The organism is Gemmobacter nectariphilus DSM 15620, from assembly GCF_000429765.1.
In the GTDB taxonomy this organism is placed as follows: Bacteria; Pseudomonadota; Alphaproteobacteria; order Rhodobacterales; family Rhodobacteraceae; genus Wagnerdoeblera; species Wagnerdoeblera nectariphila.
The window spans coordinates 1-53,400 of record NZ_AUCM01000018.1; the positions used below are offsets into that span (position 1 = coordinate 1).

At 63.3% G+C, this 53,400-nt stretch carries 45 protein-coding genes; 25 read left to right on the top strand and 20 right to left on the bottom strand.

The genetic code is table 11. The features are described 5' to 3' along the window. Positions 1-321: 321 nt before the first annotated feature. The 7 genes from G481_RS26505 to G481_RS0115660 form a co-directional block, all read right to left on the bottom strand. Positions 322-1,167 (bottom strand): hypothetical protein, encoded by an 846-nt coding sequence (locus G481_RS26505; RefSeq protein WP_211235218.1) that lies wholly within the window; start codon positions 1,165-1,167, stop codon positions 322-324. A gap of 255 nt (positions 1,168-1,422) precedes the next feature. Next, a complete protein-coding gene (locus tag G481_RS0115635) occupies positions 1,423-1,998 on the bottom strand; it encodes a cupin domain-containing protein (RefSeq protein WP_028030868.1) in 576 nt (191 codons plus the stop codon). 55 nt (positions 1,999-2,053) lie between these two features. Beyond that, positions 2,054-2,758, bottom strand: coding sequence for a hypothetical protein (locus G481_RS0115640; protein WP_028030869.1), 705 nt, complete (start codon positions 2,756-2,758; stop codon positions 2,054-2,056). A 14-nt stretch (positions 2,759-2,772) separates the two neighbouring features. Further along, positions 2,773-4,065 carry a TRAP transporter large permease gene (locus G481_RS0115645; protein ID WP_028030870.1) on the bottom strand — a complete coding sequence of 431 codons (1,293 nt, stop codon included), beginning with the start codon at positions 4,063-4,065 and terminating at the stop codon, positions 2,773-2,775. Continuing rightward, positions 4,062-4,583, bottom strand: coding sequence for a TRAP transporter small permease (locus G481_RS0115650; RefSeq protein ID WP_028030871.1), 522 nt, complete (start codon positions 4,581-4,583; stop codon positions 4,062-4,064). Before G481_RS0115650 ends, G481_RS0115645 begins: the two co-directional genes overlap by 4 nt. A 49-nt stretch (positions 4,584-4,632) precedes the next feature. Then, positions 4,633-5,661, bottom strand: coding sequence for a TRAP transporter substrate-binding protein (locus tag G481_RS0115655; protein WP_028030872.1), 1,029 nt, complete (start codon positions 5,659-5,661; stop codon positions 4,633-4,635). 70 nt (positions 5,662-5,731) lie between these two features. Next, entirely contained in the window at positions 5,732-6,826 is a 1,095-nt protein-coding gene (locus G481_RS0115660) for an NADH:flavin oxidoreductase/NADH oxidase (RefSeq protein ID WP_028030873.1), read from the bottom strand. Between the two features lie 315 nt (positions 6,827-7,141). Here G481_RS0115660 and G481_RS0115665 point away from each other — a divergent pair, with 315 nt between their 5' ends. After that, positions 7,142-8,776, top strand: a complete 1,635-nt coding sequence (locus G481_RS0115665; RefSeq protein ID WP_028030874.1) for an amidohydrolase — start codon at positions 7,142-7,144, stop codon at positions 8,774-8,776. 134 nt (positions 8,777-8,910) lie between these two features. On the opposite strand, the gene gabT is transcribed toward G481_RS0115665, so the two are convergent. From gabT to G481_RS0115680, 3 genes are all read right to left on the bottom strand, one after another. Then, positions 8,911-10,200 (bottom strand): 4-aminobutyrate--2-oxoglutarate transaminase, encoded by a 1,290-nt coding sequence (gene gabT / locus G481_RS0115670; RefSeq protein ID WP_028030875.1) that lies wholly within the window; start codon positions 10,198-10,200, stop codon positions 8,911-8,913. Positions 10,201-10,285: 85 nt separating this feature from the next. Beyond that, the gene (locus G481_RS0115675; protein WP_028030876.1) at positions 10,286-10,873 is read right to left on the bottom strand and encodes a cupin domain-containing protein; all 588 of its coding nucleotides are present in this window, start codon (positions 10,871-10,873) and stop codon (positions 10,286-10,288) included. 346 nt (positions 10,874-11,219) lie between these two features. Further along, on the bottom strand, positions 11,220-12,791 hold the full coding sequence (locus G481_RS0115680) for an RNA repair transcriptional activator RtcR family protein (protein WP_028030877.1): 1,572 nt from the start codon (positions 12,789-12,791) through the stop codon (positions 11,220-11,222). A gap of 526 nt (positions 12,792-13,317) precedes the next feature. Here G481_RS0115680 and G481_RS0115690 point away from each other — a divergent pair. The 10 genes from G481_RS0115690 (at position 13,318) to G481_RS0115735 (ending at position 27,492) form a co-directional block, all read left to right on the top strand. After that, entirely contained in the window at positions 13,318-14,724 is a 1,407-nt protein-coding gene (locus G481_RS0115690; protein WP_028030879.1) for an RtcB family protein, read from the top strand. Positions 14,725-15,013: 289 nt separating this feature from the next. Continuing rightward, positions 15,014-15,733, top strand: a complete 720-nt coding sequence (locus G481_RS0115695) for a hypothetical protein (protein WP_161630533.1) — start codon at positions 15,014-15,016, stop codon at positions 15,731-15,733. An 89-nt stretch (positions 15,734-15,822) separates the two neighbouring features. Beyond that, positions 15,823-16,014 (top strand): helix-turn-helix transcriptional regulator, encoded by a 192-nt coding sequence (locus tag G481_RS25525; protein WP_084450984.1) that lies wholly within the window; start codon positions 15,823-15,825, stop codon positions 16,012-16,014. A 121-nt stretch (positions 16,015-16,135) separates the two neighbouring features. After that, a complete protein-coding gene (locus G481_RS26740) occupies positions 16,136-16,552 on the top strand; it encodes a hypothetical protein (RefSeq protein ID WP_051294576.1) in 417 nt (138 codons plus the stop codon). After that, positions 16,549-17,787 (top strand): AAA family ATPase, encoded by a 1,239-nt coding sequence (locus tag G481_RS0115705; protein ID WP_028030881.1) that lies wholly within the window; start codon positions 16,549-16,551, stop codon positions 17,785-17,787. The genes G481_RS26740 and G481_RS0115705 overlap by 4 nt, the downstream gene beginning before the upstream one ends. A gap of 254 nt (positions 17,788-18,041) precedes the next feature. Further along, on the top strand, positions 18,042-18,830 hold the full coding sequence (locus tag G481_RS24080; protein ID WP_051294577.1) for a terminase small subunit: 789 nt from the start codon (positions 18,042-18,044) through the stop codon (positions 18,828-18,830). A gap of 494 nt (positions 18,831-19,324) precedes the next feature. Continuing rightward, a complete protein-coding gene (locus G481_RS0115720; RefSeq protein WP_245594985.1) occupies positions 19,325-21,409 on the top strand; it encodes a type I restriction-modification system subunit M in 2,085 nt (694 codons plus the stop codon). Continuing rightward, on the top strand, positions 21,406-22,764 hold the full coding sequence (locus G481_RS0115725; RefSeq protein WP_028030884.1) for a restriction endonuclease subunit S: 1,359 nt from the start codon (positions 21,406-21,408) through the stop codon (positions 22,762-22,764). Before G481_RS0115720 ends, G481_RS0115725 begins: the two co-directional genes overlap by 4 nt. Next, entirely contained in the window at positions 22,761-24,227 is a 1,467-nt protein-coding gene (locus G481_RS0115730) for an ATP-binding protein (RefSeq protein ID WP_028030885.1), read from the top strand. Before G481_RS0115725 ends, G481_RS0115730 begins: the two co-directional genes overlap by 4 nt. A 127-nt stretch (positions 24,228-24,354) precedes the next feature. Further along, entirely contained in the window at positions 24,355-27,492 is a 3,138-nt protein-coding gene (locus tag G481_RS0115735) for a type I restriction endonuclease subunit R (protein WP_028030886.1), read from the top strand. A 152-nt stretch (positions 27,493-27,644) separates the two neighbouring features. On the opposite strand, the gene G481_RS24085 is transcribed toward G481_RS0115735, so the two are convergent. Beyond that, entirely contained in the window at positions 27,645-28,592 is a 948-nt protein-coding gene (locus G481_RS24085) for a LysR substrate-binding domain-containing protein (protein ID WP_051294578.1), read from the bottom strand. Positions 28,593-28,957: 365 nt separating this feature from the next. On the opposite strand from G481_RS24085, the gene G481_RS0115745 reads away from it, so the two are divergent. From G481_RS0115745 to G481_RS0115770, 5 genes are all read left to right on the top strand, one after another. Next, positions 28,958-29,704, top strand: a complete 747-nt coding sequence (locus G481_RS0115745; RefSeq protein ID WP_035026364.1) for an ABC transporter ATP-binding protein — start codon at positions 28,958-28,960, stop codon at positions 29,702-29,704. A 32-nt stretch (positions 29,705-29,736) separates the two neighbouring features. Further along, on the top strand, positions 29,737-30,732 hold the full coding sequence (locus G481_RS0115750; RefSeq protein WP_028030888.1) for an ABC transporter substrate-binding protein: 996 nt from the start codon (positions 29,737-29,739) through the stop codon (positions 30,730-30,732). After that, positions 30,729-31,541 (top strand): ABC transporter permease, encoded by an 813-nt coding sequence (locus G481_RS0115755; protein WP_028030889.1) that lies wholly within the window; start codon positions 30,729-30,731, stop codon positions 31,539-31,541. The genes G481_RS0115750 and G481_RS0115755 overlap by 4 nt, the downstream gene beginning before the upstream one ends. A 25-nt stretch (positions 31,542-31,566) precedes the next feature. After that, the gene (locus G481_RS0115760; RefSeq protein ID WP_161630535.1) at positions 31,567-32,313 is read left to right on the top strand and encodes an ABC transporter permease; all 747 of its coding nucleotides are present in this window, start codon (positions 31,567-31,569) and stop codon (positions 32,311-32,313) included. A gap of 80 nt (positions 32,314-32,393) precedes the next feature. Further along, complete coding sequence (locus tag G481_RS0115770) at positions 32,394-34,019, top strand: amidohydrolase (RefSeq protein WP_051294579.1); 1,626 nt, start codon at positions 32,394-32,396, stop codon at positions 34,017-34,019. A gap of 362 nt (positions 34,020-34,381) precedes the next feature. On the opposite strand, the gene G481_RS0115775 is transcribed toward G481_RS0115770, so the two are convergent. From G481_RS0115775 to repA, 8 genes are all read right to left on the bottom strand, one after another. Further along, complete coding sequence (locus G481_RS0115775; protein WP_028030892.1) at positions 34,382-37,621, bottom strand: error-prone DNA polymerase; 3,240 nt, start codon at positions 37,619-37,621, stop codon at positions 34,382-34,384. Continuing rightward, positions 37,621-38,601, bottom strand: coding sequence for a DinB/UmuC family translesion DNA polymerase (locus G481_RS24090; protein ID WP_342666592.1), 981 nt, complete (start codon positions 38,599-38,601; stop codon positions 37,621-37,623). Before G481_RS24090 ends, G481_RS0115775 begins: the two co-directional genes overlap by 1 nt. Further along, a complete protein-coding gene (locus G481_RS26930) occupies positions 38,592-39,107 on the bottom strand; it encodes a Y-family DNA polymerase (RefSeq protein ID WP_342666593.1) in 516 nt (171 codons plus the stop codon). Before G481_RS26930 ends, G481_RS24090 begins: the two co-directional genes overlap by 10 nt. Further along, the gene (locus G481_RS26245) at positions 39,034-39,459 is read right to left on the bottom strand and encodes an ImuA family protein (RefSeq protein WP_245594986.1); all 426 of its coding nucleotides are present in this window, start codon (positions 39,457-39,459) and stop codon (positions 39,034-39,036) included. Before G481_RS26245 ends, G481_RS26930 begins: the two co-directional genes overlap by 74 nt. A 157-nt stretch (positions 39,460-39,616) precedes the next feature. Continuing rightward, entirely contained in the window at positions 39,617-40,297 is a 681-nt protein-coding gene (locus tag G481_RS0115790; RefSeq protein WP_028030894.1) for an SOS response-associated peptidase, read from the bottom strand. A 106-nt stretch (positions 40,298-40,403) separates the two neighbouring features. Continuing rightward, positions 40,404-41,615, bottom strand: a complete 1,212-nt coding sequence (locus tag G481_RS25200) for a helix-turn-helix domain-containing protein (protein WP_051294580.1) — start codon at positions 41,613-41,615, stop codon at positions 40,404-40,406. Positions 41,616-41,872: 257 nt separating this feature from the next. Continuing rightward, positions 41,873-42,796: a plasmid partitioning protein RepB gene (repB, locus tag G481_RS24100; protein ID WP_051294581.1), complete on the bottom strand. Its 924-nt coding sequence runs from the start codon at positions 42,794-42,796 to the stop codon at positions 41,873-41,875. Next, positions 42,796-43,992: a plasmid partitioning protein RepA gene (repA, locus tag G481_RS0115805; protein ID WP_028030895.1), complete on the bottom strand. Its 1,197-nt coding sequence runs from the start codon at positions 43,990-43,992 to the stop codon at positions 42,796-42,798. Before repA ends, repB begins: the two co-directional genes overlap by 1 nt. A 608-nt stretch (positions 43,993-44,600) precedes the next feature. Between repA and G481_RS0115810 the strand changes: the two genes are divergently transcribed. Continuing rightward, the gene (locus tag G481_RS0115810; RefSeq protein ID WP_028030896.1) at positions 44,601-44,864 is read left to right on the top strand and encodes a hypothetical protein; all 264 of its coding nucleotides are present in this window, start codon (positions 44,601-44,603) and stop codon (positions 44,862-44,864) included. Beyond that, positions 44,864-45,190 carry a type II toxin-antitoxin system RelE/ParE family toxin gene (locus G481_RS0115815; protein WP_028030897.1) on the top strand — a complete coding sequence of 109 codons (327 nt, stop codon included), beginning with the start codon at positions 44,864-44,866 and terminating at the stop codon, positions 45,188-45,190. Before G481_RS0115810 ends, G481_RS0115815 begins: the two co-directional genes overlap by 1 nt. Positions 45,191-45,437: 247 nt before the next feature. On the opposite strand, the gene G481_RS24105 is transcribed toward G481_RS0115815, so the two are convergent. Continuing rightward, positions 45,438-46,412, bottom strand: coding sequence for a LysR family transcriptional regulator (locus tag G481_RS24105; RefSeq protein WP_084450994.1), 975 nt, complete (start codon positions 46,410-46,412; stop codon positions 45,438-45,440). A 104-nt stretch (positions 46,413-46,516) separates the two neighbouring features. On the opposite strand from G481_RS24105, the gene G481_RS0115825 reads away from it, so the two are divergent. From G481_RS0115825 to G481_RS0115855, 7 genes are all read left to right on the top strand, one after another. After that, positions 46,517-47,527: a dipeptidase gene (locus G481_RS0115825; RefSeq protein WP_028030898.1), complete on the top strand. Its 1,011-nt coding sequence runs from the start codon at positions 46,517-46,519 to the stop codon at positions 47,525-47,527. Continuing rightward, positions 47,524-48,492, top strand: coding sequence for an ABC transporter substrate-binding protein (locus G481_RS24110; protein WP_051294584.1), 969 nt, complete (start codon positions 47,524-47,526; stop codon positions 48,490-48,492). The genes G481_RS0115825 and G481_RS24110 overlap by 4 nt, the downstream gene beginning before the upstream one ends. Then, positions 48,477-49,304 (top strand): ABC transporter ATP-binding protein, encoded by an 828-nt coding sequence (locus tag G481_RS0115835; RefSeq protein WP_245594987.1) that lies wholly within the window; start codon positions 48,477-48,479, stop codon positions 49,302-49,304. The genes G481_RS24110 and G481_RS0115835 overlap by 16 nt, the downstream gene beginning before the upstream one ends. 3 nt (positions 49,305-49,307) lie before the next feature. Further along, positions 49,308-50,213: an ABC transporter permease gene (locus G481_RS0115840; RefSeq protein ID WP_028030900.1), complete on the top strand. Its 906-nt coding sequence runs from the start codon at positions 49,308-49,310 to the stop codon at positions 50,211-50,213. Between the two features lie 440 nt (positions 50,214-50,653). Next, positions 50,654-52,153, top strand: coding sequence for an IS21 family transposase (gene istA / locus G481_RS0115845; RefSeq protein WP_028030901.1), 1,500 nt, complete (start codon positions 50,654-50,656; stop codon positions 52,151-52,153). Beyond that, positions 52,153-52,881, top strand: coding sequence for an IS21-like element helper ATPase IstB (istB, locus tag G481_RS0115850; RefSeq protein ID WP_028030902.1), 729 nt, complete (start codon positions 52,153-52,155; stop codon positions 52,879-52,881). The genes istA and istB overlap by 1 nt, the downstream gene beginning before the upstream one ends. Positions 52,882-53,152: 271 nt before the next feature. Further along, the coding region (locus G481_RS0115855; protein WP_028030903.1) for a transposase at positions 53,153-53,400 on the top strand (248 nt) is incomplete at its 3' end.

The window sequence follows — 53,400 nt, forward strand, 5'->3', positions numbered from 1 at the left end:
GTGGTCTACTTCAACGCAACACAAACCGATCAGCAGGTGCAGGCAGTAGCTTAAGTCAGCCGGAAATCTGTCCAAGAGTTGGGGAGTAGCTCAGAGAACACCAAGTTTATCACCGCCCATGGCATTGAAGAACTGCGGGATATGCTGACCAGTGCAAGGCGATCCTCGGAGGACTGGCGCAACTTCCTCGAGGACTTCGTCAACGATCCCGACGTCATCGCGCGCGTCAAGGAAAATGGACCGCGGTAGCAATCGGGCGGTTACTATGAAGGAGCTGTCCGCCGGGAGCGGTCAGTCGCTTAAGGTCAGGTCAGGACGGGGTTAGGCGTTGATGCGCCAAGCCTCGAGAGCGGCACGGGTCATCCGCCTGGTGCCCACCTGCGAAACGATGCCCCAGTTACTGGCTGCATTCGGCCGCCGCCAGCGGCCCTTGTCCATTTGTCGCATCCGGGCAAGTGCATCGTCGTAGTCGGGGATCACCTCTTCCGAACCTTTCGGTCCGATCATGTACCCCGCACGGCGTTTCAGGCAGGGCGCGAAGATCGTTCCGTCGGCTGCCTCGGGCACGTCGATCTCGACCTGCGGGGCTTCGTCCGGTTCGTTCATCCAGATGGATGGCCACCACGCGGAACGATCCTCGAGCCAAGCCAGCGCCTGCGGCACCGATATGCCGCCATCAACCGGCTGGAACAGGGCGCCCTGTCCGGTCATCAGGTTTTGCATCCGCCCGAGCGAAACCCCACCAAGATCGGCCAGCGCCGCGGGCGCAACCACGCCCGATCCGCTTTCGAGCTGCCGGCGTGCCGAGGCAAGCGCCAGGATCTCACCCGGCGGCGTGGTTCGTGCGTCAGGCAGAAGTTCGATCAGGCGCGAGAGTGTTTCGATCCCTTCGGCGATTTGGTTTCGTGCTTGGTCAGGTGCCGGCATGCCAACCAGCGCGCCGTATCGGCCGTAGAAGGCCATTGCTTCGGCCACGGACAGAAAGGCCTCGTCACGGATTGGAGTCCCCTGCCTTTCGGCGGCGGAGGTTCCGTTCAACAGGTCGATCAGCGCCTCCAGCCGTTTGATGGTCGCCGAGGACCATCCCCGCAGCATCTCCCGGGTGTCGTCGAGGCGAACCTTCCACTCTCCTTCACGGAGGTCATACTGTGGGTTTGCGCTAACCATGTCTTCGGTCCTCGCTTTGCCTCGATAATGTGATGCATACGGCAATTCAAATGAGGGCACAACAGGAGAGTGCTCAACGGTGCGATTTTTTTATCAACGGATTTGAGGGCGACTTCCGCAAGGCTTCGTTTGGACGCAACTTCCGGAGAGGGATGGGGCGAAGTTCGACACCCTGCCGAACTTTCAGATGTGGCGTCAGGGCAGAACTGCAGTAAGCGACCCGTGGGATCAAACACCTAGAGAGCAGGTGATCTGTCAGAGATATGGCGGCGTGCAGGCTGAAAACACTTCGACCCTGCAGTCGCCGACATTGCGGAAACGATGCGGCTGGCGGCTGTCGAACAGATAGGCCTCGCCCGGGCCCAACAGCCGCACCACGCCAGCCACGGTGACTTCAAGCTGCCCAGAGATCACGATGCCCCCTTCGTGGGCATCATGCTCCAGCATCGAGGGGCCGGTGTCGGCCCCCGGCTCGTAATGTTCGTGGAGGATCTGGAGATTGTGTGCCCTAGCGTTTCCGACCTGGCGCAGGGTTAGCCGTCTCGAGCAGGCGTCATCGGAGGTGTAAAGGCGCGAGGTTAGGTCAATCAGCTCTTCGGGCCGAAAGTGCCAATTGGTGGCTTCACCGCGATCCGGCTCGAAGAACTCGGTCATGGTCAGCGGAATGCCCCCGAGGATCTTTCGAAGCGATGCGACAGAAGGGCTGCTGCGGTTCGCCTCGATCATCGAAATCTGCGCGTGTGGCACCCCTGCACGCGCCGCGAGCTGGCGTTGCGACAGGCCAGCCGCAGTCCGTAGCTCTTTCAATCGCTGCCCCACATCGAAATCCAATACGTCGACCCTTTCGCGAGTAGACCCAAGATGCTCCTGTCTAGGGTATTCTACCTCATTGGCCAAGCCCGGGAAGGGACGCGCGAAGCGCAGCGTCATCCGGCCAGGGGAAAGTCCGCCATCCGACGAAGCCTGGCGTGTCGCCGATCGCGGCCTTCAGCAAGTCGGGAAACTTCGCGCTCAGGCCAAGCCCGCTGTCCGGTTTGCGCGGGCAGCCGATGCAGATCGCCCCACCGGGTCGTATGGAGGATCCCGTCGGAGATTCCCTGGTTTTCACGAGCAGGCGGATGTCGGTAGCCCCGGCATCACGGAACAACGTCTCGCCGGATGCGGCCATCCATTTTGCGACTTCGGCGATCAGGTTCGCATCGGCATCAAACCGCCAGACGGCGACCCAGTCCGCTTCGAGCGGCCGCGCCATTTCTTCCATGTCCTGCCCGCGCCAAGCGACGTGGTGGTAGGGCGTGCGCGTGTTGGGCGTCTTGCCGATGTAGTCGGGCCGCCAAGGATCGCGGGCCGCGACCTCCAGATAGCGCGCGAAAGGCCCGGAGGTGAAGATATCCCAGCCGTTGGCTTGATAGATATCCACCATCTGCATCGCGCCCTCTGTCCTCTTGTAGGACGTGCAGACGGTGAAGCCGCCTTCGTAGAGGTGCGGAGAATGCACGGAGGCATACCAGGAATAGAAGCCCGGGAAGGACTCCTCGGCATGGCCTTCTGGGAAATCGAGCTCGACGATGTAGAAGATCGGTGTGGACATCGGTGTCTCCAGGATCAGAACAGGAGGTTCGGAAGGAACAGGGATATCGAAGGGATCAGCAGCAAGATGAATACGCGGATCACATCAACGAGAAAGAACGGCACCACCCCGGCAAAGATCGTTCCTGTCCCGACGTCGGGCAGAACCGATTTCAGCACGAACACATTGCTGCCGATCGGCGGGGTGAGCAGGCCGATTTCGACCGTGACCACCAGCAGGATGCCGAACCAGACCGGATCGTAGCCCAGCGAGATCACCACCGGGTGGAACAGCGGCACTGTCAGGAGGATCATCGAGAGGCTGTCGAGCACGGCGCCCAGCACGAGATAGAGCAGCACGATGATGGCAACGATCGCAAGAGGCGCCACGTCAAGGCTGGAGATCCAGTTCGAGAACCCGGAATGGACGCCAGTGAAATTCACGAAATCGGTGAAGATCATGCCGCCGATCAGGATCGCAAAGAGCATGGCCGAAGTGTAGAGCGACTCTGTCATGATCCGCTTAAGGGCCGGCCATGTCAGACTTCCGCGCAAACCGGCGATAACGAAGGCGGCGCTGGCGCCGACCGCAGCTGCTTCGGTTGCCGTGAAGATGCCTCCGTAGATTCCCCCCATGACAATGCCGAAAAGAAGCGCGACGCTCCAGACGCCGCGCAGGGCGTGCATCCGTCCGCGCCAGCTCAGGCGCGCGCCGGCAGGCCCCCAGTCGGGGTGGCGCCGCACTACATACGACACGGCGACAGAGTAGAGCACGATGCCCAGCAGGCCGGGCAGGATGCCGGCGGCAAACAGCTTGCCGATATGGGTTTCGGTCATCACACCGTAGAAGATCAGGATGACGCTGGGCGGAATGAGGATCCCGAGCGTACCCCCGGCCGCGATGGCCCCTGTTGCCAGCTTGTCGTGATAGCCATAGGCCCTCATCGAGGGCATGGAAACCTTCGCCATGGTCGCGGCCGTGGCCAGCGACGAGCCACAAATGGCGCCAAAGCCGCCGCACGCCACCACAGTCGCCATTGCCAGCCCGCCACGGTAGTGGCCGATCATGGCATTTGCCGCAGCATAGAGTTCTTCGGACAATCGGGCATTGGTCAGCACATTGCCCATCAGGACGAAGAGCGGAATGACCGAAAGCGAGTAGTTCATCGTACTCTGCAAAGTCATCGTGCCCAGAAGCGATAGTGCCGGCTGAAGCCCGACGAGGTACCAGAAGCCCGCAAAGCCAACCACGGTCAAGGCAATCGCAAGCGGCACACGCAAGAAGATCAGCAGGAACAGGCACAGGAAGGCTATGGCCGCGACGGTCACTGCACATACTCCTCGTCATTGTGTTCGGGTTCGCGCGGCCCTTCGGGTGACAGGTCATCGACCAGGTTCAACGCGAAGGACAACACCGTCATGCCGAGAAGGACGGCTGCGACGTGGTAGATCAGGCTGACCGGGAGACTAAAGACTTGTGTGAGATCACCATAGTCGGCCGCCCGATCACCCTGGATCCACGTTCGCCAGGCCATGAGCACGAAGATTCCCCCGCCCAGCAGGTCGGCCAGCACATGCTGAAGCCGCCGGACCGGGCGCAGGATGTTGTCTAGAAGATCAATCGAGACGTGGCTGCGGGCCCGCGTCACCGCTGGTATGATGAGAAACGTCATCAATGCCATGGATAACTCGACCAGTTCAGCCGCGCCCCAGAGGGGCCTGCTGAACATCGTGCGCCCCAGGGCATCGGTGACGCCCGCCAGCATCATCAGGGCAAGTGCGGCCGCACCCAGTACCGTCGCCATCCTCAGGATGATGGCCTGGTAGATCTCATGCGCTCGTCTCATCCTTGCACCTCTTGGGCGTAGCCCCGGACATAGACGTCCGGGCACCGCATCACTGGGCTTCTGCGTCCACCTCGGCAATGATCGCTCGCAGCTCGGAGAGAACCTTCTCTGGGTTCTCCATGCCCTTGGCCTTGGCCGCCGCAGCCCATGCCTTCTCGACAGGCGCCAGGGCTTCATGCAGTTGGGCCATGACCTCGGGGCTGGCCTTTTCGACGGCGTAGCCCTTTTCACGCATGATTTCGCGGGCCTTGGCGTCGCCCTCGTCGGTCACCCTCGCGATCTCGCGCGCCATGGACTCGCCAGATACCGACATGATCGCCTTGCGATCTTCCTCGGAAATGGAGTTCCACTTGGCCTCGTTGATAACGATTGCCTGAGATGCAGTGTAGAGACCGCCGTCGATCAGAGTGAGGTTACGCAAGCCGTCGAAGAGGTTGAACGCGATGGCGGGCTCCTGGCTCAGCAGGGTGCCATCCACGATGCCGGCGTTGACCAGTTCGTAGATCTCGGTCACCGGCTTCTGAACCACGGTGGCCCCCATGGCTTCGACGACAGGAATGGTCGACGCCCCGGGTGTGCGGATCTTTTCGCCCTTCAGATCGGCAAGATCCTTCAGGATGCCTTTGGTCCACCAGAGCTGCCCCGGCCCGTGCGCCCAGAGGGTCAGCGGAACGACGCCCCGGTGTTCGTCGAACTTCTCCAGATATTCATGATAGATGCGCCAGTACCCGACTGCATTCGCGCGAGAAGAGTTGCCCAGGAACGGCAGTTCCGCCACCGAGGTCATGGTGAAACGACCCGGCGAATAGCCATGGATGATATAGGCCACGTCGGCCAGGCCATCGCGCACCACGTCAAGCTGGCCGGCGACAGTGCCCACGACCTTTGGCAGGATCTCTACGGTTACGCGGCCCTCGGTGACGCGCTCGACGTCGGATTGCCATTTCTGCCAGACGGCGGGATAGAGCGCGTGTGTCGTGGGCAGGAAACTCGAGAACCGCAGAACGGTGTCTGCATGAGCCTGAGTTGCCGCTGCGGTGGCTAGAACGGCAGCAGCGATCAAACGTGAAATCTTCATCATTTCTCCTTCGCCTTTCAGTGGTAGCGGCCCGTGCCGCCTGGTGGTGCGCCCTTGAGAACAAGCGCGCTCATCGTCCCCAACTCGGGATGTCGGCCTGTGTTGCGGCCCGCTCGTATTGCGGTGGGACCCTGATGCGATGACCCAGTATCTCGGCTGCATGCCAGGGCCAGCGCGGATCGTTCAGCATTCCGCGCCCAATGGCGACCATGTCTGCCTGTCCGGTGGCGACGATGGCCTCGGCATGATAGGGTGACCGTATCAGCCCGACGGCCATTGTCGGCACTCCGGTCGCCTCCTTTACCTGCGTCGCGAAAGGCACCTGATAGCCGGGGCCCGATGGGATCTTTGCACCCAGGCCATTTCCGCCGCTGGACACATCGAAGAAATCGCAGGATCGCCGGGCCAGCGCCTGGGCGAAAGCGACAGCCTCCGCCGGCGTGATGCCGTCGTCGCGCCAGTCGGTGCCATTCAGTCGCACACCAAGCGGGCGATCCTTGGGCCAGGCCTCGCGCAGCACCTCGAAAACTTCGAGCGGAAAGGTCATGCGGTTGTTCAGACTGCCGCCATAGCGGTCCGTCCGGCGGTTCGCGATTGGCGACAGAAAGCTGCTGACAAGATATCCATGCGCGCCGTGCAGTTCGATCACATCGACACCCAGCCGTACGCAGCGCCGGGCCGCGTCCTCGAAGGCGGCAAGAACCCGGTCCATGTCTGCGCGGGTCATCTCCTCGGGAACAGGCCAGCCCTCGGCAAAAGGAAGTGGGGAAGGGCCGATGACAGGCCAGCCGCCATCAGCGGGCGCTACATGGCCCGGGCCGTCCCAAGGGGCGAGGGTCGAAGCCTTGCGTCCCGCGTGGCTCAACTGCACCCCGACCGGCATATCCGAATGCTTGCGCGCGACCTCGATGACCCTTCCCAGTGCCGCTTCGCTTTCGTCGGAATAGAGGCCCAGACACTCACGCGTGATTCGTCCCTGTGGCTCGACAGCGGTGGCCTCGATCATCATCAGCCCGGCACCGGACAACATGAGGTGACCGATGTGGATCATGTGCCAGTCGCTGGCGCAGCCATCCTGTGCCGAAAACTCACACATCGGTGCAATGACGATACGGTTCGGAAGGGTCACTTGCCTGAGGTCGATGGACTCGAACAGCTTGGACAACTCAAACTCCTTCTGACATGGCGCACCTCTCTAGGCCGGTCGCAACCAGGCGGCGGCAGAAATCCGAGGTCGGTGCTGGTAGTCATGACAGCGCTGCGCCATCATGGGGTCAGGCTGCACAAGTCGATCATAATTGTAAACACAATTCTTCTGCCGCCACCGTAACTTTCCAAGAATGGACTTCACCACGTCTCGTATGCATGGATATTTCCTTGACGAGCGCCTCAGTCGCGCGAATTGTTGCGCGCAATAAACTGAACATTCTTGCGGCTTCCGGCGGCCTGACCGGCTCGGGAAAAAGGAGAAAGCGCACCCATGACGACAGAGAATGGACATCCCGACCTGATACTTTGCGGCGGACCAATCTTCTGCGGTCTGAAGGAAGGCATGGCAGAGGCACTCGCGATCTCGGGCGACCGCATCATGGCCGTCGGACGCACGGACGACATCGCGGCCCTCAAGGGACCCTCGACGCGCGTCATTGACCTTGGCGGACGCCTCGCGACCGCAGGCCTGAACGAAGCGCACATGCACGTCCCGCACGTCGGGATCGGCATGGTAGAGATGAACCTTCGTCCGGAGCGCGGCTTCCGGACACTTGATGCACTACTCTCCGAGGTTGCCAAGAGCGCCGCAGCGACACCGCCTGGCCAATGGGTGGCCGGACGCGGATACGATCATTCGGAACTGACAGAGGGGCGGCACCCCACCATAGAAGAGCTTGACCGCGCCGCTCCGGACCACCCCGTCTACATCGAGCGAACATGTGGTCATGTGGCAATCGCGAACAGCCGGGCCATGGCGGCGGCAGGGATCGACCATTCGACAGCAGACCCGCCAGGCGGCGTGATCGAGAAGAAAGACGCTCGCCTGACGGGATTGCTTGCAGAACGTGCCATGCGGCTTGTCGTGGACGTGAAGCCCAAACCTGACGCCACTTTTCTTGCGGCGGCACTCGAGCGTGCGCATGAACACCTCGTGCGAGAGGGCTTCACCAGTGTGATGGACGCCGCCGTCGGCTTTCTTGCCGGCATGGAGGAACTTGAGGCCTACGAAATCGCCGAGAGGGAGGGCCGCCTCAAGCTGAGAAGCTGGTTGTGCATCTTCGGTAACCCAGACGAGGGAATCGGTCCGCAAGCTTTCAAGGCTGGCTATCGGGCAGGCCGCCGCATGGGCCTGTCAGAGGTCGGTGCGATGAAGATCTTCTGCGATGGCAGCGCCGGATCCCTGACAGCGGCGATGTCGGCGCCGTATCTCGCCGGCGATCCGGGCAACTACGGCGTTCTCACCTATCCCGATGCGGTCGTTCACGACTGGCTGGGCCGCTACCACCGCCAAGGCTATCAACTGGCAATTCACGCGATCGGTGACCGGGCGATCGAACAGGTTCTGACGGGAATTGAGGCGGCCGATGCGCCCGATGCTCTGGTCACAGGACGGCGGCACCGGATCGAACATTGCGGCTATGTCTCGGCCGACCAGATCCGGCGCATGGCAGCACGAGGCATCGACCCCGTGCCGCAGCCGGCCTTCCTTTACGAATTCGGCGATCTTTACATCCAGAACGTCGGGATGGACAGAAGCGCCGGCTCCTATCCCATGAAGACCTGGCTGGAGTCCGGCCTGCACCCGGCGGCCAGTTCAGACGCGCCGGTCTGCAGCACCGATCCCTTTGCTAACCTGTACACAATGATCACACGCAAAAGCCGGAAGGGAACCGAGCTGGGGGCCGACCAGCGGCTTTCGATGGCCGAGGCACTGCACGCCTACACAGCTCTTGGCGCCTACACCCAGTTTGCCGAAGCAGAGAAGGGAACGCTCAGCCCTGGCAAGCTGGCGGACGTGGCGGTCTTCTCGCGCGACCTCTTCGCCGCAACACCGGAAGAGGTCCGCGATGATACGCACTGCGCGATGACAATCATCGGTGGCAAGGTGGTGCACGAGATTTGAGATCGGCGGAAGGTTCATTGCGGCCGGCGGGTGCGGTGACCGAAACGGTCGACCACCGCACCATGCCGCATCAAGAACTCTGGTTCACGGTCTTTAACGATTGTCTTGATCGTCCGCTCAGCTCGGCGAGCCTGTCAGGCCGAGCCGACCGCAGCGGTGACGGACTGGTCCAGAATGTCCAGCGCCTCTGACAGGATTGCATCGGGCATGGTCAGCGGCGGCAGCATACGGACCACGTTGTAGCGCGTGCCGCAGGTCAGCAGCAGCAGCCCGCGCTTCTCCGCCTCAGCCACGATCCGGGTGGCAAGACCGGCGTCGGGGGCATGGCTGTCGCGGTCCGATACCAGTTCCATCGCGATCATCGCGCCAAGGCCGCGGATATTTCCGATGCCGGCGCCCGCGTTGGTCGCGGCGATCTTTTCCAGCCGTGCGCGGATGGTGGCGCCGATGGCACTGGCGCGGGCCATCAGCCCTTCGTCAGCGATCACGTCCAGAACCGCATTGGCGGCTGCCACTGCCAGGGGGTTGCCGGCATAGGTGCCGCCCAGTCCGCCGCCAGACGGTTCGTCCATGATGTCGGCGCGGCCCGTAACAGCAGCAATCGGAAATCCGCCGCCCAGCCCCTTGGCCATCGTCACCAGATCGGGCTTGATGCCGCTGTGTTCCACCGCCAGCATCCGCCCGGTGCGTGCCATGCCGGCCTGAACCTCGTCGAGGATCAGCACGATTCCATGGTCATCCGCCAGCTTGCGCAACGCCTGCAGGAACTCCGGCGGAGTCACGTTGAAACCGCCTTCGCCCTGCACCGGCTCGATCAGCAGGGCGGCGACCTCTTCGGGGGCGATGTCGGCGTGCAGCACGTTGTCGAGGCCCCGCAGCGCCTCGTCTACCGAAACACCGTGATACCCGTTCGGAAATGGCGCATGAAAGATGCCGGCAGGTCCGGGGCCAAATCCGCGCTTGTAGGGGGCTACCTTGCCGGTGAGAGCCATGCCCATCGAAGTGCGGCCATGAAAGCCGCCGCCGAACGAGATCACGCCATAGCGGCCCGTCGCGGCGCGGGCGATCTTGACGGCGTTCTCGACCGCTTCCGCGCCGGTCGTGACCAGCAGGGTGCGATTTTCCGCCCCGGTATCGACCATGGCGTTCAGGCGTTCGCACAGGCGGACATAACCTTCAAAAGGGCCGACGTGAAAACAGGTATGGGTGAAATCGCGCAGCTGCGCTTCGACAGCCGCGATGACCTTGGGGTGACGGTGGCCGGTGTTGTTCACACCGATACCGACGGTCATGTCGATATAGCGCTTGCCCTCGACATCCCACAGCTCAGCATTCTCTGCCCGGGCGACATAGACCGATTTCCCGGCCGCACCGCGGGCAACGGCGGATTTGCGGCGGATTTCGAGTGCGGCGTTCGATGACATGACGGGCTCCCACGAGTCAGCTAGGCGCAGAAGATGCCCGTGGCCGTGGATTCAAGCAAGTTTTTTGTTAGGAATTTTGAGCAACCTACAGATAAGGCGGCGTGCAGGCCGATATCACCACCGTCGGCCCTGGATGCACGTTGCGAAAGCGGTGGGGGATGCGGCTGTCAAACAGATAGGATTGCCCGGCCGTCAGCACGCGCACCTGATCGCCCACCGTAACCTCCAGCGCACCCTCGATCACATAGCCGCCTTCGTTGGAAAAATGCTCCAATCGGGTTTCGCCGGTATCGGCGCCGGGCTGATACACCTCGTGCAGGATTTGCAGGTTGTGCTTTCGCGCGTCGCCGATCTGACGAAAGGAAAACCCCCCCGTCGCGTCCTGAGCCCCGGCGACCGACAGCTTGGAGGTCAGATCGACCAGATCGCCTTCGTCAAAGAACGGCCCTTCGGGCGCAGTTCGCTCGGGGTCAAAGAAATCAGCCAACGTCAAGTTCAATCCGCTCAGTATTTTGCGCAATGTTGCCACTGATGGGCTGGAACGGTTGGTCTCGACAATCGAGATCTGCGCATGGGGAACCCCGGCACGCTTGGCCAGTTGGCGTTGGGACAGACCGGCGGCCCGGCGCATCGCCAGCAGCCGTGCGCCAATGTCGAATGCGGGATCGGTCATGCTGCGCCGCCTTTCCGGGCCGAGGAGATCCGGGATTTGCCTGCCCGCCTGCGCTTGTCAATCCCGCAGACACCACAAGCACCGTCAAACGCAGCGCGAGGCGCCCTTTGACGGCAGCCAGACCATCACCGAACAGGCAGAACAGCTGTTGAACGGCTTGCAACAAGGCTCCCTTTTCTGGGGAGATCGATGTCTAAAGGGTGCCCAGCGTCACCACAACCCGGCGTTCAGAGAGAGGCTGACCGCGTTAGAAAACACAAGGTTGCTCACGTCGCGGCTCGACCGTTCCCCATCTTCGTGTCATGCCGCCATCAAACGGCGGCCTGCGCAGCCCGCGTCCGCCCGCCTAGCCTGCCTCCACCCCTGCCCAATCCAGGCCGAACCTTGCGAGGTATTTCCGCAGGCGGTCTGAATCGTTCTGGCTGGTCTTTTCCGCGCGGGATACGGCGAACAGGCGGCGACCGGCGGCGGCCAATGACGGGCATTCCCGGCAGGCGCGGATCACGGCGGCCAGCTGTGCGCGGTCGAACTCGTCCAGCCGATCGGGTGCCGGCAGGACCGAGGCCAGCAGCGCCCGGTCGTCATCGCATTCGGCCGCCGTCCATTGCGCGGCCAGGGCGGCGATCTCGGCCTCGACCATCGGCAGGGTGATGCGGCCGCGCTCGGCCAGCACCGCGAGGCGATGCGCCGAGGCCTCAAGGTCGCGCAGGTTGCCCGGCCATGGCGTCGCAGGATCGTGGGCAAAGCGCAGATAGCGCGCCAGCGCATCGGCGTTGAAGCCGGTCTTGCGGCCCAGCTGGCGTTCCGATCCGTCGATCAGCGCCAGAAGATGCGCGCCGATATCGTCGCGCCGCTCGCGCAGGGGTGGCAGGTGGAACACCCATTGCGACAGCCGGGCATGCAGATCGGCGCGCAACCGACCCTCGCGCACCAGCGCCCCAAGATCACCCGAGGCCGAGGCGATCAGGTGAAAGCGCGCCGTCACCTCGGCCTCGGAGCCGACAGGACAATAGCGGCCGGTCTCGATCACCTGCAGGATCGCGGCCTGCGCGTCCGTGCCCAGCTCGTCAATGCGGTCCAGGAACAGCACCCCGCCATCCGCCTCGCGCAGAAAGCCGGGGCGCTCGGTTCCGGCAATGCCGGTGGCGGCGCGGCGCTGGCCGAACAGCGCGGGCAGCGCCTGACCCGCGCGCAGGGTGGCGCAATTGACATGCACCAGCCGACCCTTGACCCGGCGGCGGACCAGTTTCAATTCGTGAATACGGGCCGCCAGCGCCGATTTGCCGGTCCCCGGCTCGCCCAGCAGCAGGATCGGCGCGTCCGAGGCGGTGGCGACCAGATCCAGCCGCTCGACCAGCGCCAGCATTGCAGGACTGCGGGTGTCCACCCCGCCCAGCAGCAGCGAGGAATGGTCGCGCGCCGCCGCCTCGAACCGGCGCTGCAAGGCGTTGTAGCGCGCGAGATCCAGGTCGATCACATCCAGCGTGCCATGTGGCGCCCCGCCCTCGCGCGGGGGGGCGGTCTGCAGCAGCCGGGCCGGCACATGGCGGCTTTCGGTCAGCAGGAACCAGCAGATCTGCGCCACATGGGTGCCGGTGGTCAGGTGGAGGTGATACCGCTCGCGGTCCTCATCGAACCCGTAGCTGGACGCAAAATCGTAGAGCTTGCCGTAGACCTCCTGGAAGTCCCAGGGATCGGCCATGTCGATGCGGACCAGCCGGACCTCGGTGCCCGGCGAGACCTTGCCGATCGCCTGCGCGACGTCGCAGGCAAGACGATGGTGGCGCTGGTCATGGATCAGCTCCAGCCGGTCGACGGTAAAGCCGGGATGCGCGCAGAGCTGGACCGTGGGACGCCAGCCCAGCCGCTTGCCCATGTCAAGCTGGACCCCCAGAAAGCCGATGACCACGTTGCGCATGAAGGCCGATCCCAAGAGATAGATCCGGATATCACAGGATAGCACATTCTGTCACGCTTGATGGGTGTCTGCTGAATTTCCTCTTTATATCAACGTATTGAGCGGATCGCGTGTTTTCCTTCTCCGATCCGTCGCCCTGAGGCAGAACCAAAGGGTGAACGACGATCAGGACTTGGACCATGGCAAGGACATCCGTTTGGCAACGCTGGCCGGGTCCCCTCTGGTCCAGGATCATTGTCATCCATGCTGCAAGGAGCCCCGGATTCCCGAACAAGAACGCGGCTTCAGGAACGGTGCGTGCCGGGCGACGAACCTGCCGCACCAGATCGCGGCAGCGGTCGACGACCCCGCCCCGCGCAAGGCGATGCACAGCCCCGCGCCAAGGATCGGGGTGGAACTGGCCTCGTGGCAGAGCCGCGCCAAAGCCCGCAGGCGTGCCCCGCTGGACAGCGACATGATACGCACCCCCCGATCCATTGCACACAACCCCTGGGACGATTGATCCTTTCTGCAAGTGACCACGCATATGACCCATGAACCTTCCGCCGTCACCGGCGCCGACCTGATCGACTGGGGCCACCGCCCCGGCCCGCAGTTCCGCGACCTGCTCGCCCGTGCCAATGCGGCGCGCGGGCAGGGCCTGGGCCTTGTCCGTATCCGCCAGCTGCTGGAGGCCGACCTGCCACCCCCGCCACCCGAGCCGCTGGCCTTGCATGCGCCGGGCGCGATCCCGCTGCATGTCAGCATCCGCGCGGAGGATGCCGACGAACAGCACAATGTGGACAAGGTCATCGCCACCATGACCGAGGTGCTGCGAACCCCGACGGTCGAGGCCGGCGCCGTGATGCCCGATGCCTGTCCGGCCGGACCCTTGGGGACGATCCCTGTGGGCGGCGTGGTCGCGGCGCGGGGCGCGATCCATCCGGGGATGCATTCTGCCGATATCTGCTGTTCTGTGATGATTACGGATCTGGGCGATGTCGACCCCAAAGCCGCGCTGGATGCGGCGCAGGCGATCACCCACTTCGGCACCGGCGGGCGCGACGAGGGTAACCGCCTGACCGTCTCGCCCGACCTGATGGACCAGTTCCGCGCCAACCCGTTCCTGAAGGGCAACCGGATCATGCACGCCGCGCAGGCTCATATGGGCACGCAGGGCGATGGCAACCACTTCCTGTTCATCGGCCGCTCGCGTGCGACGGGGCGGGTGGCGATGGTCACGCATCATGGCTCTCGCGGGCCGGGGAGCCTGCTCTACAAGGGCGGCCTGGAGGTGGCCGAGCAGTTCCGCAAGGCGCTTTCGCCCGATACCCTGGCGCAGAATGCCTGGATCCCGGCCGATACCGCCGAGGGCCGTGATTACTGGCAGGCCCTGCAGGTGATCCGCCGCTGGACCAAGGCTAACCACACCGCCCTGCATCAGGCGGTGGTCGAACGTCTGCGCGCCGATCCGGGCGAGCGGTTCTGGAACGAGCACAACTTCGTCTTTCGCCGCGGCGATCTTTACTACCATGGCAAGGGGGCAACCCCGGCCTGGGACGACTATGCCGAAGATGCCACCGGCCTGACGCTGATCCCGCTGAACATGGCCGAGCCGGTTCTGATGGTGCGCGGGCGCGATGCGGGCCATGCGCTGGGGTTCTCGCCCCATGGCGCCGGGCGCAACTATTCGCGTTCGGAGCACCGCCGCCGGATGGGCGCGGTCACCCCGGCGCAGATGCTGGCGGCCGAGACGGCCGGGCTGGACATCCGCTTCCACGCCGGCGCGGTCGATGCGTCGGAGCTGCCCTCCAGCTACAAGCGGGCCGGGGCGGTGATGGACCAGATCCGCGACTATGGCCTGGCGGATGTCGTCGACTGCATCGACCCCTACGGCTGCATCATGGCCGGCGATATCGCACCGCATTGGAAAGCAAAGCGGAAGAGGGGGTAGACGGGTTCATCCCAGACCTGCCGGGGCATTTTGGACGACATCCACGGATTGCCGAGGACAAGACAGGCTATTGATGGGCCCGGGCATTGACCAGCCGTTAGTTCCTTGTCGTCCCGCCGTCCCCCAGGTTGTTCTGCAGCCCCGGTGCTTGCCGGTCTACTACCCGATCTGATCCGGGTGCACCATGTCCGGCCCCCGCCAGTTTTTGAGCCGCCGTTGACAACGCCGCGGCCGCGCGAAAGATCCTCCCCCCAGCCAGAGTGCCGGTCCCGTCGCGATGGACCACACGATGATGGCGGTGGCGGCGCTTTGCCTGACCAGCCTCGAGCGAGGCAGAAATACTCGGTTTGAAAGGCCAACGATGGAAAAGAAGCGATATCTCCCAATTATCCGCCCGGATGGTAGCTGGATCGACAGGCCTGATCTCTTCCTGCTCGCGCGAATGGGGTATGAGGACAACGCAGACGAACAAGTCGTTCACCAGCTTCATGACGCCATGGTTCGGGCAGACAATACCGTTCCATCGCTTAACGCGTTTGAACAGGACATCGCAAAACGCCACCTGAACCGGGAACTGCGCCTCCGCCTCTTTGCAGGTCAGACACTGCTAGAACTTGTGCGCATTGCCAGAACGAACAATGAACCGCCAAGCGCGGCGCAGGGGATCAGACTTGCCGCTTTCAATCAACATCGGGCGAAGGGACGTTCGTCAGCAGATGACCTGAAGCGCGAAGTTCGGAAAGGGTTCACCGCCTTCAGGGGCACAGCACATCTTCAGGCTGCCATGGTTCTTGCAGACCCCAGCGTGGGGGACATCGAGACATCTGAAGACCACCTGATTCGGTACCTCGCTCGGGCTCGAGGGCTTGAGATCTTCATCGACAACTATGTCGTCAGCAAATCTTTCAAGTGGAATCCCTGGAGGGTTCCAGCCTGCATAGATCCAAATTTCTACATAAATATCAATAGATTGACCCATCAGGAACAAGGCGTGATCACTTCAGACTGATCTTGAAGTGGGGGGAGGGGAAATTTTTTCCCCTCTGCAAAGCTGCTTCGCGTTGCGGCGTGGTGCTCTCAAATAAACCGGAGCGCAACATGTCCGAGACTTACATTTCCGACACACAGCTTGCGACGCGCTATCGCGTGCATCGCGCCACCATTTGGCGCTGGGTCAAGGCTGACCCAAGCTTTCCTCGACCGATCGTCCTGTCCCCTGGCTGCACTCGGTGGAAGCTGTCCCAAATCTGCACCTGGGAGGCCATGAAATATGACCGTGCCAGCGTCTGACTTTGTGATCACAGGATCTGCGGCCAGCCAGTTGGCAACCGGATTCAACACGGAATCCGGCGGGCGGGGTCGCGAACGCGAGAACCCCCGGACCGGCAACCCGAACGGAGCTGAGGGGCACATGCGTATGGTGCGAAGCTCCGGCGAGATGGCGGGCATAACCTGTGCCGATCTCGAAGATGGCCAGTACCGAGCGATCGCAGCATTATGCGAGGCCCTCGCGGAGTGCTGCATCAAGGATGCTGCTGCGATCTGCGCGGCCTACCTCGATGACCACCGCACGGGCGGCCCTGTCATGGGCGATCCGTTCGGCATGGTGTCAGGGGATGCAGCCCTATGGGCCGACAGTGCCCCGGCGCATGAACTGGTCGCCTACGGCACCGCCGCACTGGACAGGCTGCGCACAGCCAACCTTGGCCTCAACGCCCGCAAGCGGCTGTTTGCTGCCCTCTGGCGATCGTTCCCGGACCAGGACCGCAAGGCGTTTCTGGCCCGTGTCGATGCCGAGGGGCGGTTCATTCATCGAGGAACCGAATGACGCGACATGACCACGACCCTTTCAATGTCCCGCGGGCGAATGGGGCGTATGGGCACGAGTTCCGGGAAGGCACCGAGGTCGAACGGGAAGCGATCAAGCCGCTACCGTTCCGACCTTGGGGCAATCGTGATCTGGCGGACATTCGGCCGACCGAGTTCCTGTATTCCGATTTCTACGCCCGTGGCTACACATCCCTGACCGCTGCGCCGCCCAAGGCTGGCAAGTCCATGCTGGGGCTGGCAGAATGTGTGGACATGGCCACCGGCGACGGCTTCCTGACAGGGCAGCCGCGCGAACCGCTACGGGTTCTCTACTACAACGCCGAAGACGATATGTCCGTAATCGAGGCCCGCGTTGCCGCGCTGCTGTGCCGGTATCAGATCGACCAGCGCCAGATTGCCAACACCCTGTTCCCCGTCTCTGGCGTGGATGCTGACGGCTTCTACATGGTCACTGGGCAAGAGGGCGTGGTCAACGAGGGCCTGTTCGTCGCGCTGGAACGGTTCATTGCCGATTGGCACATCGATGTGCTGATCTTCGACCCCCTGCAAGACCTGTCGCGCAGCCCCGAGACCAACGAGGTGTTCCGGGTGCTTGGGCAGCGCCTGCGCAAGCTGGCATCCGGTTCTCGGGTGGCCTTGGGCCTGATCCACCATACCAGAAAGATGACGCCCGGCGCCACGGCCACGATTGACGACGTACGCGGTGGTGGTGCGCTGCGCGGCACTGCACGGTTCAACCGTCTGTTGCTGCCAATGACCCAGGACGAAGGCACCAAGGCCGGCGTGGAAAACCATCGGCACTTCATTCGCATCGCTGATGTGGAAGGCAACCTGGCACCACCTTCCGCCGATGTGAATCGATGGTTCCAGAAGGTCTCTGTGCCCATCCCCAACGGCCAGCATGTCGGGGCCATAGAGCCATGGAAGTGGCCTGATGATTTCATGGGCCTGCGCCGCGAGGATGCGGCTGCGGTCAGGGCCGCAATCGGCGCGTGCGATCCTCCGCCGAAGAAGGACGGACAAGCCAAAAATTGGGCCGGTTACGTCATTGCCAAAACACTTGGCCTGCCCTCAACAGAGAAGGCCGACAAGCGCAGGCTCACCAGCCTTCTGAAGGAGTGGGTAAGAACCGGGGTTCTGGCCGAGGCAGAAGTCGACGATAGACGCGCCGGGCGCTCCGTCAAGGTTGTCATTCAGGGCGTCAACAACCCTATGGAGGTTGTGGAAGAATGATCTGGTTTCCACACCTTGCCACACCTTTCCACACCCTCACCACACAGGTGTGGAGCCGCTCAACCACCACCCCCACACCACCCTCTATAGGGGTGTGGGGGTGTGGTGTGGAGCGGATGGCGTGGCTGTGGCGGCGCTGAGGGGCGCGCACCTTTCCACACTTTGGCTCCGGGGGGCTGATATCTGAATTGGAGTTTTCGGGAATGGACAATCAAAAGCGCAGCTGCAGCCGAGACCAACCGATCGCGAATAGCATGGACAAGAAATCGCCACGCCTTTCTGGCACTTCGATCGGCAATCATCATCTGCGACCCCGCCAACGTGCCTTCGTCATGGAATTTCTGACGGATTTCAACGCCACGCAGGCGGCGATCCGGGCGGGTTACTCCAGGGCCGGCGCCAAGGTGACAGCGCACAAACTGCTAACCAATGCTAACGTCGCGGCTGAAATCGCCCGGCAGTCAGAAGACCGTTTCCGCCGGTTGCGCCTCAGTGCCGACAATCTGATCGAGCGCGCGGCTGCGATCCTGATGGCCGATCCCCGCACGCTGACCGGGCACCACATCGGCCCCTGCCGGTACTGCTGGGGGATCGACCACGACTATCAATGGAAAACCCGGCGCGAATACCGCGATGCCTGTGCCGTGGCCGCGCTGGATGACCGGCCAGAGCCATCGGACGCCGGTGGCTTCGGCTTTCGCCTTGACGGACACGCCAACCCGGATTGCCCGGAATGCTGCGGGTTCGGGACCCCGCGTGCGGTCTTTGCCGACACCCGGAACCTCTCGCCCGAGGCCGCCATCCTGTTCGAAGGGGTCGAGGAAACCCGCGACGGGATCAGGATCAGGATGGCCAACAAGGAGAAAGCCTTCGACATCCTCGCCCGCGTCCATCGTCTGTTCGTCGAACGGCACGAGCACACCGGAAAGGACGGCGCAACCATCGCGCATGACCACAAGGTCAAGGCCCGCGTCATCCTGATCCCGCCCAAGGTCGAGGCGCCGGTGGAAACACGGCCGCTGCCTATCGCCGACCAGGCATGACAGCGCGAGCCGAGGCAGTTGCCGTGTATTCAGATCAGCAGGGCCATGATCGCACCCCTTCCGGCCAATGGCAGCAGTCAGACTTGACGGCACAAGGGCGCCGGTTCCTGCGTGGGCTACTGATCGGGCCCCCGGCCTTCGCCCCGGTGCGCGACAGGGCATCGCGCATTTCGCGGTCTACAGACCCTCCGAGTCCAACATCGCCCTGATCTTCACCAGCGCCCCTGCGGATTCCTTCATCAAGGATTCGTACTCGGAGTCCGTCAACCTGTCGGAAGTTCGTGGGGTATCGGGTTTCGGACTCGGTGAGAGCGTCGAAACCGTCTCCGGTGGCAGCAATGAAGTCCGGTTCAAGATCGCCATGCTTTTCGCGAAGGGCGGACAGGGTCTCTGGGCGCTAAGCCAAGGTGGCGCTATGTTGCTTTCCTGTCAACGCGACCGCGCTGATCACTACACCGCCGCCGGCCTCGATGTGGCTGGCAAGTGCGGCAAACGTGCCCCCCCTGCGTCAAGGTATCATCGAGGATCAGGTATTCCTGACCGGCCTCGACCTGACCCGCAAACTCGGGGATCGCGAGGATTCGGTCGAGCCCGGACCGTTTGGCTCGGCCTGGTGCATTGCGCTGACCGATCTTCACCGAAACTTCGAGGCCCAGCTTGCGCGCAAGAACCGCCGCCGCAGCCCCCCAGTTGCCATTCCCGCCCCCATCCGGTTCTATGCCCGCCGAGATACCCCGGAGGCCCCGTTGAACCAGCAAGCGCTTTCATCCTTTCTGTGGTCCGTCGCGGACCTGCTGCGGGGCGATTACAAGCAGGCGGATTATGGCAAGGTCATCCTGCCCTTCACGGTCCTGCGGCGCCTTGATTGCGTGCTGGCCCCGACCAAGAAAGCCGTGCAGGACGAATATGCCCTGCGCACCGCCCAGGGCGTTCCGGCCGATCCGTTCCTGCGACGCAAGGCGGGGGCGGCGTTCTACAACACCTCTTCGCTCGACCTGACCGGCCTTGTCGGCGATCAGGACAACATCAGCTCGAACCTTTACGCCTATATCCAGGCTTTCTCGCCCGAGGTCCGCGACATTTTCGAGCGGTTCGAGTTCGCCGCCCAGATCGACCGGCTGCACAAGGCGGGCCTGCTCTATCAGGTGACCGAAAAGTTCGCCCGCGCCGATCTGCACCCCGACCGCGTCGACAATCACCAGATGGGCCTTGTGTTCGAAGAGCTGATCCGCCGCTTCGCGGAACTGTCGAACGAAACCGCCGGGGAACATTTCACCCCGCGCGAGGTGATCCGCCTGATGGTCCACCTGTTGTTCGTCGAGGATGACGGCACCCTGTCGGGCCGCGCGGTCCGCACGATCTACGATCCGACGGCGGGCACCGGCGGGATGCTGTCCATCGCCGGCGAATATCTGACCGAGCACAACCCTGGCGCCGAGCTGGTGATGTTCGGGCAAGAGCTGAACCCCGAATCCTACGCAATCTGCAAGGCGGACATGCTGATCAAGGGGCAGGACGTGTCGAACATCGCCTTCGGCAACACCCTGTCCGAAGACGGCCATCCGGGGAAACACTTCGACTATATGCTCTCCAACCCGCCCTTTGGCGTCGAATGGAAGAAGGTCGAAAAGACCGTGCGCGAGGAACACGAGCGCCGCGGCCATGCCGGACGGTTCGGCCCCGGCCTGCCGCGCGTCTCGGATGGCTCGCTGCTGTTCCTGCTGCACCTTTTGTCCAAGATGCGGCCGGCGCGCGACGGGGGCAGCCGCTTTGCCATCGTCCTCAACGGCTCACCGCTGTTCACCGGGGGCGCAGGGTCGGGCGAGTCAGAGATCCGCCGCCATGTGCTGGAAAACGATCTGGTCGAGGCGATCATCGCCTTGCCGACCGACATGTTCTACAACACCGGCATTGCGACCTATGTCTGGGTGCTGACCAACCGCAAGCCCGCCCACCGCAAGGGGCTGGTCCAGCTGATCGACGGGTCGTCCTTCTGGCAAAAGATGCGCAAGTCGCTGGGGTCAAAACGCAAGGAGATCCCGGATGAAGGCATTGCCACGCTGACGCAACTGTTCGGCCGGGCAACCCCGGCGGAACTGGCCCGCGTGCTGGACGCGGGGGGCAAGGAACTGTCGCGCCATGTGCTGTTCCCCGGGGATACGGCCCCCGAACCGCCCGAGGGGGGCCAGGTCAAGCGCGCGCCCCTGTCCCGACTGATGCGGAATGAAGATTTCGGCTACAGGCAGATCACCGTCGAACGCCCGCAGCGCGATGCGGCGGGCCGTGTTGTGCTGGGCGCCAAGGGCAAGCAGAAGGGCAAGCCGCAGCCAGATACCGGGCTGCGCGATACCGAAACCGTGCCGCTGTCCGAGGAGATCGAGGCCTATTTCGCGCGCGAGGTGCTGCCCCATGCCCCCGATGCCTGGGTCGACCATGACAAGACCAAGGTGGGGTACGAGATTCCCTTCAGCCGCCACTTCTATGTGTTCGAACCGCCCCGCCCGCTGGAGGCCATCGACGCCGACCTTGCGCAGGTGACCGCGCGGATTCAGGCGATGCTGGCGGGGCTGACAGCATGATGCGGCGCTATCCGGCCTATCGGGACTCGGGCGTGGACTGGCTGGGGGAGGTTCCGGACGGGTGGGAGGTGAGGCCATTCCGACAACTCATTTCACGCATCGAATCCGGAACAAGCGTGAATGCCGTCGATGCGCCCGCGCTTGATGGAGAGATTGCGGTTCTCAAGACAAGTTGCGTATACGCTGGGGCATTCGATCCGAACGAAAACAAGGTTGTTGTACCTGACGAGATTGATCGGGTGGCTTGTCCGCTGCGCCCCGACTCGCTGATTGTTAGCCGAATGAACACTCCAGATCTTGTTGGCGCGGCGGGTCATGTAACCGAAGCATTGCCAAACATCTTCCTGCCAGACCGGCTTTGGCAGATCACATTCAAAGGCTTGATGACGCGCTTCGCCTACTTTTTCACGCTGTCGCCGTTGTATCGGGATCAAGTGCGGATTGCGTGCGCTGGTACAAGCTCCAGTATGCAGAATCTCGCCCAAGACGACTTCAAGTCGTTCCTGACTCCCCTCCCACCCCTCACCGAACAAACCGCCATCGCGGCGTTTCTGGATCGGGAGACGGGCAAGATTGATGCGCTGGTGGCCGAGCAGCGGCGGTTGATCGAGTTGTTGCGCGAAAAGCGGCAGGCCACCATCAGCCACGCCGTCACCCGAGGCCTTAACCCCGCCGCCCCCCTGAAACCCTCGGGCGTGGACTGGCTGGGTGATGTGCCGGAGGGGTGGGCGGTGGTGCGGTTGCGGAACGTAATCAAAGCGATCGAGTCTGGAACCAGCGTCAACGCAATCGATGTTCCCGCATCAGAATCCGAACTTGGCGTGCTGAAGACAAGTGCGGTCTACACCGGTAGGTTCGATCCTAGGGAGAACAAGGCAATCGTTCCCGCCGAGTATGATCGTGTGACCTGTCCCGTGGCACAGGGCGCGCTGATCGTAAGCAGAATGAATACGCCCGATCTTGTAGGGGCCGCCGGATATGTCGTTGAAGCACCGCACAATATCTACTTGCCCGACAGGCTTTGGCAGGTGAGTTTTCACAATGCCAATGCGCAGTTTGTTCATCTCTGGACTCAGTCAAATTTCTATCGAGACCAAGTCCGAATGGCTTGTGCTGGCACCAGTTCGAGCATGCAGAACCTTGCGCAAGATGATTTCAAGTCGTTCGTATTTGCGTTGCCGCCTATGAATGAACAGGATGCAATCATCGCCGCTACCCACTCGTTCGATTCTCAGTTCGACTCCCTCATCACCACCGCCGAATCCGCCATTTCCCTCCTTCTCGAACGCCGTGCCGCGTTGATCTCGGCAGCGGTGACCGGCAAGATCGACGTACGCGAAGCGGAGGCCGCATGAGCGAAGCCGACGATCCGGGCCATATGCAACGGCTGATCCGCGAATTGCGGCATCTGCCCGGGGAAACCCCATGGGCAGAGTTCAAGGAGAACAACGCCGATCCGCAGATGATCGGCGATACCATCGCCGCCCTGTCGAATGCCGCCGCGCTGAACGGCAAGGAAACCGCCTATATGGTCTGGGGCATTGCCGATGACACCCATGATGTGACCGGCACAGATTTCCTGCCCGCCACCGCCCGCAAGGGCAACCAGGAGCTTGAAAGCTGGCTGGTGCAGATGCTGTCGCCCCGGCTGCACATCCGGTTTCATGTCGATGCGGTCGGGGGCAAGCGCGTCGTGGTGCTGGAAATTCCCGCCGCGCGCGACCGGCCCACGGCCTTTGCCGGCCGCGAACTGGTGCGCGTCGGGTCGGTGCGGCGCGCCCTGACGGATAACCCCGAGATGGAACGCGCGTTGTGGCGTTGCTTTGAGCGGACACCGTTCGAGCGTCAGATTGCCGTGACCGATCTCGACGGGGCCGAGGTGCTGCGGCGGCTGGATTATCCGGGCCTGTTCGAGCGGCTTGGCCGCGACCTGCCAACCGATCAGCCTGCCATCCTGTCCGCCCTGGCCGCCGAAGACCTGATCCGCCGCAACGATGCCGGGCGTTGGGACATCACCAATCTGGGCGCCATCCTGATTGCGCGTGACCTGACGCACTTCCCGACCGTGGCGCGCAAGGCGCTCCGGCTGATCATCTATGGTGGCAAGAACCGGATCAGCACCGAACGCGAACAGGAAGGCCGCAAGGGCTATGCCATCGGGTTCGAAGGTCTGATGGGGTTTCTGCTGGCGCGGCTTCCACGAAACGAGGTGATCGGCGCGGCAACGCGGCGCGATGTGCCGATGTATCCAGACCTCGCCATTCGGGAGTTGATCGCGAATGCGCTGATCCATCAGGATTTCACCATGACCGGGACGGGGCCGATGGTCGAGGTGTTTTCGGACCGGATCGAGGTGACTAATCCCGGTGCGCCCTTGGGCGACGTTCAAAGGTTGCTGGACCAGCCGCCCCGCTCGCGCAACGAGGCGCTGGCCGCATTCATGCGGCGGATCGGTCTGTGCGAGGAACGCGGAAGCGGCGTTGACAAGGTGGTGTTCGAGACCGAACGCTATCAGCTTCCACCACCGCAATGGGCTTCGGTGGATGGCTTTTCGCGGGCGATCCTCTTTGCGCACAAGGAATTGCGTGAGATGGACAAGGATGAACGCATCCACGCCTGCTATCTGCACGCCTGCCTGAAGCGCGAACAGCGGGAACTGATGACCAACGCATCGCTGCGTGAGCGGTTCGGCATCGAGGAGCATAACGCTTCGACTGCATCACGATTGATCCGCGAGGCCCTTGATGCCGGTGTGATCAAGCCTTTCGATCCGGAGCAGGGCAAGCGCAATGCGCGCTACCTGCCGTTCTGGGCATGAGTTTGTTTGATGGTTGTTTGATAGATCAAGCGGGGATCGGGATGAGTTTCAGTGATTTTCATATTTTCCAAATAGTTACGATCAGCTGTTTGTTTGATGGTCATTTGATGGACAAGGCAGCGCAGACATGACCCTGCACCGCGAGATAGCCTTTGAAGCCGATGTCTGCGCGCGGATGGCTGCGGCGGGCTGGCTGTATGAAGAGGGCGATGCGGCGCGGTATGATGTGGCACGGGCGCTGTTTCCGGCCGATGTGGTGGCATGGGTGCAGGCCAGCCAGCCCAAGGCGTGGGACACGCTGAGCAAGAATCACGGCGCGGCGGCCGAGGCCATCTTGCTGGATCGGATCCGCAAGCAGCTTGACGACCGCGGCACGCTGGAGGTGCTGCGCCGGGGCGTCGAGATGATCGGGCTCCGCGCGCCGCTTGCCCTGGCGCAGTTCCGGCCAGCGATGGGGATGAACGCCGATCTTCTGGCGCTTTACCGGGCCAACAGGCTGCGCATGGTGCGGCAGGTGCGCTATTCGCGGGTTTCCGGCAACAGTCTCGATCTGGTGCTGTTCCTGAACGGCTTGCCGGTCGCAACCGCCGAGTTGAAGACCGATTTTACCCAAGGGGTGCAGGATGCAGTCGATCAGTATCGCTTTGACCGCCTGCCCGCGCCGCGCGGTCAGGGAGCCGAGCCGCTGTTGTCGTTTCCCGGTGGGGCGCTGGTGCATTTCGCGGTCAGCGATTCCGAAGTGATGATGACCACCCGGCTGGACGGCGCGGCGACACGGTTCCTGCCGTTCAACCGGGGCGATGGCGGCGGCAAGGGCAATCCGGTCAATCCCGGCGGCCACCGCACGGCCTATCTGTGGGACGGGATCTGGCAACCCGACAGCCTGCTCGACATCCTTGGCCGGTTCATAGTGCCGGTGCGCGATGGCAAGAAGAAGCTGATCGGCAGCATCTTCCCGCGCTTTCACCAGCTCGATGCGGTGCGTGCCCTGCGAGCCGCCGTTCTGGCCGAAGGGCCAGGCGGGCGCTATCTGATCCAGCATTCGGCAGGGTCGGGCAAGACGAACTCTATCGCATGGGCGGCCCATATGCTGGCCGACCTGCACAACGACAGCAACGCAAAGCTGTTCGATTCCGTGCTGGTCGTCTCGGATCGCAACGTGATCGACGCGCAGTTGCAGGATGCGATCTTTGCCTTCGAGCGGACAACCGGCGTGGTCGCCAGCGTTTCGGGCGAAGGCGGATCGAAAAGCAAGCAGTTGGCCGAAGTACTGGCTGGGGGCAAGAAGATCGTCGTCTGCACGATCCAGACCTTTCCCTTTGCCATGGCGGCGGTGCAGGAATTGGCCGCAACGCAAGGCAAGCGCTTTGCGGTCATCGCCGATGAGGCGCATTCCAGCCAGACCGGACAGGCCGCCGCTGAGCTGAAGAAAGTTCTGTCCGCCGAAGACCTTGCGGCATTGGAAGACGGCGGCGAGGTCGCGAGCGAGGATATGCTCGCCGCCCAGATGACCGCACGGGCGGGGGCGCGCGGCATCACCTATGTCGCCTTTACCGCCACGCCCAAGGCCAAGACGCTGGAGCTGTTCGGGCGCCGGCCAAACCCTGATCTGCCGGCCAGCGCGACCAACCTGCCGCAGCCCTTCCACATCTATTCGATGCGGCAGGCCATCGAGGAAGGCTTCATCCTTGATGTCTTGCGCAACTACACGCCCTACAGCCTTGCCTTCAAACTCGCTGGCGAGGGCAAGGAGATCGACGAGGCCGAGGTTGAACGCAGCGCCGCGCTCAAGGCGTTGATGCGCTGGGTGCGGCTGCACCCCTACAATATCGCGCAGAAGGTTCAGATCGTCGTCGAGCACTACCGCGCCATGGTCCAGCCCCTGCTGGACGGCAAGGCCAAGGCGATGGTCGTCGTTGGCAGCCGGATCGAGGCGGTGCGCTGGAAACTGGCCATCGACAGCTATATCCGCGCCAAGGGCTATGATCTGGGCACGCTGGTCGCGTTTTCGGGCGAGGTCAAAGACTCCGCAAGCGGCAGCGATCCGTTCACCGAGACCAGCGCCCAGCTCAACCCCGCACTGGCCGGGCGCGACATCCGCGATGCCTTTGCTTTGCCCGATCAGCATATCCTGCTGGTGGCAAACAAGTTCCAGACCGGCTTTGACCAACCGCTTCTGTGCGGCATGTATGTCGACCGGCGGCTTGCAGGCATTCAGGCGGTGCAAACGCTGTCGCGGCTGAACCGGGCCTATCAGGCAGGCGGCGTGGTCAAGGACACCACCTATGTGCTGGACTTCGTGAACAGCGCCGAAGAGGTTCTGGCCGCCTTCCGCACCTATTACCAGACCGCGACATTGGCCGATGTCACCGATCCGAACCTTGTGTTCGATCTGCGCGCCAAGCTCGATGCGCAGGGCCATTACGACGAGTACGAGATCGACCGCGTGGTTCGGATCGAACTCAACCCCAAGGCCAGCCATGCCGATCTGGTCGCCGCCATATCGCCTGTGGCCGACCGGCTGCTCAAGGCATGGCAGGCGGCATCCGAGGCGCTGAAGGCCGCGCAGGGCACCGACCGCGCCAAGGAGGCCCAGCAGGCGCGCGATCAGCTGGACGCGTTGACCCTGTTCCGCGCCGACATGGCGACCTTTCTGCGCGCCTACAGCTTCCTGTCGCAGATCTTCGATTACGGCAACACCGCCATCGAGGCGCGGGCGATCTTCTATCGCCGGCTGCTGCCGCTCCTGGAGTTTGGCCGCGAACGGACCGCAGTCGATACATCCAAGATCGTGCTGACCCACCACCGCCTGACCTCGAAAGGCCGACAGACCCTTGGGCTTTCTGGCGAGGCAGAGCCACTGAAACCGATGACCGAGGCGGGCAGCGGCGGGGTGCAGGACAAGGACAAGGCCCTGCTTGCCGAAATCCTGACCCGGGTGAATGATCTGTTTCAAGGCGATCTGACCGACGACGACCGGCTGATCTATGTGAACGGCGTGATCCGGGGGAAGCTGCTGGAAAACGACACGCTGGTCCAGCAATCCGGCCACAACTCGAAACAGCAGTTCTCCAGTTCACCTTCGCTGCGGCAGGCGGTCGTCGATGCGATTATCGACGCTTTCGATGCCCATACCGCCATGAGCAAACAGGCCCTCGATTCCCCGAAAATCCGCGAAGGCCTCATCGACGTGCTGCTCGGCCCGGGCCAGCTTTACGAAGCCCTGCGGCAGAAGGGAGGGTTCAGGGAACAGGCGGGGCGGTAGGAGGAGGGGCCGGGGGGGGATTTTAGACCCAGAACTGGCTTCAAAAAATTCGCCGTCCATGGCCGCGCTCGGCCATCTGACAAATACAGTTGCGAGTATAATAACCAAACTTGGTACCGGCTGCGGTGCGGGCGGAGAGCCAAGCCAAGCGCTCAATCTAACCCATCGTCCGTCGAACCAGAGGGCTGGACGTGCAGCAACTCGTTCCGGGGATGGGCGCGCAGGTGCTGGGCCAGTTCATCCAGAAAGATCCGCCCTGCAAGCTGTAATGAACGCCGGGTGCGATAGATCGCATGGATCGAGAAGGTCGGAGGGCGCCAACCGGGGAGCACGCGGCGCAGGCGGCCGGTCGCCAGATCCTCGATCACCAGCGACAAGGGCAGCCGGGCCATACCCAATCCGGCACAAGCTGCCTTGTGAACAATCTTGAGGTTGTTCGTCACCATGACCGTCCGCACGCCCACCTCGGACACCTCGCCTCGATCCGATACGAAGCCCCAGACCGAGCGGCGTTCCTCATCCAGCCAGCCGATTCCGGGAAGATCGATCAGATCGTTCGGATCGTGAATCGCAGGCGCCGAAGTGAACCATCCGGGGCTGGCGACCAGCGCATATTCCGTGCGCTGCAGAATGCGCGCGATCATGTCGGTATCGGGCAGTTCCTGCCGCGAGGCGATCAGGGCGATGTCATAGGCATCCATATTCGCCGGTTTGGTGCCATCGGTAGTGTCCAGCGTGATCACCACCTGCGGATTGCGCTTGGAAAAGCCGATACAAAAATCCGCAATGGCGGCTTCCGTCAGCAGCGTCGGACTGGCGATGCGCAGAGCGCCAGTGGGCTTTGACAGGCTTTCCTGAATGATCCGCAGCGCCGTTTCCCCTTCGGCCCGGATCATCTCGCCCCGCCGGGCAAGATCCAGCCCGATGGGGGTGGGGGTGAAATGGCGCGACGAGCGGTCGATCAATCTGACGGCCAGCCGCTTTTCCAGTTCGTCAATGCGGCGACTGAGTCGTGATTTCGGAATGCCGGTGCGGGTGCTGGCCCGGCTGTAGCTGCCAGCCTCGATGACCTGGGACAGCAGGACGAGATCGTCATGCATGGCGATTGCCCATCGTTGCGAATACAGGATTGAACGTCCGTTTTTCGCAACGCTCTGTCAAGGCCGCGACCTACTCTGCCGCAGGCCTGCCGGGTAGCCACGGTTAATTGTTGTTTTGAAAACAAATTTTTTCATCTTCAGTCGTGGAACGGCCAACACATGGCAGGGCCTGCGGCGAGGCCGCAGCCTGTCCTGAGCCCGGATCATCGAAAATCCGGCTTTACATCTGACCGGCCTGACATACGCTTTTCCCAAGATCACGACATTCAACGGCGTTTCAGACGAACCCGCGCACCCCATGGTTCTGGGGGCGCTGGCCGGTTGCACGCTGTCCTCATTCAAGCCCCGCGCCGAAGGAGCATCGCATGGACCCGATCATCCGCTTTTCCGAAGTAGGCCTGCGCCTTGGCGGAATGCGTATCTACGACGAGATCACCTTTGACGTGGCGCCCGGCGAGTTTCTGTGCCTGCTTGGCCCGTCGGGATGCGGCAAATCTACAGCCCTGCGGCTGATGGGCGATCTGCTGCCGGTGCAAGATGGCACGATCCTGGTGGATGGCAAACGCCCGTCAGAGGCGGCAGACCGACTGGCCTATGTATTCCAGCAACCTCGTTTGCTGCCCTGGCGCAGCGCCTTGCAGAATGCTGCCTTCGGTATCGAGATGCGTGACCCCTCGGTGCCGCGCGCCGAACGCGAGGCACTCGCAAGGACGCAACTCGAGCGGGTCGGGCTGGGCCATGACATGGACAAGATGCCATTGATGCTGTCGGGGGGCGAACGCCAGCGCGTGGCCATCGCCCGCGCCCTGGCGCTGGACCCGGAAATCATCCTGATGGACGAGCCATTTTCGGCGCTGGATCCCAACACCCGCACCCGGCTGCGCGACCAGATGATCGAACTTTGGCAGCAGTCGGGCAAGACGGTGATCTTTGTCACGCATGACATGGACGAGGCGCTCTATCTGGCGGATCGCATCGTCGTCTTTTCCGGCAAGCCTTCGCGCGTTGCCTCGGTGATCGAGGTGGCCGAGCCGCGCCCGCGCGACATCCTGCGCGATCCGGCGCTGCTGGAAAAACGCGACGAGCTGCTGCGGCTGTTCGCCGGGATCTGACATCCAACCACAATCAACCAGCAGGAGAGACCATGTTCAGATTTGCCACTGCTGCGCTGTTCGCGCTGGCCACTGCCGGAGCCGCCTATGCCCAGCAGAAGACCATCACCTTCTCGCATCTGGCGAACCCCAGCCACGAGGCGGCACTGTATGCGATCAAGAAGGGGATCGTGAGTTCCGACAAGATCAAGGTCGAGGTGACGCCGCTGGACATTGCCGCCCTGCAGCAGGCAATTGCCGCACGCACTTTCGACGTGGTCGAAGGCGCCGCCATGGCGATTCCGCGCGCCAATGCGCGGGGCCTGCCGCTGGAGATCATCGGCATCGCGCAGCGCAGCCATGAAGAGGGGCTGGGATCCAGCGTCTGGGTCAAGGCCGACAGTCCGATCCAGAACATCGCCGATCTCACAGGCAAGAAGCTGGGTGGCTATACGCTGTCCAGTGCGGGCATGACGCTGAACCGCATCGCGCTGAACCAGGCTTACGGGCTGAATGTTTCCACCAAGGGCGGCGATCTGACCTTTGTCGAGTTGCCGGAATCGGCGCTGGCGGCGGCACTGGCGGCGGGGAATGTCGATGCCTCGGTGCTGATTCATGCGCAGGCCTATCAGGCGATGAAAAGCGGCGAGTTCCGCGCCATCGCCCAATTGGGTCGCGACATGACCGACAAGTTCGGCCTGCGGCTGGTGACCTCGGTTCTGGTGGGCTACGGCGACAAGCTGGAGGCCGATCCCGAAAGCTACCGCGAGTTCCTGCGCATGTTCCGCGAGTCGGTCGATTATGCCCTGTCACATCAGGACGAGGTGTTTACTGCCGTCGGCAAGGAACAGAACATCGACCCCGAGTTCTTTACCCTGTGGTTCAACAAGTTCACCACCATTCCGGTCTATATCAGCCAGAACGACCTAGATGCCATCGACATGCTCTGGACCCAGGCGACGGCACTTGGCGTGCTGAATGTGCCGCATGGCACCGCGCTTGAAGCGACCTGGGACGGGGCGATTTTTGACGGGGTCGAAGGCAAGTGATCACGACGGCCGACCTTGCCTTGAGGATCGAGGCCGACCGGGCGCGCAAGCGCGCCCGGAGCCGGCAGGTCTGGGTGGCCAACCTGATCGCAATTGCGGTTCTGGGCGCGTGGTGGTTCTGGTCATTGTTCGTGCCGGCGTATCAGATGCCCGGCCCGCAACTGGTGGCCTGGCGCATGGTCGATCTGGTGATCGACGGGCAGGAGCGGGTGCAACTGCTCTGGTCGCTGGTCCATGTCATGTCCGCGATCGCCATCTCCTTCGTCATCGGTTTTGCGCTGGCGCTGGCCTCAAACACGCTCTGGCCGGTGCGCGGCTTTATCGACGACCGGCTGACCCCCTTTCTGAACGCCTTTTCCGGCATCGGCTGGCTGTTCATGGCGATGATGTGGTTCGGTGTGACGCATTTCACCGTGATCTTCTCGGTGACGCTGATCCTGATCCCGTTCGCGGTGATCAACATCCGCACTGGCCTGGACGAACTGGACCACGAGATCGGAGAGCTTGGCCGCAGCCTGACCCGCAATCCGCTGCGGATCTTCCTGCGGATCACGGTGCCGATGCTGGTGCCCTATCTGTTCGCCACGCTGCGCACCTCGTTCGGGGTTGCATGGAAGGTGGTGCTGACGGCCGAGTTGTTCGGCGGCAATGCCGGGGTCGGCTATCTGCTGAACTCGGCGCGGCAAGAGTTCGACACCGAGACGATCTTTGCCGTCATCTGCTTCATCATCCTGTTCGTCTACCTGTCCGAAGTCGTGATCTTCGCCCCCATCCAGCGCAGCCTGAAACGGAGGTTCGCCCGTGAATAAGGTGATGTTGACCCGCAGCCAGGGATTGGTCCAACGTACGATCACCGAAGGCGGTGTCGTTGTGGCGCTGTTGGCCTGGTGGCTGTTTTCCAAGGATGTTCCGGCCTTCATCATGCCGACGCCACAGGCGGCGCTGACGAAAATGCTGGAGTTCTTCCATGATCCGGCGCTGATGCGCCACGCCGGCATCAGTTTTCTGCGGGTGGGGCTGGCGGTCGGTCTGGCAACGGTGATCGCCCTGGCGGTCGGCCTGCTGAACCGCGCCTTTCCGGTGCTGGAAGAAGCGGTAGAACGCCGCCTGCTGACCTTTCTCAACAGCTTTCCTTCGGTTGGCTGGGCCATTCTGGCGGTGATCTGGTTCCAGATTTCCAGCGGCACGGTGATCTTCATCCAGGTGATGATCGTGCTGCCCTTCTGCCTGATCAACGTGCTGGAAGGGTTGCGCCAGCTGGACCCGGAGCTGGTCGAGATGGGGCGGTCGCTGACGCGCTCGCGCCGGCGGCTGTTCCTGCGGCTGGTGCTGCCCCTGACAATGCCATTCCTGATCGCTGGCCTGAGGGTTGCCTATGGCATCGCGTGGAAGGTCGCGCTGGTGTCCGAGCTGTTCGGGGCACCTTCGGGGCTGGGCTACCTGCTGATGCAGGCGCAGGTGCGCGCCGATGGCACGCTGGTCTTTGCCTGCTGTCTGATCATCGTGCTGATCTTCAGTCTGGTGGATCAGCTTGTGCTGCGGCCACTGGCCCGGCGCTTTTCCGTCCAAAGGGCGGTCTGAACCGGCATTCCCATGCCGATCCGCCCGGCCACGCTGTGGCCGGGACAGGGAACTTATGTTGTCCATGAAAGGGGCTATGCATGACCGCAGCTCATATCATCCTGCACAACGGCCGCATCGTGACGGTCGATGACACCTTCAGCATTGCCGAGGCGGTTTCCATCCGCGACGGTCGGTTCGACCGTGTCGGCACCAGCGCCGAGTTGCTGGCAACCGCCGGTCCCGGAACCGAGGTGATCGACCTTGGCGGCCGGACGGCGGTGCCCGGCCTGTTCGACAGCCACCTGCACCTTTACATGACCGCACTCGAGGCGCCACGGGTGCCACTGATCGACTGCCGTTCCATTGCCGATGTGCAGGCGGCCATTGCCGAACGCGCAGGGATCACTCCCAAGGGGGAATGGATCATCGCGCGCATGGGCTGGCATGAAAGCCTGCTCAGGGAAAACCGCCTTCCCACCCGTGACGAGTTGGACGCCGCCGCGCCCGACCATCCCGTATTCGTGCCGCGCGGCGGCCATGTCGGCAGCGGCAATTCGCGGGCGCTGCAACTGGCCGGCGTGTCGGACGATACAGTCGATCCGTCTGGCGGGCTGATCGTGCGCGAGGTCGGCTCTCGCCGACCGACCGGGCTCTTGCTGGAATCCGCCGTGTACATGATCCGCAAGGTGTTGCCCCCGCCGCCCCCGCCTGCGCAAGAACAGGCGTTGCTGAAAGACGCCATGCAGCTGTTGAACAGCTATGGAATCGTGGCGACGATGGATCCGGGGCTGAACAAGCACCAGATCGCGCTTTACGAACGGCTGCGCGCGGCCGGCGAGGTGACGGTGCGCACCGACTTGATGTATCGCGGCTACAATCTGGAAGACGCCAGGGTTGGCGCCGCCATCACCGATTTCACCGATGACGATCTGCTGCGCTATGTCGGGGTCAAGTTCATGCTGGATGGCGGGGTCGAGGGGGCCCTGCACTATGACCCCTACCGGATCGTGCCGGGGGAACAGAACAATCCCGAATATCGCGGCCTGTCGCTGTTGCCGGCCGGGGGCGAGGCCGAGTTCATCGAGGCGCTGAAAGTCGTCGCCCGCGCCGGATTGCAGGTCCAGACCCATGGTGTCGGGGATCATTGCATTGATACCATCGTGCGTTGCTATCTGGCCGCCGCCGAGGATACCCCGATCCGCGATCTGCGCTGGACGGTGATGCACCTGCACAACCCGCGCGAAGAGGTGTTCGCCAAGATCCGCGAGGGCGGCATTCTGGTCACCGCCCAGGATCAAAGCGTGCTGCTGGGCGCGAACAAGGTCAAATGGTGGGGCCGCCCGCGGGCAGAATGGTCCACCCCGCTGCGCCGGATGATCGACGAAGGGCTGCTTGTCGGCGGTGGCACCGATGCGCCGATCCTGCCGATCGACCCGTTCATCTGCATGTGGTGGATGGTTACGCGCAAGACCTTGCAAGGCGATTGCCTTGGCCCCGATCAGGCGATCACCCCGCGCGAGGCGCTGGAACTGTACACCATCAACAACGCGCGGATCATGGGCGTCGCGGACCGCCGCGGCTCGGTCGAGCCGGGCAAGCTGGCCGATCTGGCTGTGCTTAGCCAGGACATCCTGTCGGTCGCCCCCGACGCCATTCGCGACACCCGTGCGCTGATGACCCTGTTGGGCGGCAAGATCGTGCACCGTGATCCGGCTATGGCCTGAACGCTAGCCCCGGCGGTCAACGACGGCCGGGGCTAATTTCACCGGCGCTCTTGTAGCTATAGCGACAAAGAAGGTGAACGGGCCTTCGACGCTTTTCCTGTATGCGGATCACCAGACCGGCGCCGCGTCAAATAACGGCCACGCCGAAGAAGATTTACAAGCCGGTAGTGTCGCAACCTCTCGGCCTTTCATTGAACCTGTTTCAACCTGCCCGATCCGCCAGGATCATTGTGCCCCGCTCAGATCATCAGCGCGCCGCCGTTGATGTCGATGAGAGCCCCGTTGATGAAACCTGCCTCCTCGCCAGCCAGGAAGTTGATCAGCGCGGAGACGTCCTGCGGCTGGGCTGGAAGGGCGGCGCTTCAATGGAAATCCCGGCTCGGGAACAGCTTCTTTGCCTGCTCCCTGGGGTGTCGCGCCCTGCCCGCTGTTCGGGTGGGCCTGACGGTCTCCCCTGCCCTCTCGGTCTCGGCGCCGATCCGCAGCCGGTGCCCGATGGTGGAAAGCCGGGCCGATAGATCCTCGATACGTTCGGCGATCAGATGGGTCACCTGCCCGTCGCGCTCGATCCGTCCCGTCACCCGCAACAGCCGCCCTGCCACCACGGCGGCGCGGAAGGTCTCGTAGATTTTCTTCCAGACCACCACATTCGCGGTGCCGGTCTCGTCTTCGAGGGTCAAGAAGACCACACCGGAGGCCGTCCCCGGACGCTGACGCGTGATGACCAGGCCTGTCATCTGAATCCGGCCGTTGGCATGCGATATCGCAGCTGCCGGCAAGCTCTCGGGCAGGTTCGGGCGCAGGATTTCCAGCGGATGAGCCCGGAGCGACAGACGCAGGGACAGATAATCCTCGATCACCTCCTGCCCTAGCGTCATCCTTGGCAGGTCGACCACGGGCTCATGCTCGCCTTCACCATCGAGGCCGAACAGCGGCAGCGGTTTAGGTGCTTTCAGAGCTTTCGCCTGCCACAGAGCGTCGCGCCGTGAGAGACCGAGAGCGGCAAAGCCATCGGCCTCGGCCAGCCGATCCAGCGCATCAGGCCTGAGCCCCGCGCGGCGCCAGACGCTTTCGACGTCCGCGTAGCCGTTACCGCGCGCAGCCTTGATCCAGATGGCATCCTCCTCACGCATCCCCTTCACCTGCCGGAAGCCAAGCCGCAGAGCGTGCGAACCATCGGCCCGGGGCTCGATCGTGCAATCCCAGACGGACTCGTTGACCGAGACAGGGCGCACCTCGACGCCATGATCGCGGGCGTCGCGCACCAGCTGGGCCGGGGCGTAGAACCCCATCGGCTGCGAGTTCAATAGCGCGCAGGTGAAGATCGCCTGATGGTGGCGTTTCAGCCAGGCAGAGACATAGACCAGCCGCGCGAAACTTGCCGCATGGCTTTCCGGGAAACCGTAGGAGCCGAAGCCCTCGATCTGGGCAAAGCAGCGCGCCGCGAAATCGGCATCATAACCGCGCTCCAGCATTCCGCCGACAAAGCGGTCCCGGAAGCCGCCGATGGTGCCCATCCGCTTGAAGGTGGCGAGCGAGCGGCGCAGCCGGTCGGCCTCGGCGGGGGTGAAGCCGGCGGCGACCACGGCGATCTGCATCGCCTGTTCCTGGAACAGGGGCACGCCATAGGTGCGGCCCAGGACCTCCATCATCGCCGGGCTCAGATCCTCGACCTTTTCGCGGCCCTGCCGGCGATTGATGAAGGGATGGACCATGCCGCCCTGGATCGGGCCCGGCCGGACGATGGCGACCTCGCAGACCAGATCATAGAATTTGCGCGGCCGCATCCGGGGCAGGAAGTTCAGCTGGGCCCGGCTTTCCACCTGGAACACCCCGATCGCGTCTGCCTTGCACAGCATGTCGTAGACCTGGCCATCCTCGGGCGGGATGTTCGCAAGTGTCAGATGCTGCTGCCGGTGATCCTCGATCAGGCCAAAGGCCTTGCGGATGGCGGTCAGCATGCCAAGCGCGAGAATATCCACCTTCAGGAGCCCGAGCGCATCGATGTCATCCTTGTCCCATTCGATGACGGTGCGATCCTCCATCGCGGCATTTTCGATGGGGCACAGCTCATCCAGCCGTCCTTGGGTGATGACGAAGCCGCCGACATGCTGCGAGAGGTGCCGGGGAAAGCCGATGATCTCGCCGATCAGCTTCACGGCAAGGGCGACGCGATGGTCTTCAGGGCTGAGACCCGCGTCGCGCAGCCGGTCTTCACCGGGGGCCGAGGAGGACCAGCCCCAGATCTGGCCCGAAAGCCGGGCGATCACATCCTGGCTGAGCCCCATGACCTTGCCGACCTCGCGGATTGCCGCCCGGGAGCGGAAATGGATCACCACGGCAGTCAGGCCCGCCCGCTCGCGCGTATAGCGATCATAGATCCACTGGATCACCTCTTCGCGGCGTTCATGTTCGAAGTCGACGTCGATATCCGGCGGCTCGCCGCGTTCCTTCGAGATGAAACGCTCAAAAATCAGGGTGATGCTTTCGGGCGGCACCTCGGTGATGCCAAGCAGATAGCAGACGACGGAGTTCGCGGCCGATCCGCGGCCTTGACAGAGGATGCCTTTTGATCGCGCAAAGCTGACGATGTCATAGACGGTCAGGAAGTAGGGGGCGTAGTCCACCTCGGCGATCAGGTGCAGTTCTTTCTCGACACGGCTGACGATTTTCGGCGGCGCACCAGCCGGATAGCGCCATGCCAGCCCTTCGCGCGCCAGCCGCTCAAGGCGGGCCTGGGCCGGTTCCCCGTCCCGGGCCTCGTCGGGATACTGATAGCGCAACTGGTCCAGGCGGAAGGCGCAGCGATCGGCGATCTCGACCGTGCGCCGCAGCACCGCCGGGTATCGGTGGAAGATGCGGGCCAGTTCGTCGCCGGATTTCAGGCGATGCTCGCCATTGGCAAGGCGCCGGTCCCCGATGGTGTCGATGGTGCAACCGGTCCGGATGCAGGTCAGCACATCGGCCAGCGGTCGCCGGTTCGAGCGGTGCATCAACACATCGCCGACTGCGACCATCGGCAAGCCGGTCGCCTGTGAGATTTCCGCCAGCCGATCGAGCCGCTCCTGATCCTGCCCGTCATAGACGGGAGCCGCGCCAAGAAAGCACTGACCGGCAAAGCGTGCCGAGATCCGGCGAAGGTCCCGCACAAAGCCGGTGGCTTCCAGTGGATCGGGAGGCAGGGCGATCAGCACCATCCCCCTGCCCCAATCCTCGAGATCGGCCAGACCGATATGGCAGCTGCCCTTTTCGGCGCGCCTTTTTCCGAGCGACAGCAGCCGCGTCAGCCGCGACCAGGCAGCCAGATCGGTTGGCAAGGCGACCCATTCGACGGGGTTGTCGGTCAGCACGAGCCGCGCACCCGGGATCAGCCGGGGCAACGAGGCCCCCTGCCGCACCTGACTTTGGCCCGCCTCTTCGGCCACCCGCGCGAGTTCCTTCAAGGCGGAGAACGCCCGAACGACACCGGCGACCGAGTTGCGGTCGGTGATGGCGATGGCCGTGAGGCCCAGTTCGGCCGCGCGCTTCACCAGTTCCTCCGGATGCGATGCGCCGCGCAGGAAGGTGAAGTTCGAGGTCACGCAGAGTTCGGCGTGAGGAATCACAGGAAGACACCTTGCGCATACCAGACCCGAGATCCCGCTTGCCCGCCCGATTGTGGCGTGCGGAAGACCCAAAGCCGGGGCCCCTCATTGGTTTCGAGCCGCCAGTAATCGCGCACACCGGAGCGCCAGGCCGGATCATCGAACCACCATTCCGGCGTGATCCGCTCGGGGCCATGCGCGCGCAAGGTGGTGAAGGCCATCCGGCGCCAGCTGAACCGGGCGGGCGGGCTGCCCGAGACCTGGGCCAGAGGCTCTTTCGGGAAAAGGGTGATCGGCCTGCGTGGGCGCCGCCTCGACGGAAACGGTTCGGCCGCCGCATAGGCGGCCGGAACGGTCAGGAAACTGCGCTCCGGAATGCGGCTGCTGGCTGGCAGGAAGCGTTGCACGGCGTCGAAGCCGAGCCGATTGCCGATCCGGGAGATCAGATCGGACAGTTCATCCTCGGCCCGCGCCTGCGCGTTGCCGATCTGTTCGGGAGCCAATGGCTCGGTCTGGACTGCGATCAATCGCAGACCGTCGATCCCGAAGCCGGAGTCGACCTCGTCGACCCCTTTGAGGAACAGCGCCGAGATTCTGACAGGGTCGCGCATTGCGCGTGCAAGTCCGATCTCCACTGTGGCGGCCGAGCGATCCACACGCAGCAGGTCCAGCCGGACAGCGCGCGCGCCCATCTGGGCCGCCGCCAGTTTGTCGCAAAGCCGCAGGAGCAGGCGGTCCAGCACGCCCATGACATCCGTTGTCAGGCCGATCGGCTCGGGCAGCGTCATCCGCACCCCGAAATGTGGCGCGTCCGCTTCAGCCGCCACCGGCTCGGCCCGCGTTCCGAGCGCCTGGTCCAGCCGGCGCAAGAGATCGGCGCCGAACCGGCGCGCCAGCGGCGCCCGGGGGACGGTGGTCAGATCGACGATCTTGTGCAACCCGAGGCGGGTAAGACCCTCGGCAACCGACGCTTCTATCCGAAGCGCGCTCACCGGCATCGGCCGAGACGGGCGAGCAACCCGCCTTCCGGGATCAGGCCTCCACCACGGCGGGCAAGCGCCCAGGCTCCACCACGGGTTTCTGCAATCGCGCTCTGTGAGGAGACCCCTGCCCTCTCGAGTCGCGCCTCGAGATCGGCCAGAAGCTCCGCCTCGCCGCCAAAGAGATGCGGCACGCCGGAAACATCGACGATCAAGCCATCCGTTCCGTCCTTCGCCGCGTGTGGCCCGTAACGGCTCGCCCATCTGCGCAAGGACTCGAGCGCCCTGCCCTCCCGGATCAGATCGGCGGGCCGGGTCGAAAGTGTCGGACAGACCGCGCGCGCATCGGCGAGTGGCATGCCACGATGGAGCCCGGCAGCCGTGGCGGCGGTATTCAGGCAATGCAGATGTTCCGCGTTTGACGCCCGGAGCGTCACCGCAAAAGGCCCCTCAACGGGGCGGTCCCTCAGGCTGATGTCGCTCGCCAGCCTGGGGAACCAGATGGACAGCAGCCGTCGTGCCATTCCAGCTCACATCATAGGTTCCAATTGTTCCCCTTTTGTTCTTTATAAGAGCCCAGAGATGACGAGTCGAGTCCGGAGGCGACGGCAGCGGATCACATTTCCAGCGGGTCTCGGCCGCATTGCTCCCCCTGCCCTCCTGGATCAGCATCAGGCCCGTGGTGACCCCGGCCTCGGCGGCGAGCTGGAGCCGTCTGCCCGCGGTCAGCGAGATGGGCTTTTCCGGCGCGGCGATGACCAGGGACACCGGCCGAGCGCGCAAAGCCTCCTCGGCGGTCCAGAGCAGATCGGTCTCGCTTCGGGCCTCTACGAGATGCAGGCGCTCGGCAACGCCGTCTGGCAGGGACCCCGGCATTGGCCGATCCCGGTCATGCGCGAGTACGATCCAGAAGACCGGCCCTGGAAATCTTGCGGCCTGGAATAGTGCGAAGCCGTTTCGCCCCCGTCCTTCGATCTCATGAACACGGGCGCTCAGGAGATGAAGCGGGTCGTCACCGGTCGCAGGCAATCGATCATGCCGGGTCCGCACGCGTGCCCTCCGCTACACTCTCAAGACGCCCATTGGCCAGCGGCCGTTGGAGCTTCAGGGCCTCGCTCGTCTCTGCGGTCAGCCAGCAGCGCCATTCTGCCGGGGTTGTGAGGATCACCGGCATGGCTTTGGGATGTATGGGGCGCACCGCGTCATTCGCCTCGCAGGTCAGAAACCCGAAGAGCTCAGCTGTCACCTCGCCTTCCTTGAGCTTCCTGACCGAGGTCCATCGGGTGCGGATCCCGGCGAAGAAGGCGAGTGGCCGATCCTGGCCGAGGGCAAACCAGACCGGGGTGTTGCGAGACGCGCCGGGGCGGGTGTCGAGTTCCGAGAAGCTGGTGAACGGGACAAGGCAGCGATGCTCCACCCCGAGCCATCGGCGCCAATGGGACGAGTGGACATTGCGAATGTTCGTGACGCCGGGATCGGTACGCCTGCCCTCCAGATAGATGTCTGGCGTCGGCATGCCCCATCGGGCCATGGTCAGCACCCAATTGCCCGCGTCACTGCGACGGATGATCGGCGCCGCATAGTCGGGGAAGATGCCGGGAGCGGATGCGAGGTTGCCCGTGGTATCGATCAGGTCTTCGTCATCCTCCAGCACTTCGCGAAAGACCTGGCGCATCGCGTCCTGGCTTTTGGTCTGGGCGTACAGGTTGCACATCATCCCACCTCGTAGCGTTCCCGTCCGAGAACAATCAACGAACCTAGCTGATTCTGGACGAGCGGTCTATCGGTCCGATTGGCGCTGGAACGCCCGCGATCAACCTTCAGGCGCGCAGCACCGATCGCACATAGGCGTCGGGATTGAGGATGTTTCCGACCTGCCTTGCCATGCGGTTCTCGAGACGCAGAAGGCCCCAGAGGCCGAGTTTACTTGCCGCGCTGACCAGGATGTCCTGGTTTATTCTCAGCATCTTTCCGAACTCAAAGGCGATGTGGGTAGCCTCCTGGGTACTGGAGGGTTCTTGGTAGAAGGCACTGACCTCGGTCAGGGCAGCCCAACTGGAAAGCGGTTCAGGACTGCGGCTTTCTTTTTTTGTATCTGACTCTTGCTCTATGTGGCGGACATTCTGTCCGTCAGAGCCGGGCGTTTGCTTCGCCATGGCGACGGGACGTGCATCTTGTGTGGCGTGATTCAGGGTCTCTGGAACGGTTTTGGTCGTGTCGTCGTGGATGGCAACCTCTCTGGATGCGGCAAGTGTCTCGGCTGCGGTGGAGCCGGGCAGGGGGGCGATTTCTCGCTCAGTCTGCTGTTCAGACACCGTCGGACGCGAGGCCTCAGAAGACAGGACCGCGGTCAGCTGTGCGAGAGCTGCGCGAGCTTCGGTAAGGGTCAGCGACGTGCGCCGCACCAGATTGCGCAATCCGTCGATGAAGGCGGCGAGAGCCTCATCAAGGGCGAGTTCAGCGCAGGCCGCGCGGAGTCTGAGGATCTGGGCCCGCAGCCCGCGCAGCTCGTCGGCTTCTTCGCGGCGGCGCTGCGCCAGCGCCAGCAGCTCATCGGCCTGGGCAAACAGCGGCGAGAGGTCCAGCCCGAAGGCGCCGATCGGTTTACCGTGCTGCATCACTGGAAAGCGTTTGCCATTGGTGCTGTCGCGGCGGCGGATCAGCCCGGCGTTTTCAAGCGTCTCGAGATGCCGGCGCAGCTGGCGGTCGGTCAGGCCCTTGGCCCGAAAGCACAGGGTTTCGTTGCTGGCATAGACCGTGAGCAGGGTGGCGGGCGTCACCGGCGCCTCGCGGCCGTCCTGCGCCTGGCAGGGCAGGCAGCTCAGCAGGGCGTCCAGCACAACGACCGCAGCCTGCCGCAACCCGAGGTCGCGGCTGCAGGTGTTGACCGCGGCCATGATCTCGCGGCGCAGGATGGGGCGAAACACCGGCTGTTGGGTGATCGAACCCATGCCGGGGAGCGAGCGCTCCGCGGGTTTGGCACAGATGTCCTGTGCCCCGGCACCAACGGCCGTGGATGTGATGTGAGTCATGCGATTTCAGACGGCAAACGAGGTCCGGTCACCGAAATCGGTGTTGCGCTGATTCGTTTTTCGGGCTACGAAATAGGTGTCAAAGCTATCGGAGCCCTCTGGAAGCATCACCGCTTTCGGGGGGTTTCTTTTTTGCCTGAAGTCTGCTCCTTTCTGATTGTTTCTTGTTGCTGTCCGTTAATCTTGGGTGGCCTGATGTTGACCAGTGGTCAATTTAGGTCAAGATTCGGACCCATTTTGACCAGTGGTCAACTTGGTCATGCCCCATCATCCAGGAAGTCCGCGAGAAGCTGTTCGAGCCGATCGTCAAGGAAGGCTGAGAAAGCTTTCAGGTCCTCGCCAGAGGACCGGACGACGATCTTCCCGGGCGCAACCTCGATCTTCACGCGACCTTCTGCAATCGCCCTAGTAACGCTGACTGGCGGAGTCGGATCGGGCTTCTGGGTAAGCGCGCGGATCAGGCCGTTCAGCCTGTCGCTGCTGGGGGCATTTGCCGGTATCATTGCAATAAGCGCGTTCTCATCGAGGTCCTCACGCACTTTCAGAAGGTCCCGCAGTTGTTGCCAAGGGCGGCGGCCAGAGTCATGAGCCGGGCCGATCCGGTCGATAACAGCGCGCGGCACGTCAGCCACCACGCCCAGCATCCGGCTGATCGTCGTCTTGTCGACCGCGAGCACCTCCATGATGTCTTCGCGAGAGAACTCGTGACGCAGGAGCTGCTCCGCGTAGACCGACTGTTCGATGAAGCTGCGCTGGAGACGGGCCGCGTTCTCAAGCCCTTGGGAGATCAGCGCCTCTCGGTCACTGAGTTCCGCAATATGTGCAAGAACCTGAATGCCGAGTTGTCGACACGCCTCGATCCGTCGCCGGCCATAGACCACCTCGTAGGGCAGGGGGGCCTGAGGGGTGCGGCGGAGCAAGACCGGTAGCTTCTGTCCGGACGCACTGATCGAATTGACGAGGTCCTCCAGGCCGTCTTGAACGTCAAACCTGTCCCTGACGGCGCTTTCCGAAATCTGGGCGGGGTCGATCTGACGGGCAGCGCCCGCGCTGAGCTGATCGAGACCGCGTTGAACATCGAGTACCCCGGAAAGCTTCCGAGGTTTCTGCTCTTCCTCGGTCGCAGCAGCCTTGCCGTCCCGGACAGCCTTGAGGCTGCTAGCGAGCAGGTTCTTTCGCATCAGCCTCTCCCCCAGTTCCGCTGGAGCATCGTGTGAAGCTCCTCGGTCACCTCGTGCACGGACTGGATCGCCCGCTCATAAGTCTTACGGTTGCGCATCTCCCCAAGCTCGACCTCGAGCACGGTCTGCTGTGAGACGCCGGCCTCGCTGATCGCGGCGGACTTCAGGAAGGCGGATTTCATGACTGCTTCGCCGAACAGGTCTCGAATGAACGAGGCGAAGTCGACTTGGGTTGCCACGTTCGTGTCGAAGCGACTCAGCAAGAAGCGGAAATTGTCGAACAGGCCGACCCCGGCGCTTTCGTGCAAGACCTCGGTCAACGAGGATGCCATGTTGAGGAACTGGGCCGCCGAAGCGAGATCGACGCGCTCCGGGATGATCGTCATGACGATATTCTGAGCGGCGCATATGGCGGACAGGGTCATGTAGCCGAGCTGTGGCGGGCAGTCGAGGATGACCACGTCATAGTCATCCTTCACCGCCTGGAGCGCGGAGCGGATCTTGTCAAAGAAGACGGGTAGCTCACCCTTGCTGAGTGCAGCCGGCGTTTCGTGTTCGAACTCGGCGACCTGGATGCCGCCGGGCACAAGGTCGAGGTTTTGGAAATAGCTGCGCTTGATCACATCAGTGATGGGCTTCGGACCCTCACCCGTCTCCCGGTCCCGATAGCGGATGACATCATACAGCGAGCCGCCGTCGAAAAAGTCGAGCTCAGGCTGGTAGCCGAAGAAGGTCGTCAGAGATGCCTGCGGGTCGCAGTCCACTGCAAGCACTCGATAGCCCCGCATCGCGAGGTCCTGGGCTGCGTGAATTGCGGTTGAGGTCTTCCCGGACCCGCCCTTGAAGTTCACGAAGGCGATGACTTGGGTGGGGTCATCCGCGCTACGTCGCCCGGGGCGGAACTGGTCCGGGTTCTTCGCAGTCGAAGCCAGCACCCGACGGATCTCATGGATCTTTTCTGCCGAATATTTTCGACGCCCGCCCGGACCCATCTCGACTTCGGGAATCCGGCCTTCGTGATGGGCTTTTCTCAGGTAACCGTCAGCGACGCCGAGATAATAGCTCGCCTCGCCGGCTGAAAATGTCCGGAGTGTCTTGATCTCATGTGGCGCAAACGAACTCTCTGAAAGCACCTTGAGCGCCGTGGTAAGGTCCCTCGCGAAGCCCAAAAGGTGCTCGTGTAGCGCCTGTGTCATCTGTCCGCTCTCGCTGCTCGGTGGGGTTCGGAACGGTAACCACCCGAATTTTTCGCTTATTGCGTCCACTCTATGCCGATAGGTTGGTCAGAGAGCAAGAAAAGTTTGCTGCAATCGGAACGGAAGTTCACGGTGATTGTGGCCATCAACCGTTCCAACGCTTCACATGAAGGTTCAGGTTTACTGTGCAACATATTGATATAAATTTAGAAAAGATATCCACAGCCTTATCAACGGGACTGCCTCTTGGCGTGCGGGGTGCAGGACTGTCCTGGATCTTGGATTTGGCGGCTGGAACGCCGGATTGTAAAGAGATGGTGGATCGGCGTCCGGTGATGCCTGCTGGGCACCGAACGATTCTCTGCGACTTGGGCGGCATGCAGGCCGAGCGTTGCGCCCTCGAGGTCACTGAGACGAAAGGTCTTTGCAGCTCCCCCCCGCCTTCCAAGCCGTTGGCGTCCTGTGGACTCCTGCACTACGCGCACGGGCCCACTTACACATGGCGGCAGATCCGGAAGTCTGCTCCGTACGAGGGTCGTAGACCCACGCATGATTGCCTTTCCGAAGCTAGAGGCATATGGTAGTCCAACAGAGCACCGGAGATCACCATGGGCGTCCACAAGCAAAGCGTCAGCTTTACGGAATCCGCGTTCGACCATGTGCAATCGCTGGTCGCAGCGGGCGAATACCCGAATGTCAGCGCCGCCGTTTCGGGCGAGCTCGCCCGCGCGCGGTCGGCCCGCTTGCGCGATCAGGCGCTGCTGGAGGCCGAGGTTCAGCGGCGTCTGGCCCTGCCGCCCGATCAGTGGCAGGCGATGGACAGCCCGGCGGAGATCACCACCGAAGCCCGCGACTGGCTTGCCCGGCGTTGATGCGCCTTCGCCGTCATTCCCTCGTGGCGCAGGATCTGCGCGCCATGGCCGAACATGTCTACACCGTCAGCGGTGATGTCGATGCTGCCTTGCGCCGACTGGATCAGGTCGAAGCGTTGCTGGCGGACATTCTTGCTCAACCTGCATTGGGGGCACGCCTTGGCGCGCCGCTTGCGGGCTGGCAGGTGCGCCAAGGCGGGGCAGGGCGGGCGCTGACGGTGGTCTACCGGGTCGAGGGCGACTGGGTCTCGATCGTTCTGGTCGCCTTCGGAGGACAGGACTGGCTGACCCGCAGTGCAGGGCGGAACGCATCAACCGGGGGGTAACCTGACGGGTTCTCGATGGTCTGATCGGCGGCGTCTGAGCCTGGCGACGGACGCTTGATGCGGGGCTACGCCACCACATCCGATAAGGCAACCTTATCGGATATAGACCACTTCGGCCAGGTAATGCGCATTCGTGAGGCTTTATGATCATAAAAGGCATGGAGAGGCCAGAATTTTACGACGCGAAAGAAGCTGAAATCTTCGCAGGACGGCCAGGATCACTTCCAGTAAGGCGCCGCGTCTGAGGCTATAGCAGTCCGTTGCGCTGCGGGCCGCCGGTCATCAGGCTATAGGCCTCGATCAGGGCGGGATCGGCCGGGCGGCCCGGGCGCAGGTGGTATAGCAGCGCATCCAGAAACACCCGGGTCTTTTGCGGCATCAGGCGGCGGCTGGGAAACACTGCCCGCACGGTGACCGGCTGCAAGCCCCATTCGGGCAGCAATCGCACCAGGCGGCCCTGGCGCTGGAAGTCCTCGGCGAACAGGGTTGGCAGCACGGCAATGCCGGCGCCCGTCAGCACCATCCGGCGCAAGAGATCATAGGAATTGGCGCCCATCCGGCGGCCGGCCATGTCCACCGTCACCGCCCGGCCGCGCAAGCTCAGCGGCCAGGGCAGCGCGGCCCCGGCACTGATCAGGGCCAGCAACTCGAACCGGGCCAGATCCGTTGCACCCTGCGGCGCGCCCCGGCGCTGCAGATAGGCCGGCGCCGCATAGAGCCCCAGATCCAGATCGGTCAGATGGCGGGCGATCAGATGTTGCGAGGCATCGCCCTCGCCCACCCGGATCGCCAGATCGTAGCCTTCGGCGATCACATCGACATAGCGCGGCGACAGGTCCAGATCGAGCTGCACCTCGGGCCAGGCGGCGCTGAAGGCGGCCAGCATCGGGCCCAGCACGATGCTGGCCAGATCGGCGGGCACAGAGACCCGCAACCGGCCCGACGGCGTCTGCTGCCGGTGTTCCGCCACCTCGGCCACGCGCTCGGCCTCTTGGGCGATCTGCTCAGCGGCGCCCAGGATGCGCTGCCCCATCTCGGTCATCACGATGCGGCGGGTGGTGCGCTGCAGCACCTTTTCGCCCAGCCGCGCCTCCAGCTCGCCAATACGGCGCGACAGGGTGGATTTGGGAATCCCGCTCTGCTTGGCGGCCTCGGAAAACCCGCCGGCATTCACCACCAGGGCGAAATACATCAGGTCGGTCGGATCAGGCGGCAAGGGCATGGCGGATCATTGTCCTGATTTCGGGACAGTGAAACCCGGAATTTTTCCTGTGGCAACCCCGATATCCGATGTAATCTTGGCAAAATGCAAAAGGGAGTCGCGGTTTGACGCCTCATCTTGTTTCACTATTGGAACGTGCACTTGTCTGGGAAAGCGCCGTCGGCTGGACGCCGGAATGCCTGGACGAAGGGCCCTCGATGCTGCCCCGCTATCACGCCTCGGGCTTCAGCTATCTGTCGATGACCATCGGCGCCGATTGGGACCGGCCAGAGCCGACCCTGCGCCATTTCGCCCAGCAGCGGCGTTACTTCGAGAACCGCAGCGATCTGTGCCAGATCGTGGACTCGGTCGAGGACATCCGCGCCGCAAAGCGCGATGGCAAGCTGGGCATCGGCTTTCACCTGCAGGGCGCCAGTCCGCTGGGCTATGACCCGGCGCTGATCGACACCTGGTATCGGCTGGGCATCCGCTGGATGATCCTGTGCTACAACACCCGCAACCCGCTGGGCGATGGCTGCCACGAGCCGGAAAATGCCGGCCTGTCGCTGCTGGGCCGCGCCTTCGTGGCCGAGGCGAACCGGGTGGGCATGATGCTGGACATCAGCCATGCCGGCATCCGCACCTCGCTGGACATCATCGAGCTGTCGGAAAAGCCGGTGGTCGCCAGCCATTCCAGCGCAAGGGCGGTCAAGAACCACGAACGCAACGTCACCGACGAGCAGATCCGCGCGCTGGCGGCCAAGGGGGGCGTCGTCGGGATCAATTCCATCGGCGCCTTCCTGACCGATGACAACAGCTCGGGCGTCGGGGCGGTGATGCGCCATATCGACCATATCGCCCAGCTGGTCGGCCCGCAGCATGTCGGGCTGGGGCTGGACACGGTGTTCTATCAACCCTTCATGACCAAGCTCTATGACTCCGGCCCGCTGATGGCGCAGCGCGGCTATCCGCGCCCGCCCTGGGCCGATGTCAAACCCGAGGCACTGCCCGAACTGGTCGAGGCGCTGGACCGCCATGGCTATGACGAGGCGGCGATCCTGGGGATCCTTGGCGAGAACTTCCTGCGCGTTGCCGCGCAGACATGGCGACCCACCCATCAAAGGACAGACGCATGAGCTTCAAGACCCTGCGGCTTGCCGCCGCCATCGCCCTGACCGCCGTTGCGGCCCAGGCCGAGACGAAACACATCGCCATTGCCAGCTTTGGCGAACATCCCGCGCTGAACCAGGTTGCCGAAGGCTTCAAGGAGCGCATGGCCGAACTGGGCCATGCCGAGGGAACGGCCGTCAGCTACAGCTTCAACCATGCCAATTTCGACCGCACGCTGATCCCGCAGGTGCTGGCCAAGGTCGAGGCGGAAAAGCCGGCGCTGGTGCTGGCGATCACCACGGGGCTCAATCAGGCAGCGGTGCGCGGGATCAGCGACAAGTCGATCCCGATCGTCTTTGCCTCGGTCGTCGATCCGGTCGTTGCCGGGATCGTGCCGGACTGGCAGCACGGATCGGCCACCAGCACCGGCGCATCGATGATGCCGGATTTCGATGCGACGCTGGCCTATCTGAAACAGGTGATCCCCGGCATCAAGGCCGTCGGCACGCTGTTCAACCCCGGCGAGGACAACGACGCCACCAACATGGAGCTGCTGACCAAGGCCGGCGAAAAGGCGGGCATCCGTATCGTCGGCGTTCCGGTCGAGGCCGCCGCCGATCTGCCCCAGCGGGTCCAGAGCTTTGCCGGACAGGTCGATGCGGTGTTCCTGATCCAGTCGAACGTGGTGCAGACGGCGGTGCCGATCGTCGCCCAGGTGGCGCAGCGTATCAGGATGCCGCTGTTCAATTCGGTGTTCAGCCCCGATCTCAAGGATCAGCTGGCAGGCTTCCATGCGATTTCCTACCGCAAGAACGGTGTTCATGCCGCCGATATCGCCGACCGCATCCTCAAGGGCGAAAAGCCGGCCGACAATGCGCCCTATGTGCCGGTCGCCGGGGATTTCGACAGCTATGTCAGCGTCAAGGGCATGGAGGCTGTCGGCCTGCCGATCCCCGATGCCCTGAAGGACAGCCCGTGGCTGCTGAAGTGAGCGCAGGCACGGCGAAGGGGGGCGATACCCCCCTTCTGGCGCTGCGCGGGCTGCGCAAGACCTTTGGCGGCGGGCTGCCCGGCGCGCGGCCGGCGCTGGACGGGGTGGACCTGTCGCTGGCGCCGGGGGATTTCGCGGTGATCATCGGCTCGAACGGGGCGGGAAAGTCGACGCTGCTGAACAGCATCGCCGGCACTTTCGCCCTTGATGCCGGCACCATCGCGCTGTCCGGTCGCGACATCACCCGACTGGCCGGGCACCGCCGCGCCGGCATGATCACGCGGGTCTTTCAGGATCCGATGATCGGCACCGCCGCCGCCATGACGATCGAGGAAAACCTGGCCCTTGCCGAACGGCGCGGGCAGCCGCGCCGCCTGCGGCTGGCGCTGGACCGCCGACGCCGCGACAGCTATCGCGACCGGCTGCGTCCGCTGGCGCTTGGGCTGGAGGATCGGCTGACGACGCCCGTTGCGCTGCTTTCGGGCGGGCAGCGTCAGGCGCTGTCGCTGATCATGGCGGTCATGTCGCGCCCGGCACTGCTGTTGCTGGACGAACATACCGCCGCGCTGGACCCGCGCACCGCCGAGATCGTGATGGAGGCCACCTTGCGCGTGGTGGCCGAACAGGGGCTGACCGCGCTGATGGTGACGCACAACATGCGGCAGGCCATCGAGACCGGCAACCGGCTGGTGATGATGGATGCCGGCCGCATCAGGCTGGACATTGCGGGGCCGGAAAAATCGGCGCTGACCGCCGCCGATCTGGTGGAAAAGTTCCGTATCGACAATGACCGAATGCTGCTGGGAAGCTGAGCCATGACCGTGATCGACGCCTTCCTGAACCTGATCCCGGTGACCTTTGCGCAAAGCCTGATGTATTCCTTCGTCGTGATGGGGATCATGATCCCGTTCCGGCTGCTCAGCTTTCCCGACCTGACCAGCGAGGGGGCGTTCCCCCTGGGCGGCTGCGTCTGCGCCGCGCTGATCCTGGCCGGCTGGAACCCGTTTGCGGCAACTGTCGTGGCCTTTGGCGCCGGGGTGCTGGCCGGTATGGCAACGGCGTTGATCCACCTGCAATTCCGGCTGAACTCGCTGCTGGCGGGTATCCTGGTGTTCACCGCGCTTTACAGCGTCAACATGCGGGTGATGGGCCGGTCCAACGTGGCGCTGTTTTCCGCCGACAGCATCTTCCTGCAGATCAGCCCGGCGATCCTGGGCTCGGTCGCCTTGCAGATTGCGGTCTTTGCCGTGCTGGTGGTGGCCATGCTGCTGGCGCTGCGCTGGTTTCTGGCGACCGAGGCCGGAGCCGCGTTGCGGGTGGTGGGCATCAACCCCGATCTGGCGCCCTCGCTGGGCATCAACCTGTGGGTCTGGACCCTGGTAGGGCTGGGCCTTGCCAACGGGCTGTCCGCCTTTGGCGGCGCGCTGGTCGTGCAGTTGCAGGGCTTTGCCGATATCGGCATGGGCATGGGGCTGCTTATCAACGGCCTTGCCTCGCTCGTGATCGGGGAAACGGTGGTCGGCCGCCAGACCATCACCCGCCAGCTGCTGGCTCCGGTGGTCGGGGCGGCGATCTATTACCAGTTCGTCTCGCTCGGCCTGGCGCTTGGCCTGCAACCCAGCGATCTGAAGCTGGTGACGGCCGTCTTCGTGCTGCTGACGCTGGGCCTGCCGGCCCTGCGCCGCGGCGGGTCCAGCGGGCGCGAAAAGCTGCACGCCTGATCGGCCTCAGAGCATTGTCTGAGCAACGCAGGATCTGCGGTGCGGTCGGTCACAATAGTATCCGCCGGCCGCACTCGAACACTGCGTCGATCACTCCGCGAACGCGATCGGAACGCAGCCTCCATTCCTGCCGTGAGGCTGCATCGCATTGTCGAGCTCCACCGATAGCTACGGCTGTGCTATCGGCCAGCGGCTCTCGCCCCGGCAGGTGCGGCATTCGGGGATGAGCTGCTGGCGCAGCGCCTTTGTATCTCCGCTAAGTAGCGTCTCGGCGAGAGTCTGGCCTGCACCCGCCATCATCAGGACGGCTGCAGCCCTTCGTTGTTGAACGGCTTGCAATAAGGACCCCGCTTCTGGGGTGATCGGCGTCCAAAAGGGACCCCACCGACCGGGGGTTGGGTCCATTGTGCCTTCGATGATTATCGGAGTCCGAGCGCGGGATGCTGATCGTGGAGACAATCGCAAAAATCAGGCGGCTGCATTTTACCGAGGGCAAGGGGATCAAGACGATCTGCCGTGACCTGAAGCTGTCGAAGAAGGTGGTGCGGAAGGTGATCCGCACCGGGATTACCGAGTTCACATATACCCGGACGGTGCAGCCGCGCCCGAAGCTTGGTGCCTGGCTGGGGGAGTTGAACCGGCTGCTTGAGGTGAACGCCGCGCGGGCCAGCAGGGAACGGCAGTCCCTGACACAGATCTACGAAGAACTGAGCGGTCTCGGCTATGAAGGTGGTTATGATGCGGTGCGCCGCTACGCCTCGAACTGGGCGCGCAATCAGAGCTCGGGCGCATCTTCTGCGTTCGTGCCCCTGAGCTTTGCGCCCGGTGAAGCCTATCAGTTCGACTGGAGCCACGAGGTTGTCGTGATCGATGGGGCGACGACCACCATCAAAGTGGCCCATGTTCGCCTGTGCCACAGCCGGATGTTCTTTGTGCGGGCCTATCCGCGCGAGACGCAGGAGATGGTGTTCGATGCCCACGACAGGGCTTTCGCCTTCTTCAAGGGCACCTGCACCCGTGGGATTTACGACAACATGAAGACGGCGGTGGAGACCATCTTCACCGGCAAGGAACGCCTCTACAATCGTCGGTTCCTGCAGATGGCCAGCCATTATCTGGTCGAACCTGTTGCCTGCACCCCTGCTGCGGGTTGGGAGAAAGGCCAGGTGGAGAGCCAGGTCGGCACTGTCCGTCAGCGGTTCTTCGCGCCCCGCGTCAGGGTCAAAAGCTACGAGGAACTGAATGCCTGGCTGCTGGACAAGTGCATCGCCTCGGCCAGAACCAGCAAGCATCCGGAGCTGACGGACAAAACCGTCTGGCAGGTCTTCCAGGAAGAGCGCCCACACCTTGTTCCCTATGCCGGGCGCTTCGACGGCTTCCATTCGCTGCCTGCGGCGGTCTCAAAAACCTGCCTCGTGCGCTTCGATAACAACAAATACTCAGTCGCGGCAACGGCTGTCGGGCGGCAGGTCGAGGTCAGGGCCTATGCGGAACGGATCGAGATCCGGCAGGAGGGCCGACTGGTCGGAGACCATCCGCGTCACTTCGGCCGAGACCGAACCGTTTACAATCCCTGGCATTATGTGCCTGTTCTGCTTCGCAAACCCGGGGCGCTGCGTAACGGCGCACCGTTCAAGGACTGGGTTCTTCCCGGAGCTCTTGAACAGATCCGCCGCAAGCTGCAGGGCTCCTCGGATGGCGACCGCCAGATGGTGAAGATCCTCGGCGCGGTGCTGACGGAAGGAATGCCTGCGGTGCAAAAGGCATGCGCCGAAGCACTCTCGCAGGGCGTTCACTCCGCCGATGTAATCCTCAATATTCTATCCCGCAGGCGAGATCCGGAACCACCACCGCTTCTGCTGACCTCTCCGGCCTTGCGCCTGACCCATGAGCCTGTGGCGGACTGCGCCCGCTATGACCTGCTGCGGAGGGCCAGTTGATGGATCGTGCTGACATCATGGCCGCAATGGGCGAGTTGAAGCTCTACGGGATGCGCGCCGCTTATGACGAACTCATGGCGGTGGCTGTGCGCCGCCAGCACGAACCCCGCCAGATCGTCGGAGATCTTCTGGCCGCCGAGATCAACGAGAAGAAAGCGCGGTCGGTCAAATACCAGATCACTACCGCCAAGCTGCCCTATGCCCGGGAGATCGAGGAGTTCACCTTCGATGACACCCCAATCAACGAGACCTTGGTGCGAGATCTGGCCAGCGGGGAGTTCCTCAGCCAACAGCGCAATGTCGTGCTGGTTGGCGGCACGGGCACCGGCAAGACACATATCTCCGTGGCCATAGCGCGCGCGGTCATCCGCAATGGTGCCCGGGGCAGGTTCTTCAATGTCGTCGATCTGGTGAACAGGCTGGAGGCCGAGGCCCGTGCCGGACGGGCAGGCCGGCTTGCAGAACATCTGATGCGGCTCGACTTCGTCATTCTCGATGAACTCGGATACCTCCCATTCGCGCAGTCCGGAGGCCAGTTGCTGTTCCATCTGATCAGCAAGCTCTACGAGCAGACTTCCGTCATCGTCACCACCAACCTGGCATTCGGCGAGTGGCCGACCGTCTTTGGGGACGCAAAAATGACCACCGCGCTGCTCGACCGGCTAACCCACCACTGCGACATCGTTGAAACCGGCAACGACAGTTGGCGCATTAAAACCCGAGCCTGAATGCCCGCCGAAACGCAGGCCCGCGTCGGCTGCGCCAGTTGGCAAGCTACGCCGCCACGGGCCTGCTCACCCGCGCACCAAAGGGGTCACTTTTGGACGCCGATCAGGGGGCCCGTTTGGATGCCGATTGACACCTCGCGACCCCAAACGCCGAGGCCGCATAATGCCACAAGTCACACAGCTATGCGTAAGGGGTGCCTGGTCCCCACCTTCTGCTTGATTGGTTAACCTGCGACTGCGCGCCTGTTGGATATCGGGCGGGAGTTTCGCGATGGCGACTACGGTGGAGTTTCTCAGGGACTACGGGGTTGAGATACGGGCCAATGGCCAGAAGCGATGGCCGGACGAGGTCAAGGCGCAGATCGTTGCGGAAACTCTGAAGCCTGGCGTGACGGTGAACGCGGTTGCGGCACGGTATGGGCTTCGGGCGAACCATCTGTCGGAATGGCGCGGTCGGGCGCGGGACGGGAAGCTGGTTCTGCCTGCGCCGGAGCAGGATGGCTTTTGCTTTGCGCCTCT

Excerpts from the sequence above, each read along its gene's own strand:
- G481_RS26505 (WP_211235218.1), bottom strand. The coding sequence starts at position 1,167 with ATGGTTAGCGCAAACCCACAGTATGACCTCCGTGAAGGAGAGTGGAAG.
- G481_RS0115640 (WP_028030869.1), bottom strand. The coding sequence starts at position 2,758 with ATGTCCACACCGATCTTCTACATCGTCGAGCTCGATTTCCCAGAAGGC.
- G481_RS0115650 (WP_028030871.1), bottom strand. The coding sequence starts at position 4,583 with ATGAGACGAGCGCATGAGATCTACCAGGCCATCATCCTGAGGATGGCG.
- G481_RS0115655 (WP_028030872.1), bottom strand. The coding sequence starts at position 5,661 with ATGAAGATTTCACGTTTGATCGCTGCTGCCGTTCTAGCCACCGCAGCG.
- G481_RS0115665 (WP_028030874.1), top strand. The coding sequence starts at position 7,142 with ATGACGACAGAGAATGGACATCCCGACCTGATACTTTGCGGCGGACCA.
- gabT (WP_028030875.1), bottom strand. The coding sequence starts at position 10,200 with ATGTCATCGAACGCCGCACTCGAAATCCGCCGCAAATCCGCCGTTGCC.
- G481_RS0115675 (WP_028030876.1), bottom strand. The coding sequence starts at position 10,873 with ATGACCGATCCCGCATTCGACATTGGCGCACGGCTGCTGGCGATGCGC.
- G481_RS0115680 (WP_028030877.1), bottom strand. The coding sequence starts at position 12,791 with ATGCGCAACGTGGTCATCGGCTTTCTGGGGGTCCAGCTTGACATGGGC.
- G481_RS0115690 (WP_028030879.1), top strand. The coding sequence starts at position 13,318 with ATGACCCATGAACCTTCCGCCGTCACCGGCGCCGACCTGATCGACTGG.
- G481_RS0115695 (WP_161630533.1), top strand. The coding sequence starts at position 15,014 with ATGATGGCGGTGGCGGCGCTTTGCCTGACCAGCCTCGAGCGAGGCAGA.
- G481_RS25525 (WP_084450984.1), top strand. The coding sequence starts at position 15,823 with ATGTCCGAGACTTACATTTCCGACACACAGCTTGCGACGCGCTATCGC.
- G481_RS26740 (WP_051294576.1), top strand. The coding sequence starts at position 16,136 with ATGCGTATGGTGCGAAGCTCCGGCGAGATGGCGGGCATAACCTGTGCC.
- G481_RS0115705 (WP_028030881.1), top strand. The coding sequence starts at position 16,549 with ATGACGCGACATGACCACGACCCTTTCAATGTCCCGCGGGCGAATGGG.
- G481_RS24080 (WP_051294577.1), top strand. The coding sequence starts at position 18,042 with ATGGACAAGAAATCGCCACGCCTTTCTGGCACTTCGATCGGCAATCAT.
- G481_RS0115725 (WP_028030884.1), top strand. The coding sequence starts at position 21,406 with ATGATGCGGCGCTATCCGGCCTATCGGGACTCGGGCGTGGACTGGCTG.
- G481_RS0115730 (WP_028030885.1), top strand. The coding sequence starts at position 22,761 with ATGAGCGAAGCCGACGATCCGGGCCATATGCAACGGCTGATCCGCGAA.
- G481_RS0115735 (WP_028030886.1), top strand. The coding sequence starts at position 24,355 with ATGACCCTGCACCGCGAGATAGCCTTTGAAGCCGATGTCTGCGCGCGG.
- G481_RS24085 (WP_051294578.1), bottom strand. The coding sequence starts at position 28,592 with ATGCATGACGATCTCGTCCTGCTGTCCCAGGTCATCGAGGCTGGCAGC.
- G481_RS0115745 (WP_035026364.1), top strand. The coding sequence starts at position 28,958 with ATGGACCCGATCATCCGCTTTTCCGAAGTAGGCCTGCGCCTTGGCGGA.
- G481_RS0115750 (WP_028030888.1), top strand. The coding sequence starts at position 29,737 with ATGTTCAGATTTGCCACTGCTGCGCTGTTCGCGCTGGCCACTGCCGGA.
- G481_RS0115770 (WP_051294579.1), top strand. The coding sequence starts at position 32,394 with ATGACCGCAGCTCATATCATCCTGCACAACGGCCGCATCGTGACGGTC.
- G481_RS24090 (WP_342666592.1), bottom strand. The coding sequence starts at position 38,601 with ATGCCGGTGAGCGCGCTTCGGATAGAAGCGTCGGTTGCCGAGGGTCTT.
- G481_RS26930 (WP_342666593.1), bottom strand. The coding sequence starts at position 39,107 with ATGGCACGACGGCTGCTGTCCATCTGGTTCCCCAGGCTGGCGAGCGAC.
- G481_RS26245 (WP_245594986.1), bottom strand. The coding sequence starts at position 39,459 with ATGCCGGGGTCCCTGCCAGACGGCGTTGCCGAGCGCCTGCATCTCGTA.
- G481_RS0115790 (WP_028030894.1), bottom strand. The coding sequence starts at position 40,297 with ATGTGCAACCTGTACGCCCAGACCAAAAGCCAGGACGCGATGCGCCAG.
- G481_RS25200 (WP_051294580.1), bottom strand. The coding sequence starts at position 41,615 with ATGACTCACATCACATCCACGGCCGTTGGTGCCGGGGCACAGGACATC.
- repB (WP_051294581.1), bottom strand. The coding sequence starts at position 42,796 with ATGCGAAAGAACCTGCTCGCTAGCAGCCTCAAGGCTGTCCGGGACGGC.
- repA (WP_028030895.1), bottom strand. The coding sequence starts at position 43,992 with ATGACACAGGCGCTACACGAGCACCTTTTGGGCTTCGCGAGGGACCTT.
- G481_RS0115810 (WP_028030896.1), top strand. The coding sequence starts at position 44,601 with ATGGGCGTCCACAAGCAAAGCGTCAGCTTTACGGAATCCGCGTTCGAC.
- G481_RS0115815 (WP_028030897.1), top strand. The coding sequence starts at position 44,864 with ATGCGCCTTCGCCGTCATTCCCTCGTGGCGCAGGATCTGCGCGCCATG.
- G481_RS24105 (WP_084450994.1), bottom strand. The coding sequence starts at position 46,412 with ATGCCCTTGCCGCCTGATCCGACCGACCTGATGTATTTCGCCCTGGTG.
- G481_RS24110 (WP_051294584.1), top strand. The coding sequence starts at position 47,524 with ATGAGCTTCAAGACCCTGCGGCTTGCCGCCGCCATCGCCCTGACCGCC.
- G481_RS0115840 (WP_028030900.1), top strand. The coding sequence starts at position 49,308 with ATGACCGTGATCGACGCCTTCCTGAACCTGATCCCGGTGACCTTTGCG.
- istA (WP_028030901.1), top strand. The coding sequence starts at position 50,654 with ATGCTGATCGTGGAGACAATCGCAAAAATCAGGCGGCTGCATTTTACC.
- istB (WP_028030902.1), top strand. The coding sequence starts at position 52,153 with ATGGATCGTGCTGACATCATGGCCGCAATGGGCGAGTTGAAGCTCTAC.